Annotated in this window: 42 protein-coding genes and 7 pseudogenes (2 of these 49 running past the window's edge); 23 read left to right on the top strand and 26 right to left on the bottom strand. The window is 57.3% G+C overall.

Annotation, left to right across the window (positions count from 1 at the left end; genetic code table 11):
- The 4 genes from RHM56_RS01360 to RHM56_RS01345 form a co-directional block, all read left to right on the top strand.
- Positions 1 to 509, top strand: partial view of an NADH:flavin oxidoreductase/NADH oxidase gene (locus RHM56_RS01360; RefSeq protein WP_013983157.1) — the 3' end only. 583 nt of this gene lie to the left of the window's left edge; the window shows 509 of its 1,092 coding nt (coding positions 584-1,092); its start codon lies beyond the left edge, outside the window; its stop codon occupies positions 507 to 509.
- Positions 510 to 635: 126 nt separating this feature from the next.
- Complete coding sequence (locus RHM56_RS01355) at positions 636 to 1,625, top strand: zinc-dependent alcohol dehydrogenase family protein (RefSeq protein WP_003288730.1); 990 nt, start codon at positions 636 to 638, stop codon at positions 1,623 to 1,625.
- Between the two features lie 98 nt (positions 1,626 to 1,723).
- Entirely contained in the window at positions 1,724 to 2,017 is a 294-nt protein-coding gene (locus RHM56_RS01350) for a putative quinol monooxygenase (RefSeq protein WP_322237822.1), read from the top strand.
- Positions 2,018 to 2,027: 10 nt separating this feature from the next.
- Complete coding sequence (locus RHM56_RS01345) at positions 2,028 to 3,047, top strand: zinc-binding alcohol dehydrogenase family protein (RefSeq protein WP_003288728.1); 1,020 nt, start codon at positions 2,028 to 2,030, stop codon at positions 3,045 to 3,047.
- Positions 3,048 to 3,214: 167 nt separating this feature from the next.
- Here RHM56_RS01345 and RHM56_RS01340 read toward each other — a convergent pair.
- A pseudogene (locus tag RHM56_RS01340) lies at positions 3,215 to 4,306 on the bottom strand (IS1182 family transposase); the annotation flags it as partial.
- Positions 4,307 to 4,631: 325 nt separating this feature from the next.
- Entirely contained in the window at positions 4,632 to 4,811 is a 180-nt protein-coding gene (locus tag RHM56_RS01335; protein ID WP_162208461.1) for a hypothetical protein, read from the bottom strand.
- Positions 4,812 to 5,233: 422 nt separating this feature from the next.
- Between RHM56_RS01335 and RHM56_RS01330 the strand changes: the two genes are divergently transcribed.
- From RHM56_RS01330 to mobH, 5 genes and pseudogenes are all read left to right on the top strand, one after another.
- Entirely contained in the window at positions 5,234 to 6,358 is a 1,125-nt protein-coding gene (locus RHM56_RS01330) for an alkene reductase (protein WP_047280121.1), read from the top strand.
- A 66-nt stretch (positions 6,359 to 6,424) separates the two neighbouring features.
- Positions 6,425 to 7,408, top strand: a complete 984-nt coding sequence (locus RHM56_RS01325) for an LLM class oxidoreductase (RefSeq protein WP_003291626.1) — start codon at positions 6,425 to 6,427, stop codon at positions 7,406 to 7,408.
- Between the two features lie 138 nt (positions 7,409 to 7,546).
- Positions 7,547 to 7,852 carry an ArsR/SmtB family transcription factor gene (locus RHM56_RS01320; RefSeq protein WP_012464920.1) on the top strand — a complete coding sequence of 102 codons (306 nt, stop codon included), beginning with the start codon at positions 7,547 to 7,549 and terminating at the stop codon, positions 7,850 to 7,852.
- Positions 7,853 to 8,119: 267 nt separating this feature from the next.
- Positions 8,120 to 8,614 (top strand): annotated as a pseudogene (locus RHM56_RS01315) (IS66 family transposase); the annotation flags it as partial.
- A gap of 178 nt (positions 8,615 to 8,792) precedes the next feature.
- Positions 8,793 to 10,634: pseudogene (gene mobH / locus RHM56_RS01310) on the top strand (MobH family relaxase).
- Between the two features lie 79 nt (positions 10,635 to 10,713).
- Here the strand turns inward: mobH and RHM56_RS01305 are convergent.
- The 3 genes from RHM56_RS01305 to RHM56_RS01295 form a co-directional block, all read right to left on the bottom strand.
- Positions 10,714 to 13,365, bottom strand: a complete 2,652-nt coding sequence (locus tag RHM56_RS01305; RefSeq protein ID WP_047280119.1) for an excinuclease ABC subunit UvrA — start codon at positions 13,363 to 13,365, stop codon at positions 10,714 to 10,716.
- Positions 13,366 to 13,390: 25 nt separating this feature from the next.
- Complete coding sequence (gene nhaA, locus RHM56_RS01300; protein ID WP_322237810.1) at positions 13,391 to 15,256, bottom strand: Na+/H+ antiporter NhaA; 1,866 nt, start codon at positions 15,254 to 15,256, stop codon at positions 13,391 to 13,393.
- Between the two features lie 371 nt (positions 15,257 to 15,627).
- A complete protein-coding gene (locus RHM56_RS01295; protein WP_322241661.1) occupies positions 15,628 to 16,617 on the bottom strand; it encodes a zinc-dependent alcohol dehydrogenase family protein in 990 nt (329 codons plus the stop codon).
- Between the two features lie 140 nt (positions 16,618 to 16,757).
- Between RHM56_RS01295 and RHM56_RS01290 the strand changes: the two genes are divergently transcribed.
- Both RHM56_RS01290 and RHM56_RS01285 read left to right on the top strand, forming a co-directional pair.
- Positions 16,758 to 17,654, top strand: a complete 897-nt coding sequence (locus tag RHM56_RS01290) for a LysR family transcriptional regulator (protein WP_013970892.1) — start codon at positions 16,758 to 16,760, stop codon at positions 17,652 to 17,654.
- Positions 17,655 to 17,830: 176 nt separating this feature from the next.
- Complete coding sequence (locus RHM56_RS01285; RefSeq protein ID WP_023082110.1) at positions 17,831 to 18,028, top strand: hypothetical protein; 198 nt, start codon at positions 17,831 to 17,833, stop codon at positions 18,026 to 18,028.
- 627 nt (positions 18,029 to 18,655) lie between these two features.
- On the opposite strand, the gene RHM56_RS01280 is transcribed toward RHM56_RS01285, so the two are convergent.
- Complete coding sequence (locus tag RHM56_RS01280; protein WP_007182542.1) at positions 18,656 to 18,958, bottom strand: putative quinol monooxygenase; 303 nt, start codon at positions 18,956 to 18,958, stop codon at positions 18,656 to 18,658.
- A 63-nt stretch (positions 18,959 to 19,021) separates the two neighbouring features.
- Here RHM56_RS01280 and RHM56_RS01275 point away from each other — a divergent pair, with 63 nt between their 5' ends.
- The gene (locus RHM56_RS01275) at positions 19,022 to 20,035 is read left to right on the top strand and encodes a GlxA family transcriptional regulator (RefSeq protein ID WP_322237781.1); all 1,014 of its coding nucleotides are present in this window, start codon (positions 19,022 to 19,024) and stop codon (positions 20,033 to 20,035) included.
- A gap of 204 nt (positions 20,036 to 20,239) precedes the next feature.
- Positions 20,240 to 20,434 (top strand): annotated as a pseudogene (locus RHM56_RS01270) (transposase); the annotation flags it as partial.
- A gap of 103 nt (positions 20,435 to 20,537) precedes the next feature.
- On the opposite strand, the gene RHM56_RS01265 reads toward RHM56_RS01270, so the two are convergent.
- The 5 genes from RHM56_RS01265 to RHM56_RS01245 form a co-directional block, all read right to left on the bottom strand.
- Positions 20,538 to 21,890, bottom strand: coding sequence for a DUF3422 family protein (locus tag RHM56_RS01265; protein ID WP_322241659.1), 1,353 nt, complete (start codon positions 21,888 to 21,890; stop codon positions 20,538 to 20,540).
- A gap of 167 nt (positions 21,891 to 22,057) precedes the next feature.
- Positions 22,058 to 22,456 carry a VOC family protein gene (locus RHM56_RS01260; protein ID WP_047280114.1) on the bottom strand — a complete coding sequence of 133 codons (399 nt, stop codon included), beginning with the start codon at positions 22,454 to 22,456 and terminating at the stop codon, positions 22,058 to 22,060.
- 43 nt (positions 22,457 to 22,499) lie between these two features.
- The gene (locus tag RHM56_RS01255; protein ID WP_003291553.1) at positions 22,500 to 23,609 is read right to left on the bottom strand and encodes an S-(hydroxymethyl)glutathione dehydrogenase/class III alcohol dehydrogenase; all 1,110 of its coding nucleotides are present in this window, start codon (positions 23,607 to 23,609) and stop codon (positions 22,500 to 22,502) included.
- A 59-nt stretch (positions 23,610 to 23,668) separates the two neighbouring features.
- A complete protein-coding gene (locus RHM56_RS01250; RefSeq protein WP_031633345.1) occupies positions 23,669 to 23,893 on the bottom strand; it encodes a metal-sensing transcriptional repressor in 225 nt (74 codons plus the stop codon).
- A 60-nt stretch (positions 23,894 to 23,953) separates the two neighbouring features.
- Positions 23,954 to 24,697, bottom strand: coding sequence for an SDR family oxidoreductase (locus tag RHM56_RS01245; RefSeq protein WP_031633346.1), 744 nt, complete (start codon positions 24,695 to 24,697; stop codon positions 23,954 to 23,956).
- A gap of 144 nt (positions 24,698 to 24,841) precedes the next feature.
- Between RHM56_RS01245 and RHM56_RS01240 the strand changes: the two genes are divergently transcribed.
- The gene (locus RHM56_RS01240) at positions 24,842 to 25,756 is read left to right on the top strand and encodes a LysR family transcriptional regulator (RefSeq protein WP_023082113.1); all 915 of its coding nucleotides are present in this window, start codon (positions 24,842 to 24,844) and stop codon (positions 25,754 to 25,756) included.
- A gap of 100 nt (positions 25,757 to 25,856) precedes the next feature.
- Here the strand turns inward: RHM56_RS01240 and RHM56_RS01235 are convergent, their stop codons facing one another.
- Positions 25,857 to 26,768: an AraC family transcriptional regulator gene (locus RHM56_RS01235; protein WP_047273856.1), complete on the bottom strand. Its 912-nt coding sequence runs from the start codon at positions 26,766 to 26,768 to the stop codon at positions 25,857 to 25,859.
- 111 nt (positions 26,769 to 26,879) lie between these two features.
- Between RHM56_RS01235 and RHM56_RS01230 the strand changes: the two genes are divergently transcribed.
- The gene (locus tag RHM56_RS01230; protein ID WP_016779377.1) at positions 26,880 to 27,221 is read left to right on the top strand and encodes a carboxymuconolactone decarboxylase family protein; all 342 of its coding nucleotides are present in this window, start codon (positions 26,880 to 26,882) and stop codon (positions 27,219 to 27,221) included.
- A 177-nt stretch (positions 27,222 to 27,398) separates the two neighbouring features.
- Complete coding sequence (rclC, locus tag RHM56_RS01225; protein WP_016779378.1) at positions 27,399 to 27,974, top strand: reactive chlorine resistance membrane protein RclC; 576 nt, start codon at positions 27,399 to 27,401, stop codon at positions 27,972 to 27,974.
- 431 nt (positions 27,975 to 28,405) lie between these two features.
- On the opposite strand, the pseudogene RHM56_RS01220 reads toward rclC, so the two are convergent.
- From RHM56_RS01220 to tnpB, 4 genes and pseudogenes are all read right to left on the bottom strand, one after another.
- Positions 28,406 to 28,654 (bottom strand): annotated as a pseudogene (locus tag RHM56_RS01220) (integrase core domain-containing protein); the annotation flags it as partial.
- Between the two features lie 475 nt (positions 28,655 to 29,129).
- Positions 29,130 to 29,648 (bottom strand): GNAT family N-acetyltransferase, encoded by a 519-nt coding sequence (locus tag RHM56_RS01215; RefSeq protein ID WP_153390637.1) that lies wholly within the window; start codon positions 29,646 to 29,648, stop codon positions 29,130 to 29,132.
- 49 nt (positions 29,649 to 29,697) lie between these two features.
- A pseudogene (gene tnpC / locus RHM56_RS01210) lies at positions 29,698 to 31,223 on the bottom strand (IS66 family transposase).
- Between the two features lie 62 nt (positions 31,224 to 31,285).
- Positions 31,286 to 31,561, bottom strand: a pseudogene (tnpB, locus tag RHM56_RS01205) (IS66 family insertion sequence element accessory protein TnpB); the annotation flags it as partial.
- Positions 31,562 to 31,772: 211 nt separating this feature from the next.
- On the opposite strand from tnpB, the gene RHM56_RS01200 reads away from it, so the two are divergent.
- Entirely contained in the window at positions 31,773 to 32,099 is a 327-nt protein-coding gene (locus RHM56_RS01200) for a hypothetical protein (protein WP_153390640.1), read from the top strand.
- A 541-nt stretch (positions 32,100 to 32,640) separates the two neighbouring features.
- Here the strand turns inward: RHM56_RS01200 and avs1c are convergent.
- The 3 genes from avs1c to avs1a are packed head-to-tail and all read right to left on the bottom strand — an operon-like array spanning position 32,641 to position 39,909.
- Entirely contained in the window at positions 32,641 to 32,907 is a 267-nt protein-coding gene (gene avs1c / locus RHM56_RS01195) for an AVAST type 1 anti-phage system protein Avs1c (RefSeq protein ID WP_178110040.1), read from the bottom strand.
- 25 nt (positions 32,908 to 32,932) lie between these two features.
- Positions 32,933 to 38,731 (bottom strand): AVAST type 1 anti-phage system protease Avs1b, encoded by a 5,799-nt coding sequence (gene avs1b / locus RHM56_RS01190; protein ID WP_153390642.1) that lies wholly within the window; start codon positions 38,729 to 38,731, stop codon positions 32,933 to 32,935.
- Positions 38,728 to 39,909, bottom strand: a complete 1,182-nt coding sequence (avs1a, locus tag RHM56_RS01185) for an AVAST type 1 anti-phage system MBL fold metallo-hydrolase Avs1a (protein WP_153390643.1) — start codon at positions 39,907 to 39,909, stop codon at positions 38,728 to 38,730. Before avs1a ends, avs1b begins: the two co-directional genes overlap by 4 nt.
- An 878-nt stretch (positions 39,910 to 40,787) precedes the next feature.
- On the opposite strand from avs1a, the gene RHM56_RS01180 reads away from it, so the two are divergent.
- From RHM56_RS01180 to RHM56_RS01170, 3 genes are all read left to right on the top strand, one after another.
- The gene (locus RHM56_RS01180; protein WP_416194877.1) at positions 40,788 to 44,648 is read left to right on the top strand and encodes an EAL domain-containing protein; all 3,861 of its coding nucleotides are present in this window, start codon (positions 40,788 to 40,790) and stop codon (positions 44,646 to 44,648) included.
- A gap of 91 nt (positions 44,649 to 44,739) precedes the next feature.
- Positions 44,740 to 45,993 carry a serine hydroxymethyltransferase gene (glyA, locus tag RHM56_RS01175; protein ID WP_322237765.1) on the top strand — a complete coding sequence of 418 codons (1,254 nt, stop codon included), beginning with the start codon at positions 44,740 to 44,742 and terminating at the stop codon, positions 45,991 to 45,993.
- Between the two features lie 266 nt (positions 45,994 to 46,259).
- Complete coding sequence (locus tag RHM56_RS01170) at positions 46,260 to 46,550, top strand: addiction module antidote protein (protein ID WP_322237763.1); 291 nt, start codon at positions 46,260 to 46,262, stop codon at positions 46,548 to 46,550.
- 128 nt (positions 46,551 to 46,678) lie between these two features.
- Here RHM56_RS01170 and yjiA read toward each other — a convergent pair whose 3' ends face one another.
- The 6 genes from yjiA to RHM56_RS01140 form a co-directional block, all read right to left on the bottom strand.
- On the bottom strand, positions 46,679 to 47,647 hold the full coding sequence (yjiA, locus tag RHM56_RS01165; protein ID WP_322237760.1) for a GTPase: 969 nt from the start codon (positions 47,645 to 47,647) through the stop codon (positions 46,679 to 46,681).
- 117 nt (positions 47,648 to 47,764) lie between these two features.
- Complete coding sequence (locus RHM56_RS01160; protein ID WP_007937254.1) at positions 47,765 to 47,962, bottom strand: YbdD/YjiX family protein; 198 nt, start codon at positions 47,960 to 47,962, stop codon at positions 47,765 to 47,767.
- A gap of 15 nt (positions 47,963 to 47,977) precedes the next feature.
- Positions 47,978 to 50,044, bottom strand: a complete 2,067-nt coding sequence (locus RHM56_RS01155) for a carbon starvation CstA family protein (protein WP_322237758.1) — start codon at positions 50,042 to 50,044, stop codon at positions 47,978 to 47,980.
- A 216-nt stretch (positions 50,045 to 50,260) separates the two neighbouring features.
- Positions 50,261 to 51,628: a DNA repair protein RadA gene (radA, locus tag RHM56_RS01150; RefSeq protein ID WP_322237755.1), complete on the bottom strand. Its 1,368-nt coding sequence runs from the start codon at positions 51,626 to 51,628 to the stop codon at positions 50,261 to 50,263.
- A gap of 39 nt (positions 51,629 to 51,667) precedes the next feature.
- Positions 51,668 to 52,204 (bottom strand): ankyrin repeat domain-containing protein, encoded by a 537-nt coding sequence (locus tag RHM56_RS01145; protein WP_322237753.1) that lies wholly within the window; start codon positions 52,202 to 52,204, stop codon positions 51,668 to 51,670.
- A 114-nt stretch (positions 52,205 to 52,318) separates the two neighbouring features.
- Entirely contained in the window at positions 52,319 to 53,860 is a 1,542-nt protein-coding gene (locus RHM56_RS01140; protein WP_322237750.1) for a catalase, read from the bottom strand.
- Positions 53,861 to 54,130: 270 nt separating this feature from the next.
- On the opposite strand from RHM56_RS01140, the gene mscL reads away from it, so the two are divergent.
- Positions 54,131 to 54,544 carry a large-conductance mechanosensitive channel protein MscL gene (gene mscL / locus RHM56_RS01135; RefSeq protein WP_322237748.1) on the top strand — a complete coding sequence of 138 codons (414 nt, stop codon included), beginning with the start codon at positions 54,131 to 54,133 and terminating at the stop codon, positions 54,542 to 54,544.
- A gap of 63 nt (positions 54,545 to 54,607) precedes the next feature.
- Here mscL and RHM56_RS01130 read toward each other — a convergent pair whose 3' ends face one another.
- The gene (locus tag RHM56_RS01130) at positions 54,608 to 55,384 is read right to left on the bottom strand and encodes a ferredoxin--NADP reductase (RefSeq protein WP_322237745.1); all 777 of its coding nucleotides are present in this window, start codon (positions 55,382 to 55,384) and stop codon (positions 54,608 to 54,610) included.
- 377 nt (positions 55,385 to 55,761) lie between these two features.
- Between RHM56_RS01130 and RHM56_RS01125 the strand changes: the two genes are divergently transcribed.
- Together RHM56_RS01125 and RHM56_RS01120 are read left to right on the top strand one after the other, a co-directional pair.
- A complete protein-coding gene (locus RHM56_RS01125) occupies positions 55,762 to 56,475 on the top strand; it encodes a LuxR family transcriptional regulator (protein ID WP_322237743.1) in 714 nt (237 codons plus the stop codon).
- A gap of 168 nt (positions 56,476 to 56,643) precedes the next feature.
- A protein-coding gene (locus tag RHM56_RS01120; RefSeq protein WP_322237741.1) for a methyltransferase crosses the window boundary here: on the top strand, positions 56,644 to 57,671 show its 5' portion. 97 nt of this gene lie beyond the right edge of the window; the window shows 1,028 of its 1,125 coding nt (coding positions 1-1,028); the start codon lies at positions 56,644 to 56,646; its stop codon lies off the right edge, out of view.

Here is a 57,671-nt window from a genome sequence, read left to right as displayed (position 1 = left end):
ATCGCGATGACGCCTACGGTGGCAGTTTCGACAACCGTAGCCGCTTCCTGCTTGAAACGCTGGCGGCTGTTCGTGAGGTTTGGCCGGAGCACCTGCCGCTAACCGCTCGTCTAGGGGTTATCGAATACGACGGCCGGGACGAACAGACGCTGACCGAGGCTATCGAACTGACACGTCGCTTCAAAGATGGTGGCCTGGATCTGCTGAGCGTCAGCATTGGTTTCACCATCGCTGAAACCAACATTCCCTGGGCGCCTGGCTTCATGGGCGAAGTTGCCCAGCGCGTGAAGCGTGAGGCGGGGATACCAGTGGCTTCGGCATGGGGCTTCGGCACGCCAAGCGTTGCCGAAGAAGCGGTCAAGAGCGGTCAGCTGGACTTGGCGATGATTGGGCGAGCACATCTGGCCAATCCAAATTGGTCCTATCTTGCCGCCCAAGAGCTGGGCGTAGAGCGTGCGTCCTGGACCTTGCCGGCTCCCTATGCCCACTGGCTTGAACGCTACAAGTGATCCGTCGGGGCGAAGACGGCCGTCATGGCCTAATCGCCCGCTGCCTCAGCGCCGATGTGCGCTGGTGGCTACCTGGCTGGGCCGCTCATGGCTCGGCCCTTCCGATAGATAGCTGAGGATTACGCTATGTCTCGCGTCATACGCTTTCATCGCACCGGTGGACCGGAGGTTCTCCAGATCGACGAGATCGACGTGCCGGCTCCCGGCGCGAACGAGGTTCAAATCAACGTCAGGGCGCTCGGCATCAACCGGGCTGAAGTGATGTACCGCACAGGCCAGTACGTCATCGAACCGACGTTTCCCGCCATGCTGGGCTATGAAGCGGCTGGGACCGTATCTGCAGTGGGTCCCGGTGTGGTCGGCTTCGCTGTTGGCGATGCGGTCAGCGTAGTGCCCGCGTTCTCCTTTGACGAATACGGCTTGTACGGTGAATTGGTCAACGCGCCGGCTCACGCGGTGGTCAAACACCCGGAAGCGCTTTCTTTCACGGAAGCAGCGGCGACCTGGATGAAGTTTGTCACTGCCTATGGCGCACTGATCGAGCTTGGTGGGCTGCAGGCCGGCGAGACGGTGCTAATCCGTGCGGCGTCCAGCAGCGTGGGGCTTGCCGCTATCCAGATTGCGAACATGGTGGGCGCCGTTCCTGTCGCGCTGACCCGCACCAGCGACAAGCGCGAGGCCTTACTTCAGGCCGGGGCGGCGGCAGTCATTGCGACGCAGGAGCAGGACATGGTGGCCGAGGTCATGACGATGACTCATGGCAAAGGCGCTCGCATGGCCTTCGATCCCGTTGGCGGGCCCGAAGTGGCCTTGGTGCTCAAGGCACTGGCGAACCACGGCATCTTCTTCCAGTACGGCGCTTTGGACACTCGGGATATCCCTGTGTCGGTCATGGACCTGCTCGGCAAGCATCTGACGCTGCGTGGTTATCAGCTGTTCGAGATCACCCAGGATCGAGAAAAACTCGAACGGGCCAAGCACTTCATCAACGAAGGGCTCGCCTCTGGGCAGCTGCAGCCGGTAATCGACCGTACATTCAGCTTCGACGAGATGGCCGAGGCTCACCGGTACATGGAATCGAATGCCCAGGTGGGCAAGATTGTTGTAACGCTTTAAACCACGTGCAGGTCTTCGCGGCATGGCCGGTAGGGTCACTGTCGATAAGCCCATGCCAGCTCGATGCGTCTCTCACACATGCACAGACAGGAGGTTCGATGATCACCCCACTCACACTGGTTGCCACATTGGTCGCCAAGGCCGGCTCCGAAGATGAGCTCCAGCAGACGCTGCAGGATCTGCAAGGCGCAAGTCGCGCCGAAGCAGACTGCATCCAATACGACTTTCATAAAGATGCAGAACAGCCTCGCACCTTCCATATGGTTGAGCAGTGGCGAGACGAAGCGGCGCTGACTGCGCACGAGGCCACCCCGCATTTCCAGGCAGCGCTGCCCGTCATCGAACGCGCCGCCGAAAAATTCTCCGTCATGAAAATGTACCGCGTCTCCTGAGGAGCTCCGAATGAAAGCCATTGCACACTTCAAATGTCTGCCTGTTGAGAACCCTGACGCCCTCGTGGAGATCGATCTACCCGAGCCAGTGCCGGGGCCGCGCGACCTGCTGGTAGAAGTCAAGGCCGTATCGGTCAACCCGGTCGATACCAAAGTCCGCCAGGGCTACGTGCCGCATACAGACGAAACACAGCCGCGCATCCTCGGTTGGGACGCTGCCGGCGTGGTCAAGTCGGTCGGTTCCGACGTAACGCTGTTCAAGCCCGGTGACAAGGTGTGGTACGCCGGGTCGCTGATCCGCCCGGGCAGCAACAGTGAGTTGCAGCTGGTAGACGAGCGCATTGTCGGATCGATGCCACAGTCGCTGGAGTTCGCCCAGGCCGCGGCGCTTCCCCTGACGTCTCTGACCGCTTGGGAATTGCTATTTGATCGCCTCGGCGTAGCGCGCGACACCACCGACCGTGGCGAAACGCTGCTGATCATTGGCGCTGCAGGCGGGGTGGGTTCAATCATGACTCAGCTGGCGCGTCAGTTGACCGGCCTGACCGTCATTGGTACGGCTTCGCGCCCTGAAACCCAGGCCTGGGTCACCGAACTCGGCGCCCATTACGTGATCGATCACACCAAGCCACTGAGCGAAGAGCTCAAGCGCATCGGCCTTCCGCAGGTCAGCTACGTCGCAAGCCTGACGCAGACCGATCGGCATTACGAGCAGATCATCGAGTCACTGAAGCCACAGGGCAGGTTGGGCCTGATCGATGACCCGGCCACGCTGGACGTCGTACCGCTCAAACGCAAGAGCCTGTCGCTGCACTGGGAGCTGATGTACACGCGCTCGCTGTACGAGACCGAGGACATGCAGGAGCAGCACAACATCCTCAATGAAGTGGCCCGCCAGATCGATGCGGGTGTGTTGCGCACCACCGTTGGCGAAAACTACGGGCGTATCAGCGCCGAAAACCTACGTCGCGCCCATGCCTTGCTGGAGAGCGGCAAGGCAAAGGGCAAGATCGTTCTGGAGGGCTTCTGACGGTATCTGGCTACCGGCTCATGCGGTAGGTAGCCAATGCTGGATTCAAGAGTAGCGCCCATGAGCGATTCAGTGAGCGCCTTGAAATGCCTCCTATTGAGATCGTCTCGCAAGACCATCACCCAGCCGTCAACGACTTCATCCGAAACGTCCAACTAATAGGAATTCATGCCTTTTTCAACGCTGGAGAAACGCCAGATCAGTGCCTCTCCAGCCGGGCAGGTGTATTCGTTTTTCGTCGCGTCATAAACGAAGGCATCTTTGTTGAACCGTCCTTCTGCCTTGGCGCTTGAAGTCATCGGCTTTGGTACATAGGCGGTGATGTTTGCGTCATGGCAGGCCAAGATTTCTTCGCTTTTGAAGTAGCCTCGGTCGGCGACTACCGACAACGTTTCTGCGCCGATGGCTTCACGAGCGTGCTTCGCCATTGAACTGAGCTGGTCACGGTCGGAGCCTCTATTGGTGACCTCGTGAGCAACTATCAGGTGATGCTGCGTATCGACAGCCGTCTGCACGTTGTAGCCGACGATACCGCTGCCGCGCGTCATCATTGAGCGGGCATCCGGGTCGGTCAGCGAAACCTGTTTGTCTGGCGATTCGTTGAGCTGAGCTTCGACCCCCTGAAGCTCTTTCATCTGCGCTTTGAGCTTGGCGATTTTATCTTCCAGGCTGGCAGTGTCTGGCGCGGAGGCGCTAGGAATCTGTCGATCAGCCACATCGAGCGCAGCCAAATAACGGCTTATGCTCGTCTCGATTTCTTCCATGCGCCGCTTCAGTTTGGCGCTGGTGAAATTCCGGTCTCGGTTGTTCACCGCCTTGAATTTACTGCCGTCGATGGCAACCAGGTTTTCGCTAAAAAGGCCCAACTGCTGGCAGAGCAAAACGAACTGGCGGCAAACGCCACGAATGGCTTTGCTGTTGTCTTTTCGGAAGTTGGCGATGGTCTTGAAGTCGGGCATCAATCGCCCGGTTAACCACATGAGTTCGACATTGCGCTGAGCTTCTCGCTCAAGACGCCGGCTCGATTGAATGCGGTTTAGATAGCCATAGATATAGATCTTCAGCAGGATCGCAGGGTGGTAAGCCGGTCTTCCGGTTTCGGCTGGAATGACGCCATCAAAACCTAGCGTGGCTAGGTCGAGTTCGTCGACGAAAACGTCGACCACGCGCACTGGGTTGGTATCGCTGACGTAATCGTCGAGGCTTTCGGGGAGTAAGGTGCTTTGACCTCGGTGTTCACCCTGGATAAACCGTTTCATGGGCGTCCCTTGCGATGACAGTCTCAGAAATCATAGCAAGGGTTTGTACGGGCGTTTTTACACACTCTGGGCCGCAAGCTGCCAGTGAGCAACCCATGTGCGCAATATTACATAACAGACACCCGGGCATCCACGACGTAAAGTTAGAAGCCGCTATCGAAACCAAAGCTAGATACAAACGCTCTATGGCCTGAGGAATTCCTCTGATTGTCCGCTGAAATGACCACATCACCTCAGCCGTCAGCGACCTCAGACCTACGATCCAAGTCTCGCTGATCATTAAGGGCCACGGCGTCCGCACGCATTCGAGCAGGCACTGTATCTCTCAGCTTTGAAAAGTCAGCATCGCTTGCAGGCTTTGGGCATCAAGGAATTCGTCAATCAGAAGCTGATTAGCGTCATCGATATTGACGCGCCGTTCTAACTTCATCTGCACATCAACGCAAACATCAATACCTGATGCAACCAGCCTCCTTGATGAAAAAATCAAGGGAGCTGGCTGCATAGGCAACCCTGGCGCGAAGCACGGCGCGCTCCCAGCTGATCCAGAAGTGAGCTGCAAGGGCGTGGAACCATGCGTACGTGCCGGAAGCAATATTAATATATTGACATATATGAATATCGAGAATAGTCTACCCATAACCGCGCTAGAAACCCCAGGAGGTAGTCCCATGAAAGATTCCAGCGATACCCATCCGAATCACCTTCCCGACAGCAGCTACGGCCTGTTTATTGACAACCAGTGAGTTTCGGACAAATACGGTGAAGCCCTCGACATTATCAACGCCACAGCTGCCGACGTCGCCCGCGCGGTGCAGGGCGCACAGCGCGCCTTCGTGACCTGGACCGCTCGGGCTCTTCTGACCTCGTTGATCCATGTTTTTTTGACTTATAACATCGAATATTTTAGATATGCAGGTAAACGAAATGTCACAATCAGAACTTTTCAAAACCACTCAGCTGGGCCCATACACCCTTAAGAACCGTATCGTTCTGCCGCCACTGACGCGCTCGCGCAGCTCCCAACCCGGCAATATTGCGAACGACCTAATGGCCACCTATTACCGTCAGCGCAGCGGTGCTGGCTTCATGGTGACCGAGGGCACACAGATCGAACCCCGAGGACAGGGTTATGCCTGGACACCTGGCATTCATAGCCCGGAACAGATACAAGGCTGGCGTAAGGTCACCGACGCTGTTCACGCCGAAGGGGGGGTGATCTTTGCTCAACTTTGGCATGTGGGCCGCGTGTCGCACACATCGCTGCAACCCGGTGGTGAAGCGCCCGTCGCGCCATCAGCCATCCGCGCGGACAACGTCAAGGTGTTCATCGAAACTGGCCCCGGCACGGGTACACTGGCCGACCCTTCGACCCCACGAGCCCTGTCCACCAAGGAGGTAAAGGAACTGGTTGAGCTCTACGCCCAAGCAGCCCGAAATGCTTTGGACGCAGGTTTTGACGGGGTGGAGCTTCACTGCGCGAACGGGTACCTGGTAAACCAGTTCATTTCGGCCCATACCAACCAGCGTGATGATGAATATGGCGGTTCGCTGCAGAACCGTCTTCGCTTCCTGCGCGAAATCACCCTCGCTGTTGCTGGTGTGGTCGGCAAGGAGCGCGTTGGCGTTCGCTTCGCCCCGCTGTTCGCGACCACAGACGAAGACCGCGTCTACCTTGGTCTAGTCGAAGAAGATCCTCATCAAACCTACATCGAGGCAGTGAAGATCCTCGAGGAAGTGGGCATTGCCTACCTGTCGCTCGCCGAAGCCGATTGGGAAAACGCACCCGAGCTGCCTGAGACGTTCCGGGAAGCTGTTCGTAAGACCTTCAGCGGCAAGATTATCTATGCCGGCAAGTACACCGCTGAACGAGGAAATCGCGTGATAAAAGCTGGCTGGGGCGATCTGATCGCTTTTGGCCGCCCCTTCATTGCGAACCCCGACCTGCCCGCTCGTATCGCCAACAACTGGCCGCTTAACCCAGTTGATCCAAGCACCATGTACGGCGGTACCGATAAAGGCTACACCGACTACCCGACTTACAAATCCTAAACGCTCAATGCCACGCCCCATAACTCAGGGGCGTGGCTCAGCGATTGTTGACCGAGGAAGTTAAGCATGTACCAACCGAGCACGATCCCCTACCAAGAGCATAGGGGATTCAAACGAACCTTCAGGCAGGGTCATCTAAGCCTTGGGCTGTTCTTTCCCCTGGAGGCTTTCGAAGGTGATACACCGAGCATGCTAGATCAGGTCGCGCTGGCCAAACGTGCAGAGGCACTTGGTTTTTCGGCGCTCTGGTTTCGCGACGTCCCACTCAGGGACCCAAGCTTCGGCGATGTCGGCCAGGTTTTCGACCCTTGGGTGTATCTGGGCTACATGGCAGCCCATACAACAAAAATCGCACTAGGCACCGCCTCCATCGCCCTTACTTTGCGTAATCCCTTGCACACGGCAAAGGCCGCAGCGAGCATTGATCAGTTGAGCGGAGGTCGCTTGCTCCTGGGAGTAGCCTCTGGCGATCGTCCCGTGGAGTTTCCCGCATTCAGCATTGATCCAGAACAGCGTGGCGAGACCTTTCAAGAAAACCTCAATGTGATACGCCAAGCCCATCGAACACACTTCGAGCCCATTCGCTGGAGTCACGGCGAGTTACTGGGGGCCGATCTCGTTCCCAAACCTACGACTCGGGAAATACCGCTATTCGTAACCGGACACAGCCGCCAGCCGCTCGATTGGATCGCGCGTGAAAGCCATGGATGGATCAACTATCCACGTCCGCCAAAAATGCAGCGACTCATCGTGGAAGATTGGCGACAGGAAACGGCTAAACAATGTGGCACTATCTACAAGCCGTTCTTGCAATCGCTGTATATCGACCTGGACGAACACCCATCCACGCCACCCTCGCCTATCCATCTAGGATTCCGACTGGGACGTAACCACCTGCGGGCCTTGCTGGATACACTTCAGGAAATCGGTGTAGATCACGTCATCCTGAACCTCAAGTATGGTAAACGCCCCGCAGCAGAGGTTATCGAGGAACTTGGCAAACATATCGTCCCGCAATTCGGCGCACAGGTGCCCGATAGTCCTACCTGACAGGGCAATAGGATTCCAGTCCAAACCAGCCCGTCATTGCGACGGGCAGGCGCGCAGAGATCATGGCGAAGCCTTCCAATTTGATGCGCGAATCAGGAAGATATCTAGATATCGAAAAAAACAGGTCTCAAAAAATTCATGACTATTGACGTTAACGAAGCCCTGAAAGCATTGGCGAACCCGACGCGCCTTGCCATCCTCAATTGGCTCAAGGATCCCAGGACAGTCTTTCCCGAGCAGGAAGTCGACCCAGAAACGGTAGGCGTGTGCGTCAGTATCATCCAAGAGCGCACGGGCCTCTCGCAGTCAACGACATCGCTTTATCTCGCAGCTCTACAGCGCGCGCAATTGGTGACATCGCAGCGGATCGGCCCCTGGACCTACTACAAACGCCACGATGAGAATATCGATGCCTTCTTCAAGGCGCTGCAAGAAAGAATCTAGGGCTGCACACCCTTGTATTTCTGACTGATTTCAGTCTTTGCCGATGTCAAAAACAGCAATCTGACCAAATAACGATCAGATCATCCGAAGCTTCGAGTGATCGAATAGCATTACCAGTGATGCGGTGCGCGGAAAAAACGCTCCTATAGCAAAACTGCCACTTGACAACGCTGAAACCAGGGGCTGTACACGCAAAAGACAGCACACTCCAGAGAGGGACGCGAAGCCCTTCAAGTGCTCTTCTACGGCCAACCTTCTTTAGGGGGCAGCCGCCACGGCGTCGACATCCCACGCCAGCCCCTGGCGCGTTGGGTGATCCAAAGTGGCGAGCAACTGCAACCGTTGCTCAACCTGATGCGCGACAAGCTGCTGGACTACCCCGTGTTGCACTGCGACGAAACGCGCTTGCAGGTGCTGCATGAACCGGGACGCGACCCCTCGGCACAATCCTGGATGTGGGTGCAAAGCGGTGGGCCGCCGGACAAGCCGGTGATCCTTTTCGACTACACAGCCAGCCGCGCGCAGGAGGTGCCGCTACGCCTGCTCGATGGCTACCGCGGCTACCTGATGACCGACGACTACGCCGGTTACAACGCCGTGGCTGCACGCGACGGCATCGAACGCCTGGGCTGCTGGGCGCATGCGCGACGCAAGTTCGTCGAAGCCCAAAAGGTGCAGCCCAAGGGCAAGACTGGGCGTGCCGACGTGGCGCTGAGCCTGATCAACAAGCTCTACGGCATCGAGCGTGACCTGAAGGACGCTGACCATTCCACTCCAGCGGGTTCCCCATTGACGCTGGAGCCGCATCCCATTTCCCGCTATACCGAAGCGGTTAAAGGCCAAAGGGCCGAAAAGGCAAGGGAATGGGAGTGCAAGGGGAAAGGCCCTACCTCGAAAAGACGAAAAGGCATCCCGGCCGGCCCCCCCAGAGGACACCCACATGCTCTCCCTGTTCCAGCGAAAACGGCCTCCGGTCACTGCCCCATCACCAGCGCCCGCCACCGACCTCCCCAAAGGGCTGCTACGGCCCGAATCGGCCGCATCGCTGCTGGCGACACCGCGCCGACAGAAGCTGCTGGAACACATCTGGCAGCGCACGTCGCTGTCGCGCCGGCAGTTCGCCACGCTGTACCGCACGCCGCTGGAGCGCTACGCCGAGCTGGTCCAGCAATTCCCCGCTTCCGAGAGCCATCATCACGCTTACCCCGGCGGCATGCTGGATCACGGGTTGGAGATCGTCGCCTATGCGCTCAAGCTGCGGCAGTCCCATCTGTTGCCCATCGGCGCCAGCCCCGAAGACCAGGCGGCGCAGTCGGAAGCCTGGACCGCCGCCGTTGCTTACGCCGCGCTGCTGCACGACATCGGCAAGGTGGCCGTCGATCTGCTGGTCGAGCTGGCAGACGGCTCGCTGTGGCATCCCTGGCACGGCCCGCTGCACCAGTCGTACCGCTTCCGCTACCGCGAAGACCGCGAGTACCGGTTGCACAGCGCCGCAACAGGGCTGCTCTACCGCCAATTGCTCGATGGTCCGCTCCTAGACTGGCTCAGCGGCTATCCGTCTCTGTGGGCACCATTGCTCTACGTCTTGGCCGGGCAGTACGAGCACGCCGGCGTGCTGGGTGAACTGGTCGTGCAGGCTGATCGCGCTTCTGTGGCACAGGAACTGGGCGGCGATCCCGCGCGCGCCATGGCCGCGCCCAGGCACGCGCTGCAACGCAAGCTGCTGGACGGGCTGCGCTTCCTGCTCAAGGAACAGTTGAAGCTGAATCAGCCGGAAGCCTCCGATGGCTGGCTCACTGAGGATGGGCTGTGGCTGGTGAGCAAGACTGTCTCGGACAAGCTGCGCGCGCACCTGCTGTCTCAGGGGATCGACGGCATTCCTGCGAACAACACCGCCGTCTTCAACGTGCTGCAGGACCACGGCATGCTCCAGCCTACCTCAGACGGCAAGGCGGTCTGGCGCGCGACCGTGACCAGTGCGACCGGCTGGTCCTACTCGTTCACCCTGTTGCGCCTCGCGCCCGCGCTGATCTGGGAATCCGGCGAGCGGCCAGCGCTTTTCGCAGGCACGGTGGCGATCGACACGACGCCAGCGGAAATCAACGGCGGTGCACCAGGCACACCGCCCGCGGTCGTGGGGCAGCCAGCACCCGAAGGTCAGGAGACTCCCCCTTGGGAATGCCCTCGCAGCGATACCGCCTTGCCGACTGCGGCCCCGCCCGTGCCTGACGTCATGGAGGACATGCTGGCGATGGTTGGATTGGATGGCACGGCCGACATGGGGAAGGGTGAAGATCCAGTGGAGAAAGTCCCTGCCCCAACCACAGCCGCAGCGTCTCCCTTGCCACTTACCCCTGCGCCTGGACCTGCATCAACTCCAACAGTCGCGATACCATCCGGGGAGCATTTCATGACGTGGCTGCAACAGGGAGTCGCCGCGCGGCGACTCATCATCAACGACGCCAAGGCGCTCGTGCATACGGTGAGCGACACCGCCTACCTGGTCAGTCCCGGCGTGTTCCAGCGCTATGCGCAGGAACATCCCCAGGTGGATGCGCTGGTCAGGCAAGACAAGCAACCGGATTGGCAGTGGGTGCAAAAGCGCTTTTAGAAACTGCAGCTACACCGCAAGCACCCAAATGGCCTGAACATTTGGACCTGTGAAGTCACGGGCCCGAGGAAGTCCCGCCGACTGCATGGCTACCTCCTCGAAAATGGGTCCTTGGTATTCGCCGAAATACCACCCAACAATCCCTATCTTGCTCTGACTCAGGAAGGATGACGCGACTCGGGCAGCGACCGTCACCACCGTATGGCGACGATCAATGCCCCGCGAAGCTGGCAACATTTGGCAAACTAAGCTACTCGGCCCGCGCCAACTCCCGTGCAAGGAACGGAGCGGTTCGGCTGCCAGACTTTCGGGCCACCTGCTGAGGGGAACCCGCCACCACGATGCTGCCGCCGGCAGCGCCCGCGCCTGGCCCTACGTCAATCATCCAGTCGGCTTGGGCCACCGCACGCATGTCGTGCTCGATCATCACTACGGTATTGCCGGAATCGACCAGGCGCTGCAACTGCACCAGCAGCCGGTCGGCATCCGACGCGTGCAGCCCGGTGGTCGGCTCGTCGAGCACGTACAGGCTTCGGCCGCGCTGGCTGCGCTGAAGCTCGGTCGCCAGCTTGATGCGCTGCGCCTCGCCACCGGAAAGCTCAGTGGCTGGTTGTCCCAGGCGCAGATAGCCCAGTCCGATGTCGCGCAGCAGTTGCAGGGGCCTTGCCACCGCGTCTTCACCCGCGAAGAATTCGCTGGCCTCGTCCACGGTCATCTGCAGCACCTCGGCGATGTTGCGCCCGTTCCACTGCACCTTCAGCGTGGCCTCGTTGTAGCGCGCGCCATGGCAGGTCGGGCACGGCGCGTACACGCTGGGCATGAACAGCAGTTCCACGCTAACGAAACCCTCGCCCTCGCAAGTCTCGCAGCGCCCCTTGGCGACGTTGAACGAGAACCGTCCGGCATCATAGCGGCGGCGTCGAGCATCGGGCGTGGCGGCGAACAGCTTGCGCACATGGTCGAACAGACCCGTGTAGGTAGCCAGGTTCGACCGCGGCGTGCGCCCGATCGGCTTCTGGTCAACCTGCACCAGGCGCTGTATGGCGTCCACGTCGCCCGCCAGATGGCCGCCGGTCGCTTCGACCACTGCCGGCCCTTCGCTGGTGGCGCTTTCGGCGGCATCGTCTTCAGGCTCGTGGCCCAGGTGCAGCAGCATCAATTCCGGCAGGGCCTGCGCGATGAGGCTGGATTTGCCGGAGCCAGAGATGCCGGTAACGGCTGTCAGCACGCCCAGCGGAATGCGCGCATCCACGCCATGCAGGTTATGGCGGTGGATGCCCTGCAGCTCCAACCAGCCGGTCGCTTCGCGTGCTCGGCTTCCGGGTGCGGGAATTTCGTCAAACAGGTAACGTGCAGTACGCGATTCGGCAATCTTGCGCAGGCCATCCGGCTCGCCGCTGTAGAGCACGCGGCCGCCACGCTCCCCGGCATCCGGCCCGACATCCACGAGCCATTGCGCGCGGCGCATCAGGTCCAGATCGTGCTCCACCACAAACACCGAGTTGCCCGCGTCGCGCAGCCGGTCGAGTGCATCGTACAGGGCCTGGCTGTCGGAGGGATGCAGGCCCGCCGAGGGTTCGTCGAGTACGTACACGACGCCGAACAGCAGGGAACTTAATTGCGTGGCCAACCGCAAGCGTTGCAACTCGCCGGCCGAAAGCGTCGGCGTGGCCCGGTCCAGCGTCAGGTAGCCCAGGCCTAGCTCGCGCAGTTGGCGCAGGCGCGCCATCACGCCTCCAGCCAGGCGCTGTGCGGCGAGGCGCTTTTCTTCCGACAGCGCGGAGGTATGGCGCACGTCGGGCGATACCGCATGGACCGCATGGCCGGTGGCAGCGCGTTCGGCACGCTCGCGCCGGGTCGCTTCCTTGTCCGTAGCCGCACCCGCTGCATGGGCGCGGAAATCGCCCTGTGCGATGGGTTCGAGCAATGCCGCCAAGTGGTCCAGCGGCATCTGCATAAACGCGCCGATGTCCACCCCAGCGAAGGTGACCGACAGCGCTTCGGGCTTGAGCCTCTTGCCGTGGCAGGTAGGGCACGGTTTGCCCTCCATGAACCGGGATACGCGCTTTCTCATCAGCGCGCTCTGGGTATTGGCGAAGGTGTGCAACACATACCGCCGGGCGCCGGTGAAGGTGCCCATGTAGCTCGGCTCCATCTTGCGTTTGAGCGCGGAGCGGGTTTCGGCAGGCGTGAAACCGGCGTACACCGGCACCGTTGGTGTTTCCTCGGTGAACAGAATCCAGTCGCGATCCTTTTTCGGCAGGTCCTTCCACGGCCGGTCAACGTCGTAGCCCATGCTGACCAGGATGTCGCGCAGGTTCTGGCCCTGCCAGGCGGGTGGCCAGGAAGCAATCGCCCGCTCACGGATGCTCAGGGAGGGGTCGGGCACCATGAGCGCCTCGGTCACCTCGTACACATGACCCAAGCCGTGGCAGGCCGGGCACGCCCCCTGCGGCGTGTTCGGCGAAAAATCCTCGGCGTACAGCATTGGCTGGTTGGCGGGATAGGTGCCGGCGCGCGAATACATCATCCGCACCAGGCTGGACAGGGTGGTCACACTGCCCACGGAGGAACGCGCATTGCTGGACCCCCGCTGCTGCTGCAGCGCCACCGCTGGTGGCAGGCCGTCGATCGCATCTACGTCCGGCACGCCCGCCTGGTCGATCAGGCGCCGTGCATAGGGGGCCACCGACTCAAAATAGCGTCGCTGTGCCTCGGCATAGATGGTGCCGAAGGCCAGCGAGGACTTCCCGGAGCCGGAGACACCCGAGAACACCACCAGCGCATTCCGCGGGATAGAGACGTCCACCTCTTTGAGGTTGTTCTCGCGCGCGCCACGCACCTGCACGAGGCCGCTGGCCGCAGCGGTACAAGAGGATTCACCGAAAGAATTGCTTGGCATGTTCTTATCCTGTAGTTCGCCCCGCTCAGGACGGGACTTCCTGAGTGCGAGGGCCGCGGCGACTGGCTTCGAGCACTGCGGTGAGAGTGCGGGCGTCGTAACTGCCGAGCAGACGACGACCCTGGATGAAGAACGTAGGAGTGACGTGCGCACCGCTGGCGACCGCGCTGACGAGGTCACGCTCGACACGCTCTATCACTGCGGGACTGTCGAGATCCGCGATGAACCGATCGATGTCAAGACCCAGCTCGGCGGCGTAGCCGATCAAGTCCTCTCGCTCCAGCGCATGCTGACGGGTGAACACGAAGTCCAGCCACGGCCAGAACATCCCCTGGTTCGATGCCGCCTCGGACGCCCGCGCGGCGATCGGCCCGTGGGGGTGGTGCGGCAACTGGCGCACCACATACCGCAGGTCGTCCCCGAAGTGGGCGCGCAGATCGTCCCACGAACCGGTGGCGTGTGCACAGTACGCGCACTCGAAGTCAATGTACTCCACGAGCGTGAGCTGGGCGTCCTCCGGACCGCGGATGTGATCGACTTCCGGATCGACTGGTGGCTCAAGTACCATCGGCAAATCGGCAGTCTCCTCCCCCCACTTGAGAGCGGCGACCTTGAATATCAGCCACCCGAGCAACGTGGCGAACACCATCGACACGAGCACGCCGACCGTCGCCTGGCGGCCCAGGTCCGAGGTCGTGCCGAACGCGAGCCCGATGATGAGCAGCGACACGGTGAACCCGATCCCGGACAGCGCCGCCCCACCGAACACGCTCCCCACCCCGACGCCCTCGGGCAGCCGGCCCAGGCCGAGACGGATGGCGACGAGCGTGATGAGCCCGATGCCCAGGAGCTTGCCGAGCACGAGCCCTGCGATGACGCCCCACGTGACTGGCGAGCCAAAGGCCTCGGCGAGCAGCCCGCCACGCAGGTCCACCCCGGCGTTCGCCAAGGCGAACACCGGCACGATCAGCAGCGCCGTCGGCAGCCGCAGGAACTCGTGCAGCCGCTCATTCACCGAGATACCCTGGGACAGCCCGCAGTCCACCGCGCGGGCCGATGCGGCACTCGGAGACTGCCAGAAGTCACGGAACAACTGTCTTGCCGCAACGACCCCGTGACGTTGCGTCGCATAGGCGGGGATCAGCAGCCCCGCGGCCATCCCGGCGAGGGAGGCATGGATGCCGGAATACACGGTTGCGAACCACAGCACGATCACGATCAACACATACGGCGTCGCCCGCCACTGGCGGGTGCGCCCCAACAACCACAATCCAACGAGGCTGGCGAGGGCGATAAGCAACGGGACGATCCGGATCTCCTCGCTATAGACGATGCCGATGATGGACACTGCGAGGAAGTCATCGACCACGGTCAGGGTGAGCAGGAACACGCGCAACTGACCCGATAGCCGCGGGCCGACGATCGCCAAGGTGCCCAGCATGAACGCCGTATCGGTGCCGACCACCGCACCCCACCCGTGCAGGCCCTCACTTCCGGCTAGTTTCACGATCAGGACATACACCAGCGCGGGAAGCACGACTCCCGTGACCCCCGCGATCAGGGCGAGGCGGGCACGGCTGCGGTCACGGAGCGATCCGTGGGCGAACTCCTGACGCACCTCCAGTCCGATCAGGAAGAAGAAGACGACCATCAGGCCGTCGTTGACCCAGTGATGCAGATCCATGTGTAGGCGCAGTGGCCCGAAGTTGAACCCGACGTCTAGGTGCCACAACTCGAAATAGGCGTTAGATAGCGGCGAGTTCGCCCACACGAGCGCCACAACCGTGACGATCACCAGCAGCACCGCAGCGCCAGACTCCGTGCGTAGATAGTGGGCAACGCGTCTCCGTCTGATATGCGCCGAGGACTCACCAAAAGAAGAGGCTGGCATGTGCTTATCCTGTAGTTTGTGAGATCACGATGGGCAGGTTTCGGATGGACCGATCAGGCGTCCGCCTCTGGCGGCGTCTCATCATCGAGCGAGCGCAGCCAAGCGAGTCTTTCTCCCAGCCTGCGCTCAACACCTCTGTCCGTTGGCTGATACCAACCCGGCCGCGCCACGCCCTCGGGAAAATAGGTTTGCCCAGCGGCATAAAAGGCTAGAAATGGTGTCCACTTAAATCAGGTGGACACCATCGCCTTTGGCGTCGGGGCCAAGAAGGTGTGTTGGCCGGACGGATACACAGAATCGGCCAAAAGCGGTCATCAGGGCTGGCTTGAATCGGGGCCGAAGGATTACGCTCTCAGCCCCATAATTGCTGGTCAGACAGTTACCACGATCTTGCCGATCTGCTGATTGGCTTCAAGGAAACGATGGGCATCCTGGATGTCGCTAAGTGTGAATGTCTTTGCGATGATCGGGCGCAACGCACCGGACTCCAACCCTTGCAGAATAAAAGCCTTTGCTCTCTCTAGGGCTTCAGGGTCGGCCACAATCTCTGCGTAGAGATAGCCCTTCAAAGTCAGGCTTTTGCCCAGCACGGTAAACAGTGGGAATGGTGTCGGTTCAGAGCTAAGTGCGCCGTACTCCAGCAAAATTCCGCCCCGCGCCATGCTCTGCGTGAGAGGTTCCAAGGACGGCCCGCCTACAGGATCGAATACAACGCGAACGCCTTGACCGGCAGTTATCGTCATAACACGCTCGACGATATCCTCTTCATCGCTGACGATGACATGCGCAGCGCCTGCATCAAGTAGGGCTTGCTTCTTCGCGTGAGTTCGAGTGATCGCAATCGATGTGGCGCCGACCATACGAGCCATTTGGAAGGCGGCCAAGCCAACACTGCTTGACGCGGCGGTAACGATGACAAAATCGCCCTGACGTAGCTTCGCCTGTTCAATCAATCCCCCCCAGGCGGTGACGTACTGCATCCAAGACGCCGCAGCCTCTTCAAAGGACAAGTTCTCAGGGCTCTTTACCACCAGGTGGGCCGGTACATTGGCCAACTCGCCGTAGGTGCCCCAGCGAGCAATATCCAGAGGTGGGATCAGAGCGACCGAGTCACCAATCGTGATCTCGGTTACGTCGCTCCCAACTGCCGTTACGATGCCTGCGGCCTCGTAGCCTAAGCGGCTGGGGAACTCCGCTTCTTGTAGGTATGCGTGATTGCGGAACATCACTTCGGCTCGGTTCAAGCCAAAAGCTTTAACACTAATTTGCACCTCGTTTGCTGCTGGTGCCGATACTTCCAGATCTTCCAGCTTCAGAACGCTGGCGTCACCGTATTCATGAATTCTGACAATGCGTGCCATCATAAATACCTCGTTTATCAATGGGCCTCGACGTACATCCGGAAGGTATCCGGGCACTCGAAAGGTGTCAAAAATTTAGTCATTGGTTGGCGCTAGATAAATGCCTACGATGGCGTATTACTAGAAACAGAGTGTTTATAATGGATCGCCTGACCCAGATGGCCACGTTCGTCAAAACAGTTGAGCTGGGTTCATTCAGCGCCGCTGCGGACGACCTGAATCTGTCCCCTCAATTGGTAGGGAAACAGGTGAAAATGCTCGAACAACATCTGGGTGTTTCCCTGCTGCACCGGACTACGCGCAGGCAAAGCCTCACCGACTTCGGCAGGGCGTTCTACCCGCGAGCAAAACTGATCCTTGCAGACATGCAGTCTGCCGAGAGCCTGGCTGCCCTCACTCGGGGCACACCAAGCGGCCGCCTTCGCATCAACGCGCCGGTCACGTTCGGAATCCGCACGCTTTCGCCACGCCTGCTGGAATACATGGTTCGGTATCCTCAGGTGTCTGTTGACCTAACGTTATCGAACGAACTGGTCGATATCGTTGATGATGGTTACGACGTGGTATTTCGCATCGGCGAGCTGGCGAGCAGTGGGTTGAAGGCATTGCCACTGGAGCCCTATCAGATGGTTTTATGCGCTGCGCCGTCCTATCTTGCACGTCGCCCTCCCATCATCAATCCGTGGGATCTACAGCAGCAGGAATGTCTGGGGTTTACCTATTCTGATGGCCGCTCACACTGGAGCTTCGACAGCCCGGAGGGGCGTATAGATGTTCCTATTACAAGCAAATTAACGATCAATCAAGGTGATCCACTGCTGGCAGCGGCTGTAGCTGGTCTAGGCGTGGTTCTACAGCCGATAGAGTTGGTTAGCGATGCACTGCGCGATGGGACACTGGTGCGTCTGTTGCCGCAGTACCCGGTGCCGAATACCGCAATGCACATCCTCTATGCCCCTGACCGAAGAATGACTCCAAAGCTGCGCAGCTTCTTGGAGTTTGCGCGTGAGGCTTTTGGGCAGCGAGGCCCTCTCTAACGCACGAAAATCAATGTCTGCGCTATCCGGTATTCGTAAAGGACGACGATTACCGTGGCTCACCGGATATGACCAAGCACCCCTTGCTGAGGAAGTACCTGCTGTAGCACTTCGCGGCGGAAGTCGAAGAACTGAAAGATGCCATGTTCGTTGGCTTGGGGCCGTAGGTCCAGAGCGTGCTGGACCGCCTGATCCAGGAGCGGGTTCTGAATCCCGACCGGGTGATTGCCGGCATGCTGCACCCCTCCGGAAACTGCACCTACCGGATCAACTACCTCATCGGCGACAGAAGCGCGCTGGTCCCGCACGCCACCAGCCCTGTGCCTTACGACCAGGTCCGGCGAGCATTTCGGGAGCGGTTCGTCACCGCCTGATCGAACGTCGGATGAGTGGATGCTGACGCGGGTTCAATTCCCAAACGGGAATTGAACTGGCGCCCTGTCTGATGCGCTCGGTTGGTGACCCGACCAGGGCAGAACTGGTAGGATTGCGGGCATCAAGGTCCGGATTCCGCACCTTTCCGCAGGAGTTTGCAGCGGTCGCAAGGCGCTGAGTTACATAGGTTTGGCGCAGGGTTCCACCCCACCGAGCCCCTGCAGGAGTTCGAATCGTTACGCCCCCCCAGAAACCCTCACTAGCCCGAACGGCCCGAACGGCCCGATGCTAGGTCGTTGATTTTCAACAAATCGCTCGATCGATCCGCGCTTGCGGACTGCGGACTTCCAATGGGCCGGAAATCTGGCTCGCCCAGACGGCTCTCGGTACCGACACGTTGCAAACAGTCGGTACTTCTCGATAACTACCCGACGAATCGGAACATCACAGCCAGCCCTGATGTTGCCCCTGCTTGCTGACGCAGCTTGGAAGTTCTGGCTGCAATATTGCCCCCCAATCGCTGTGGAAGGTAGCTCCCTGGGCAAGTGCAATCGAGGGGGGGATCGCTGCGTAGAGCTTGTGCCCCCCATCCTGCAGCGTGACCTGATTTGGTCAAGGCCGGGTTGTCATGCAGGCAGTTTGGCTGCAAGCAGTTCGACCTTCTCGATATTGGGCGGAGAACTGAGCAAGGTCGCGGCGTTGGCCATCAAGGCCGCGGCGATCTGGCCGTTCAGATGTGCTTGGCGACCTGCCTCATCGGCAAAGGCATCGAACACACCGAACGTCGAAGGGCCAAACTTCAATGCGAACCAGGCAGTGGTGCCGGACTCGGCGTTGGCGAGCGGCAGTGCGCTGGCCAGGAAGTCGGCAAGCGCAGCCTCCTGGCCGGGTTTGGCTTCGAGGCGAACAAACAGGGCGAGCTTGGTCATACTGTAATCCTTTGGGTAACTGGGTTAGATGAATGGATCGACGAGCCTGCAGTCTAAGTCTTCATGACAGCCATCTCTATAGACAATAATGACAACATTGATATCATTGTTGCCATGAAAATCCACATCCTTGTTTGTGATGGCGTGTTTGATCTGGGGCTTGCGGCGCTCACCGACACAGTGGGCTTGGCCAATGCGATGTCGGGCTCGCTGCCACAGGCTCCCGCGCACATAGAGCTCACGCTGGTGGGCGTGCGGCGTCGCATCCGAACTGCGCAAGGCTTGACGGTCCCCGTGGTCACTGCGCGTGGTGTGCCGGAACCAGACGTCGTGCTCGTGCCCGCGTTTGGTGAAAAGATGCCTGACACGCTCTCGGCTCGGCTCACACGCCCCGACGTGCCCGATGCGGTCGCCGTGCTACAGCAGTGGTCCGCCGCTGGCGCGCACCTTGGTGCCGCCTGCTCCGGTAGTTTCTTGCTTGCAGAGAGCGGCCTGCTTGATGGGCATCGTGCGACGACGTCATGGTGGCTGGGGCCGATGTTTCGGCAGCGCTATCCGAACGTCACGCTGGACGAGTCACGCATGATCGTGAACTCGCCACGCTTCACAACCGCGGGTGCCGCTTTGGCCCACGTCGACTTGGCCTTGCGCATCATCCGCGGGCGCAGTCCGGCGCTGGCGGCCCTGGTGGCACGCTATCTGCTGGTCGAGGCACGCAGTTCGCAAGCCGAGTTCGTGATTCCCGACCACCTTGCGCATGCCGACCCGATGGTGGAGCGCTTCGAGTGCTGGGCCAGAAGTCGGCTCGCGAAGGGGTTCTCGCTCGCCGAGGCGGCCAGCGCCGCGGGCACAAGCGAGCGCACCTTGGCGCGGCGGCTGCAAAGCGTTTTGGGCAAGACACCGCTGTCGTATTTCCAGGACCTGCGCGTGGAGCATGCCGTCCATCTCTTGCGCACCGGAAACGCCAGCGTCGATCAGGTCGCCGCACAGGTCGGGTATTCGGATGGGGCGACCCTGCGATCCCTGTTGCGCCGCAAGCTGGGCCGGGGTGTCAGGGAGTTGCGACGCGGTGGATGACCAGAGGCGTTTGGTGTATGTACAGCTGGAGACCGCCGGGAAACTGACGCAGGCCAAACGGCGCATTTGGACCTGATAAAACTACTGCGCCACGTTATTTGAACTGGTTTGCTAGGGTCTGTTGCCATTTCGCGCTAACCCATTGATCTATAAGAGCAAGCCCGTATCGTTGAAGCTCTGACCCAACATCGATACGAGCTTGCAATGCCCCGATTACTGCTCAGCGATGAGCATTGGTCGAAGCTGCGGGAAATTCTGCTGCACAAGGCCATCTACAACAAGCGTGATCTACGAATGACCGTGGAGGGCATGCTGTACCGCATGCGCACGGGATGTCCCTGGAGAGACCTGCCCAAGGCGTTTGGCTACTGGAATAAGGTCTACAAACGCTTCAATGCAGGCCGCAGCGGTACAAGAGGATTCACCGAAAGAATTGCTTGGCATGTTGTTCTCCTCTGTTCAAACGGACGGCGCAGCTATCGCGCGCCAGGACGGCAGCTCGTCAGGAAGATTTCTCTTCCGCCGCCGTGTCGCTGTGGGCGTGTCTTATCCTGCGGACGATCCACCAGATCGTCAGCATCACCGCAGGTACCAGAACCGCCATCACCGGCGCCACGCTGTCGTGAACGATCGGAATGCCCTTGAGCAGGTAGCCGAGAAGACTCACGACGTAATAAGAAATTGCCGCGACCGACAGGCCTTCGACGGTTTGCTGAAGGCGCAATTGCAACTTGGCCCGGTTGTTCATCGAAGCCAGCAGATCGCGGTTCTGGCGTTCAAGTTCGACGTCGATCCACGAACGCAGCAACGCGATGGCTCGGGTCAGTTTGTCGGAGAGCTTGGCCTGGCGCTCCTTTACGGATTGGCACGTCCGCATGGCTGGAGCGATGCGACGCTGCAGGAAGTCCGCCCAGGTGCTGTATCCGGATACGGCCACTTCTGAAAGCGCAGCCAGCCTTTCCTCGACGATCTCGTAGTAGGCACGGCTGGCGCCGAAGCGATAGAGATTTGCCGCGACGCCAGCTTCCAGTTCGGCGGCCAGACCGGTCAATTCGGAAAGCAGCACGTCGCTATCGCGGCGTTCTACCAAACTCGTACACATCTCGTCAGTGATCGCTGCAAGGCGCGACTCCATGCGTCGCAGCTCCGACGTCATCGATCGCGTCAACGGCAGAGACAGCAACGCCAAGGTACGGTACGTCTCGATCTCCAATAGACGTTGAGCCAGCGCACCTGCCCGCGCCGGGGTCAAATCACGAGCAAGGATGAGGATCTGCGTCAGGCCATCCTCATCCTGTCGGAAGTCGGTCAAGATGGCGGCAGAGCCGTTCTCTACCAGCGAGTAGCACAGGCTGGCAGGATCGAAGCGATCAGCCTTCTTCTCCGTTTCTGGCATCCACGGAAGAAGTCTCAAGCGGATGCCGGATACGACCGGGCCCGGAGGAACAAATCCATGTTTGAAGGGATTTTCTCCGCAAGGCTCTCCCGTCTTGGAATCCAGCGAAGCGCACCAGAGATACGTAGAGAACTCGGTGTGCTTTTCACAGTGAAGGTCTCCCTCATCCCATGTCACGCCGTGTAGCGGCGTAGCGTGGTCGGGCTCGGCAACGCCGAAGCGATGAGATAACTCGCTCATCGCCATCTGATCCCTGGCCTGGTCGCCTTCGGTCATGAAAGAGAGCTGCAATATACCGCGGGGGGCCTGAAGCAACAGATGCGGGCGCGCATGCACTTCACCCACGGCTGCAGCACGATCGGCATAGGCCGGCATGCCGTACACGGTGGCGGTCGGGGTGGGTTGTACGGTCGTCGTATTGATATTGGCCGGCTCTTTCTTAACGACCTCATTTCTCATTGGTTGAAAAGCACGCTTCAAAACAAATGCCCGCAGCCATGCGTTTCACACATGGCTGCGGGCCGATCTTCATGAGCAGGCACCGCGTTACACAGTCCATCTAACAGGCTCGCCGTATAATAGAGGCTTGTGCTGACCCTGTCAGAACGCTCTCAGCTTCCTTGCTTTCAGACGAAGGTGTACGAGCAGACCTTGTTGCCCGCCGGATCACGCAGGTAGGCCGCATAGGCACCCGGCAGGTGACCACGTGCGCCAGGTTGGCCCTCGTCAGTGCCGCCTGCGGCAAGGCCGGCGGCGTGGAAGGCATCCACTTCAGCGGGAGTGGCGGCCGCAAAGCCGATCGTCACGCCGTTGCTGGAAGGCGCTTCACCATTGCCCGGGCGGGCGATGATGAAAGCCGGCTTTTCGCGACCGAAAAGTACCCATCCGTTGTTGAAAGGACCGAGGTTCTTGATGCCAAGAGCACCCAGAGCGGCGTCGAAGAACGCGACCGACTTCTGAAGGTCGGCAGCGCCGATAAAGATGTGCGAAAAGATGCCATCGCCAGAAATGACAGGAGTGGACATGATTAATTTCCTTGGTGGTTGGCGTTGAATGGGTAGTGGGCGGTCAGTAGTGGATCACCGTGCGAATCGACTTGCCTTCATGCATCAGGTCGAAGGCCTTGTTGATGTCGTCGAGGCCCATGGTGTGGGTGACGAACGGGGCGAGATCGATCTCGCCTTTCATTGCGTCCTCCACCATGCCGGGAAGTTGAGTGCGGCCCTTGACCCCGCCGAAAGCCGAGCCCTTCCAGGTGCGACCGGTGATCAACTGGAACGGGCGCGTCGAAATTTCCTTGCCTGCACCAGCCACGCCGATGACGATCGACTGGCCCCAGCCACGATGTGCTGCTTCCAGTGCCGAGCGCATCACGTTGACGTTGCCGATGCACTCGAAGGTGTGATCGACACCCCAACCGGTCATCTCGATGAGAACCTCGTGAATCGGCTTGTCGAAGTCCTTCGGGTTGAGGCATTCGGTCGCGCCGAAGGTACGAGCCAGCTCGAACTTCGCTGGATTGGTGTCGATGGCGATGATGCGACCTGCCTTGGCCTGGCGTGCCCCCTGAATCGCAGCGAGCCCGATGCCGCCGAGGCCGAAGATGGCCACAGAGTCACCCGGCTGAACCTTGGCCGTGTTGTGAACAGCGCCGATGCCGGTGGTCACACCGCAACCCAGCAGGCAGACATGCTCGGGATTGGCGTCCGGGTTGATCTTGGCCAGCGAGACTTCGGCCACCACAGTGTATTCGCTGAAGGTCGAGCAGCCCATGTAGTGGTAGATCGGCTGGCCGTTGTAGCTGAAGCGGGTGGTGCCATCGGGCATCACGCCCTTGCCCTGGGTGGCGCGCACCGCCACGCACAGGTTGGTCTTGCCGCTCTTGCAGAACAGGCACTCACCGCACTCGGCGGTGTACAGCGGGATCACGTGGTCACCCGGCTTGACCGAGGTCACGCCCTCGCCGACCTCGACCACGATGCCGGCGCCCTCATGGCCCAGCACCGCCGGGAACACGCCTTCCGGGTCCTCGCCCGACAGGGTGAAGGCGTCGGTATGGCAAACGCCGGTATTCGTGATCCTGACAAGCACCTCGCCCTTGCGCGGCGGCTCGACGTCGATCTCGACGATTTCCAGTGGCTTTCCAGGCCCGAAGGCAACTGCTGCACGTGATTTCATGATGTCGCTTCCTTTACTAGCTAACTAAATTTTCCCTCACCGAGGGCACCCTGGTGCCTCTACCGCAGGTAGGAGCGGACGATGGAGATGGTCTCGTCAATGGACTTGTTCTGCGAATCGCTCCTGATTTCGCTACTGGGAAACTCTTCCCGTAGATAGCTCTCCATAACCGTTGCCATCAATCCGTTGTCAGCCCCACTAACAGCTGCAAGCTGCTGAACAATAGCAGGGCATTCAGCACCTACATCGAGCGCTTGCTTCTTTTCTTCCGGGCCATGTGGCACTCACCGCTTTTCACTCCAGATAAGCGGGGCCTGACGCCGAAGAGACAGGCCCTCAACTCATTAGAATTCCTGCACGGTTGGGCGCAGAACGATCTCGTTAATATCCACGTCAGCAGGCTGCTCAATTGCGAAGGCGATAGCTCGAGCGACCGATTCGGCGGGAATTGCATGCTTGTAGAAGTCCACCACGAAATCGCGGCTCTGTTGGTGGGTGCTGCCGAATTTCAGTTCGGAGTCCACGGCGCCCGGTTCGATAGTCGTGGTGCGGATGCTGCCACCGACTTCGTGACGCAGTCCTTCGGAGATAGCCCGCACAGCAAACTTGGTGCCGCTGTACACGGTGCCACCTGGGCTGAACACCTTCAGGCCTGCAACCGATGCGATGTTGATGAAGTGACCACTGTTTTGTTTCTGGAAGACTGGCAATGCAGCCGCGACTCCGTACAGCAGACCCTTGATGTTGATATCGATCATGCGATCCCACTCGTCAGTGCGAGTATCGCTGAGCGGTGCAATCGCCATCAGTCCGGCATTGTTGATCAGTACATCAATGCGACCGTAGGTGTCCACGGCACCTTGAATGAGCGTTTTGACCTCTTCCTGAGAGGTAACATCGGTCTGATACGCGATTGCCTGACCACCTGCATTGGTCAGCTCAGCCACCAATGCGTCGAGTTTATCTTTGCGACGTGCAGCCAGCACTACGCGAGCGCCAAGCGCAGCAAGGTGGCGTGCAGTAACCTCACCCAGGCCGCTACTGGCACCGGTGATAACGACAACTTTTCCAGAAATGTTATTGCTCATGCTGAGAACCTCATCGGCGGGTTTGTACTTCGCCATGGCTGGTTAACCTGGCAGTGCGCAAACTTTAGACCCATGATTGATCTCAATAAATGGAAATGATTGGATTATGCTATTCCTGAAAATGGAATAAATGGGAGGGGCAACATGCTTAACCGCATGGAGATGGTTAGGATTTTTTGCACAGCAGCAGAGGCAGGTAGCTTCCGCGAAGCGGCAACTCGATTAGGCATCTCCCCACAAGGGGTGACTCGAGCCATTCAAGCCCTGGAAACTGAGCTTGGCGAATCACTGTTCCACCGCAATACCCGCCAGGTGAGCATCACTGCTTTCGGTCAGGATTACGCCAAAGATGCCAGGTCAGCTCTGGATCATTTCGATACGCTATTCCGGTCGCACAGGACGGAGCCTGAGCTGTCAGGTAGGGTGGGGATTACGGCTCCACATGCTATTGGCAGGCGCTTCCTAATACCGTTTCTTCAGCCCCTGGCCGCTGCACATCCTGACCTGCAATTCGATCTCCGCTTGGAAGATCAGATGACTGATGCCGTTGAAGCGCATATCGATATTGGTATCCGGGTGGGGGTTATTCGCGACCGGCGCTACGTTGCACGTGCCTTAGCTCCCGTGCCGTTTTACGTTGTCGCGTGCCCGTCTCTCATAGGCCAAAAGACACCACCTAAATCTTTGGATGCCTTAGCTAAGCTGCCACTTTCAGTCCTGATCGACCGGAAAAATGGCCGCCCTTGGCCTTGGCTATTTGCCGACGGGCAAACGTTCGCGCCCAGGCAGCCAGCGCTTATCTGTGATGATCCAGATACGGAATTGGAAGCCACCCTGGCAGGCATGTGTTTTGGCCAAATTCCTGCCTATCTGGCTGAGCCTCATCTGCGGTCAGGAAAGCTGGTTGCCGTTTTGGCTGATCACGCTCCAGCACCATGGGATCTGTTCATATACCGCCCGCAGCAGGGTCCTGTATCGAAGCGGGTGCGATTGGTGTACGACCACCTTAAGCAGGCTTTCTCAAACCCCAAGCTATTTCCCCAGGGCCTGGGGACATAGCTTGAATACCTGCCAGCAATCGTCCGCTTTTGGCCGCTCTCCGCCGATCACAACAGGCAGAAAACGGCCATCTCTGGTCACCCCTACCTAAGTGACAGCTCTAAATTCTGCGGCGCATTCTCCCTGGAGGCGCCCCATAAACCTCCTTAAATTTTTTGCTGAACGCCGCCTGCGATTGGTAACCAACCTGCAAGGCAATATCTTTTAATCCCAGATGCGAATGACTCAGCAGGCTGAACGCCAATTCCATACGGACTTGCGTAAGCAATACCCATGGCGACACACCAGCCACACGAACGAACGCCCGCATGAAAGATGCTCGGGACATGCACGCGATATCTGCTAGATTTTGGATGGTCCACTCGTGCGCAGGATCAGCCAACATCGCCTGCCATACGGGGCCCAGACGTTTATCGCTGAGCAAGGCGAGCGTGCCGATGTCTTGGCCATGGCTAGATAGATGGGCGCGAAGGATCAGGGTGAATAACGCCTGAGAAAGAGCATCGAGCAAAAATTTTGCTCCAATCTGATCGCCGTCTGCTTCCCCGCGTAATAAATCGACCAGAGACTGTAATGGTCCATCCGCTGGGAGCGTGCCGCTGGGTATCAACAGGTAGTCAGGTAATGAAGCAAATAGCAACGAAGTTCGGTTGAAGTGAAAGCAGCCGCATAGCATGTCCAGATCCGCACTCACGCCGCCAATGCGATGTATGGGCAATATGCCAGCGTCGATACGCTTTGCCGATACCAATGTTGGCGCAACAGCTTTGCCCGGACTATGCAGCACATGCGGCGCACCACCCGGCAGGAGCAGAACGTCGCCGGCGCGCATAGAAAGACGCTGCCCGCTTGGAAGCTCCACCCGACACTCACCCGACAGCACCACGTGGTATGGCGCTTTGCCCAGCGCTTCCTGCTCATGCTCCAGGGACCAGTCACCCTGAAATTGGCAACGTAAATCCAGACTGCCACGAACATTGGCGAGGCTGATGAGCTTGTCGATCGAATTCATTTGAGCGCATCGCAGAAAAAACAGAGCGTATCGAACTAATCAAAATAGGACTAGGGCATACACTAAACAAGGTTAAACATTACACCCCCCCCCCCCTCAGGAGTTACCGCAATGTTCATTAACTGGTCCGAATTATTACCCTCCATCCAGAAAGCTTTCGGCGCGCTGGGCAAAAGTAATCCAAAAATGGTCAAAGCCTACATGGCCCTCGGAGAAGCCTCTGCCGAAAACGATGTGCTCGACACCAAGACCCGCGAATTGATCTCCATTGCAGTCGCCATCACTACACGCTGCGACGGCTGTATTGCAGCTCACACTGATGCGGCCATTAAGGCTGGTGCGAGCCGCGAGGAAGTGGCTGCGACCTTGGCCACTGCGATCTCGTTGAACGCAGGCGCCGCTTATATTTATTCACTGCGCGCTCTTGAGGCGTACGACACCTTGAAAAAATAGCTCTTTCGCCATAACTCCACCGGCCCCGCACACTTAAACGTGCCGGGGCTTACCTGATACATCCAGACGTCAGCCACTTGTTGAGACGATCGAACAATAACTTGAGCATGACGCACAAAAGCGTCTCGCGGCTAAGCCTCAGACTGGTTTCACATTCCAAATATTCGGATAAGTCTGATGCTCGCTTCATTCACTACATGGCTGCAATTCATCAGCAAGCTCGACACCCTTGGCACACACCTCATGAGACTGGCGATCGCCGTAGTTTTCTTGTGGATCGGGGCGCTCAAATTCGCGCCTTACGAAGCCGATAGCATTACCCCATTTGTCGCCAACAGCCCGTTTATGTCTTTTTTTTATGAACATCCCGAGGATTACAAGGCACACCTGACCCACGAGGGTGAATTGAATGCGGAAAAGCGCGTCTGGCAGACCGCAAATAACACATACATCTTTTCCAACGGCCTGGGCGTAGTAGAAATTCTGATCGGTCTGCTGGTGCTTTCCAACCCGATCTCGCGACGCGCCGGTCTGCTTGGTGGGGCGCTGGCCTTCGGTACACCGCTGGTGACCTTAACCTTCCTGCTCACCACACCTGAAGCCTGGGTACCGGATCTTGGTGATGGTGAACATGGCTTTCCATTCCTGTCTGGTGCAGGACGCCTAGTGCTCAAAGATCTCTTGATGCTGGCCGGCGCTCTTCCGGTGATGGCTGATTCCGCCCGTCAGTTATTGCAAGAGCGGCGCCCCTAGTTTTCTTTTAAAGCCTTGAAATCTGAATCGCCTCAAGCTTCGTAGATACCTCCGAGAGGCTGCTTGTGGCCGATTTCTGCCTGTCACGAAAGGCTGCAATCGGCCGATTCTGTTGAAAAAGTCGGTTTTCTCAAACTGCCGGAACATTGATCGGTGAAAGCGCCTTTTTAGCACGCTGCTACGTGAAATCTAAGCCCGAAAACCTCTGCGAAGATTCAAGATTTCAATCTCAGATGCGCTCTTTTTTGACCCGAAAACCGAAGCCGACTTTTTCAACACAATCGGCCATAAGCGGTCATACTTAGTTGTCTCCGAAACCCGGGGCGGTAGTGCGGTTCACCACCCGTAGAATACCCTACAACTCCGTTTGCTAGAGAGTCAGGGCAGATCTGCGTAGTAGTCGAAGGTTTCTTGGCTGCCCCCTGTAGTGGTCAACTAATCCCGGACACGACGTTAAGTTTTTTCTCGGCCTGAGCCGGTGGCAGCCCACCATTAAATTGGTGCGGTCGAATCCAGTTGTACCAGTGCATCAAAAAATGGCTGATATCCCGCTGAGCTTGTTGGGCCGTCGTGTAGCCAGTGTTCGGTATCCACTCGGTTTTCAGGCTCCTGAACACCCGCTCCATCGGCGCATTATCCCAACAATTTCCTCGCCGGCTCATGCTCTGACGCATGCGATATGTAACCGTCCGGCCAAGTCACCTACCGAACTCCAGCATTAAGGACGATGGTGTCCGCGTTTTTTTAAGCGAGCGCGCTCACCCTTATCGCCAGGATTTCCATGCGCCAACGTAGCTCTTATCCCAAACCGTTCAAAGCCCAGGTCGTCCAGAAAGCGCAATGCGGCAAGGTGTGATTGCGGGACGCTTACCACCAATAAGCGGAAAGCCCAAAATAGTGGTTGCGCGGCCATTTACGGTTAACATTTTCTGAGTGTTCGGCGCACATTTTAAGAAAATCTTGGCGCGGTTAAGAAAAACTTGCCTACGACAGGGGAAAAAATGGGAAATCTAGTGGGGTACGCCCATTTGATCAATGCGATGGAGTTACCCACTGGCACGGCAGCAACTGTCTAACTTCAATGGCCATCTGTGTGTAAGCGTCCGGCAAATACACGTTTAACGGCTACCAACGTAGGTGCCTGAAATTTTCTGTTCAAGTCACTGGCCATACCATTGCGCATCGATTTCCCGGAGTGAATCCGTGCTTGTACTCCTCGTGCAGAATCGCCGCTAACCTTTGATCCAAATCTGTGCTGGTATCAGCCTTGAATCCCATCCGCGAGTAAAATGGTGCATTCCAAGGCACGTTTTTGAACGTGGTAAGCGTTACGAAACGCAGTCTTTTTGAGCGAGCATAATCCTTCGCGGCCTCAACCAGACTTCGCCCCAAACCTTGTCCTTGCATTGATCGCATGACCGATAATTCGAAAATGTGAAGATCGTCACCGTGGCGCTCAGCGCTGAGAAATCCTTGCGGCCGATTTTCGACATCAAGGGCAACCCAGCATGTCGATAGAGCGATGAGCTGGCGGTGTCGCTCAATGGACATGGGAGGCGAATCAGCCAGCCAGCTCAAGTCCTCAATCATGCGGAATGCTTGCGCAGCGGAGGTTTCAATGGCGGGCAAGAGTTGTGCATCTTCCGGTACAGCATAGCGAATGGTTGCGGACATATGACGCCTTTAGTGAGGAGGGTGAATCGTAAGTACGCCGTTGCACGATTCAGGCAGATACCCACTGATGCGGCAGTAGTTGCTCAATCTCACTCGCTCGCTGCGTCGGCAACCGCGTCAGCACATCTTTGAGATAGGCATACGGATCATGCCCATTCATGCGCGCTGACTGGATCAAGCTCATGATCTCCGCCGCCCGTTTTCCGCTGCGAAGCGAGCCGGCAAACAACCAGTTGGAGCGTCCGAGTGCCCACGGTCTGATTTGATTTTCCACCCGGTTGTTGTCAAAGGGCACAGCCCCATCTTCCAAGTAGCGCGTCAGCGCTACCCAGCGTTTAAGGCTGTAATCCAAGGCTTTGGCCGTTGCTGATCCGTTGGGCACAAGATCGCGCTGGGTCAACATCCAGTTGTGCAGTGCTTTCGCTAACGGCGCTGCTTTTTCTTTCCGTATTCGCCAGCGATCTTCATCACCCATGTCCCGCGCCTTGCGTTCCACTTCGTACAGGCCGCCAATCGAGTGCAGTGCCTGTTCTGCCAACTGACTTTTATTCGCTACGTGCAGATCGAAGAACTTGCGGCGGGCGTGGGCCATGCAGCCGATTTCGGTCATGCCTTTTTCGAAGCCAGCCTTGTAACCAGCAAAGTCGTCGCACACCAGCTTGCCATTCCAGGAGCCAAGGAAGTTACGCGCATGCTCACCGGCACGGCTCGGGCTAAAGTCATAGACCACGGCCTTGAGGGCCGAAAACGGCGTGGTGCAGTAAGCCCAGACATAAGCACGGTGAGTTTTCTTCTGTCCGGGGGCAAGCATCTGCACCGGCGTCTCGTCGGCGTGGACGACTCGCTGCGCCAGGACAGCTTCTCGCAAGGCATCAACCAGCGGCTGAAGCTGTACACCGGTCTGCCCGACCCATTGGGCCAGCGTTGAGCGAGGGATCGCTAAACCGGCGCGCCCGAAGATTTTCTCCTGCCGATACAGCGGCAAGTGGTCAGCGAACTTCGCCACCATCACATGGGCCAGCAGGCCTGCGGTTGGGATGCCCTTGTCGATCACGTAGACTGGCACCGGCGCCTGGATCAATGCTTCGCACTGACGACAGGCCCATTTCCCACGTACATGTTGCTCGAAGGTGAACACGCCCGGTGTGTAATCGAGCTTCTCGCTGACGTCCTCGCCGATGCGCTGGAGTTGGCAGCCGCAGGAGCACTGAGTGTTTTCCGGTTCGTGATGAATGATAGTGCGTGGAAACTGTGGCGGCAGCGGTGCGCGCTTTGGTTTTTGGCGCGCCTCTTCTGGAGCCGGAACCGGCTGGAGTGCCGTCAGCTCAGCGGCGATAGCCTCAAGATCAGTGTTAAGCAGGTCGTTGAGCAAGCTGCCTTGTTCAGGACTGATCTGTTCGCTGCGCTTGGCAAACCGGTGCCGCTTGAGGATCGCGATTTCGTGGGTCAGCTGTCCGATAATTGTTTCATCGCGGTGAATCTTTCTGCCCATGGTGTCGACCTTCGACAGCAACTGCGCAGCGAGAGTGCGCAGTTGGTGGGGGTCATTTGGTCGAGGTTGGGCAAGGAAGTCATGGCGTGGATTTTACCAAAGCAGACCACCTACGGCAGCAGATTCAGCGTTAATTACAGCCTTTTTAAAGGATCGTGATTGCACCACCAGCCCCTACGCGCTGCCACGGCAGGCCCAGCACCAAAGCCTGAAGTTGCTCGGCATCCAGTTCCAGCTCGCAACCTTGTCGAATGCCTGGCCAGTGGAATTTTCCTTGGTTCAACCGCCGTGCCGCCAACCAAACACCAATCCCGTCATGAACCAGCACTTTCATGCGATTGGCCCGGCGATTGGCAAACAGATAAGCGCAGTGCGGCTTCGCCGCACCGAACACCGCAATCACCCTGGCCAATGCGGTCTCGGTACCCGGTCGTTACCCGACTCGAGGGCGTTCGACGCCCCCCCCCAAAAAAAACCGCTCTATGTCAGTAGTTTCGGGGTAGATGTTTATTCAGGCTTTCAGCAAAAAATCCCCAATTTCGTGGATCTCCGTGCTGGACTACAACGCCCCATCCACTCATATTGGCAAAGTGCCGGCCCAGCCGACATCTTCATCAACCAAGGAGTAAGCAATGAAGTTCAACTTCTACAACGTCGACCAGACCGCTACTTTTCTGATCAAGAATGAGTCTACTTTTGAAAAGAGCTACCCGCTGCAGGCAAATGCGGTTCAGTTTCTCAAAAACGCGGCAGTTAAGAAATTCGAGACGCATTGCGGCCCAATGCAATCGCCGATGAATATCGCTGACGGCGTACTGCAAAACGTATGGCGAGGAGCTGGCGTTACGTTCCAAAGCGTTAGCAATACCAATGCACCGACGGATAACGTCACCCTCACCGTCAAAACCAGCCTGCCTGACAGCTCGATCATCGAGGTCTGTTTCTGGGTTATGCCGTAGCCTTAAGATGAAGAGTTTCGTGAACGCAGCCCGGCCAGTTAATACGGGGGCGGGTTTTGCATAGAGTCACATAGCTCTTCCTACCCCGTGGCATTATTCGCGGGGTGGGAAATCAGTAAACTGGAGATGCCACTCCATGGAATCGAAAATGCAAAGCAGATCCAGCTTGTGAGCGAGCATCAGGGCGAGTCGCTTCTGTGGATGAACACCATCTGTAGGCGCTGATGCGGAATTGCCCCACCTTCTGGGGCGAGACTGCCCCAACATAAACAGGTAGATAGCCAGCACAAACGGCCAAAGCCTTTAAGGCTGTCTGGGTCAGCGATTTCTCAGCAGTTGGATCAATTCCTCATCAGCGCCTACAGCAAGTGTCTTGTAGGTAAGGTGGGTGTAGGTTTTAGTCGGTCCGGACACTGGGGGGGAGTGTGAAGTGGAGGTTTGATTGGCCGTATGATCGTCAGCAAACGACCCAAAGCTGCCATGCCGGCGGGGAGTTAACGACCAGAAAGGACTGCTGATTATCTACAAAATCAGGGCCTCTTCAGTCATCCTCACTTAGCCTTTCGTCAGGGAATTTGACCATCGCTAGGAAGTCTTTATTCAGCATCTGATAGGCCGTATTGATCTGTACCCGAACGGATTCATCGATACTCAGCAAGTCGACGCGACCATTAGGCAGCGTGCGTACGGCTAGCACGTCTTCCTCGGCATCTAGCCCTTCTGCGAAATGCATCAATCCCAAACGCATTTGCTCCTGATAGAGATGCATGCGCTCTTCAAATTCCACCCGGGTTTCGGGTCGGGTCATAGTCGTCATCTTCGGGCCCATACTTTCAGTACCTGTCTAGAGTTGCCACGATGTCGTTGTTCACACGTAATGCCCATCCTATGCGCCATCCAGGGGGAAGTGCGAATGCCCCGCGGCGAACGGCCAACAACGATGCTTCATGTTGACGGCCTCCTGACGTCGATCCCGAAACGATTCCATCCCGCCAGTGATACCTGACGGTTGCGGAGGAACCAACGCCGAGCAGTTGCAGAAACTGAGGTGTGGGGACAGCAGGGGTCAGCGTTCCAAAGTGCGTCATGACTGGATGAACACGGCCACATACGGCTAATCTAGCATCGTGCCCGGCATGAGGCATTTCAACCGATGTGAATGACCTATCAAAAGGTGGTCGCATTGCTTGGGGCATCGATGGAATGAGTCGAGATACAAGCTCGACTTGTATTGAGTGATGCTTAAACTCGGTGACGAATTTAAAGTCGAGATACACCCAGTCTTTGTCAGAAGGACGGTAAGTTTGTGGGTTTGCGCTAAAAACTGCTTGAGTAAGATTTTCGATCAGTTGGCGCCCATTGGTGGGTTCCGTCAGTGAAGCTGGGTTGTAGCTACGCAGTGCAGCCTCAACCTGAAAAATGCACTCCACACCAGCATAGGGGAAGAGTGCGACATTCATCGCATACCGCAGTTTGCCTGTCCAGCGACCGACAGGAAATGTTGCGGACTCACGAGAGCCTTTGGCGATCAACCCTTCAAGTTCATGGGCGACCGATACCTCCAATGGAGCACAGACGGTTGCCAGCGTAGATTCAAACCGTCGTATGGTGGCATGATCTAGAGCGCCTGTTTCGATCAACGTTTGCCAAACGGCATCCAGAGTAGACGGCCAGTAAGCAGGGATCTCGGGCGCAGCACCCCTCACAACGGAGGATGTGGATACCAATGTCTCACGAAGCGAGCCGGCAAACGCCGCTGCACTAAGCTCTTCATGTGATGCGGCCCGTTCCGCTATTCGAATAAGCGTGGCATAACGGCCCGCATGCTGGCATTCATTAATAATTCGGTCAGTATCCAGAAAACGAGATACCCGCTGCCAGAGCACAACTGGCTTCTCTATGGAAAGCTTATCGAGTACGGCGGACGCGATGTCTGCCCGATTCTGAGCAGTCATCGAGCATGCCAGCGTGGCAACCTCCTTGAGGTAGGTGTCGTCGAAGCGAAGCAGCCAGAGCAACATGGCAGCCGCGCTGTCACGGCGCTCCCATTTCGGGTGATCCAAGCTCCAAAGGATCAGATCGAACGCTGCCGATGATGGGTCGCCCTGATCGTTGGCGCCCATGTAGGTGAACGGCGCGACAGATGCTTCGCCAATGATTTGGCTGATATGGTCAATTGCCGCCGATGTCACGCTGGCGTGCTGCACCGCATTGAGCTTGCTCGCGAACAGTTCTGTCAGGCGAGACGCGATGCGCCAGCGCTCGGAATATCGTTCCTGCAATGCTAAGGGGCCGTAGAGTTGCGTCAGATCCTCAGCGGTTTTGGTATGACTTTCTATCAAGGCCACTGCCTCGCGGGTGCTAGCGTCGGCGTCCCATACAGACCACCCTCCAGACTGTAGCACTTTGATTGATTCAAGACAGGCACTGATGCCTACCGCTTCATTTTTCCGTTTAAACTGTTTCTTTGCCTCATCGAGCGCCCGGCGGGACTCGGTGATGGCGGACTGTTTGCCGAACGTCCCCGGAAGGTAAAGAGCATCCAGGTTTGGGTCTTGGCTAGATTCGTCGGTATCGGGGGCCGTTTTCTGCTTCTTGGTTTCCAGCGGGCCATAACGTCCAGCGTACCCGGAAACCAATCGATCAAGCTGTTGCCTGGAAAGGTTGCCTTGGACCTTCTCCAGAATCGCTTTAAACGGAGCTGCACACGAGTCTGGCAAGATGTGAACCATGCCCCGTAGCATGAACCAGGCATTTTGTGCATTCATCGAATTACATATGATCTGCACGCGCGACGTCACCCACGCAATGTCGGTTGGTTGCTGATTAATACTGAGAACAATGCGCGCGTATGCCTCGCCCCACTCCCCTAGATGCCGCTTATCCCCATTTTGGTAGATCTCCAGCAGCGCCCAGCACAGTCGCCAGTCTGCATGTCCCTGGATGTTCTTGAGGATTTCCAGCAGCGATGCCTGCTCTTCCAGTGATCCTCCTGGATAACGCATGCCTACCAGGTCGGATACTCGATCAAGATCTCCTGTGCGTGCTTGCTCAAGCAATTGTTCCACGGATCCGCAGGACTGATGTTTGAAATAACTGATGGCGTCCGTATAGCGCTTACGGCGACACAGCTCGCCAATGAAGTTTCCCTTCTCTGCACGGACGTAGCGCTGGAAGGTCATCTCGCCGCTTGCGCGTTCAAGGTTCGCGGCGATCTGTTGATACGCTGTATCGGACACGTCCGTATACTGGGGAAACGCCTTCAGGGTCCCTGACATTAACGAAAGCTGATCCTCCTTGTACCAACTTGGTCCCATCGATACTGCGAGCACTTCCCGATAAACTCTCAAAGCCTCCTCTGATGCTCCCAGCTGGGTGAACAGAGGGATCATCTGGAGCATTTCAGGAATCAATTCGTATCGGTTCTGAACATTCGACTGAATATAATCCTTCCAGCGAAACATCAGGTCCAACAGTTGCTCATTCAATTCCTCGCCCAAGTTCGCTTTGGCGAATTGGGCAGTGAAGGAACGCAAGATCTCTCTGAAACCCTCCTGGTAAAGGCCGAGCTGAGTGCTGAACGCCTGATCCATGTGGTCAAGCATCCGTTTGGCGTCGGATGGCAGACAATCCACATAGAGCCGGGTCAGGTGATCGTAGAGCAACGGTACAATATGCTCGGGAATGAAGTAGCTGTTTTCCCAGGTGATGCGTACTGACAACGAGAAAGCAAGTTCAGGGAAAATCTTCTGATTCAGGAAGCTGCGGACCTCATCCAAGGCGCCCAGATCCGAAGTGACTTTGGCTCTTCTTGCGGTGCCGTCACACCAGGCGATTGCCTGTCCAAGGGACTGAAGTGCGCTTTCCCAGCCTGAAACTCCATGGTCCAGAAGAGTCGGTGGAATGCTCCATACACTCAGAAAAGATCCGGCGCGCAGCCTTACATACGCCTCATCAAACGCAGTCTCATCGGGCATCGCTCTGTTCTTTGTGAAAAGGGGCAGGGCTTGCGGGTCCAATGCGACACCATTAACAAATTGTGTCACTAAGGCGGGTGAGGCTCCCACTGAAATCAATACGTCGACAGTAGCGAGACTGGTGTCCGTCGGGGCTAATGGTGCGTCAATCTGCTCCTCGATATCCGATAGCACCAACTGAAGCCTATCGCTAAGGAGTGTCATACCGTAGTCACACGCGTAGGTGTGAGCGTGTGACAACAGATTTCGTAGCATCACCACTCGTTGACGTCGATCCGCATCGGGTGGCAATGGCACTGCCGCAAGTGGCGTATATTTTCCTTCGAAACAGAGCGCTGCGCCCAGCATGTCACCTACTAGGCTCAAGGTAATGCCTTCTCTTGCGCTTTCGGAAAATCCGTTCCGAGCGTGACGCAGAATATGTCCGATGTTGAGGAGGAAAGGTTTGAAGTACGCCTCCCCACCGGCCAACTTGACTAGCGCCATAAGGTGCAACTGCAGACAAGTGACGTCAAGAAACTCCTCCTGGCTCTGTTCGCGGTCGGCCAGGGCTGCCAATGCCGTTTGGATTTTTTGGATGAGCGCCCGTGCCTCATCAAGCCTTTGAGTTTGGATAAGCATGACGACAACCGCGAACGCGTCGTCAGGCGTCACAATCAAGTGCTCGTATCGTACAATATGGCGGAGCGCCTGTTGTGTCTCTCCAAGAGCAATCAACGCTCTGGCAACCAGGGCCGCAGACTGCGCGAATAGGGTGTTGTAGCGAAAGGTCAGTCGCTGAGAGAGAAGCAACAAGCGAATTAACTCCGCCGCAGTACCTAGACGCGCTGCTGCGGCGAGTGCGTCGTCAATATCGCCCAACAGTCGATCGGGTTCTGCGCCCAACAGTACTGATCGATCGACCCACTCCTGCTTGCATTCCCTCAATGCCGTGGCTTGCCTCTCAGCATCAGCCAACAGCCCATGGTAAATCCTGTTCAGCGGCCCATACTCGGCACTGGCGGTTAATACGCAAAACTCCATCAGCCTGCCCTGAATCCATTCGTCCAGCGCTAGGGTCTTTTGCGCGATGAATTCGGAAAACGAGGAGTGATAAATTTCCGTTTTATCAGGATCACGCAGAAGGTGACGAATACGGGCCATCGTGGGGACAAACGCCGTTGATTCAGCTGCTGTGAGCATCGACGTGATTGCAGACGTCGCTATTCCCCAACGCAGCCTGGCAATGATTCCGAGTAGGTTCACCGCTTCTTGGTCGTTCAACAGCTGCGACCAGATGGTCTCGTAGTAGTCCTGGATAGCACCCGTGAATGGCGGGATCGCGTGCAGGTCGTCGTCGGGGATGCCTTGGTTAACTATATCGATCAGATAGTGCAAATACAGGGGATGGCCCTGCGCTCGGCCGCAGATAAAAGCGATCATTTGCCCAGTGTTGTGATCTTGCCGAAGCAAGGACGCACACAGCGCTTGCTGCTCGTCCAGATCCAGGATTGGAAGTGTCAGTCGCTGAGCGCCTTTGGCGAGAGCGCCAAGGTCGCTGGTAAGTGCCTCCAGACCAACACCGGTGATGATTATGACAATCCCTGTCGGTAGCACCGGGGGCAATAGATCCACAAAGCGTCGCAAGGCGTCGCCACTTACTCCAGTGGCTTCGTTGATGCCATCGATGAACAGTACACTTACATTGCCACTCTCCGCAGAGCGATCTGCAAATGCCTGAAGTATCGAAGCGGTACTCTGTATAAGCTGGGAATAGGGACGCTCGGCCAATCGTGCAGGCCTGCCTGTCACCCTGGACGACCACAACGACTCCAACCATCCTACAAAGATCTCGGGCTGCGACTGGAGCGCAGGCGTCCAGCCGCGACTTCTGTCCGAAAGTGCATAAACGCCGATAACGTCAACCGTTGCGTTCCGCGGAGTGAAGTTGCGGCAGTAGGTCGACTTGCCAATGCCATGGGCGCCGTCCAACAGCAGATAGCCTGTACCCATCGCTAGCACACGTGATTCCAATAACTCGTCAAAATCTGGCCTTTGAGCGGCGTGGACGTCATCAACGGAGTCAGATGCAGGTTCTGTAATCACGCCGTGGGACCTTAGGAACTCTGCCAGATTCACAAAACTAACTGCCCCTAGAGACCTGTCCACACTGACGCGAAGCAATCCGCAGCAACGAGAACCTACCATCAAGGCGGCGCCAGACATTCCTGAATAGTCAGACAACTCGCTGCCCGTCTGAACCGATACGTCAAGATCGATCCCGAGCACCCGTTCACTAAACACCTGCTGCAAAATGCCATGCAAAATATGCCCAAGTTCCAGCTTCACCCCTGGGTAACCGAAGGCATAGCATCGAGCGCCTGGCTGCGGACGATGGAGTTCTATCGGGATAGGACGACAAAGCGCCGCGACCGATAGTTTAAGAAGACAGATGTCCAGGTCGGGATCAAGTGCAGAGATTATTGCCTCATGGTCAAAGGCAGAAGCACCCGCACCGAAGCGAACGCGCACCATGTCGCCCACCACCGGCTCCTCGCAAAAATCAACGCAGTGATAGGCGGTCAGGATGTGCTCGGGTGAGACGAGCCATCCTGTCCCGGACTCACCCGTAGCCAATATTTGGCAGGTGGCAAGCTTCACTTCTTCTTCTGTCATACATCACTTTCCTTGAGACTGATCCAGTCATTTGCCTCTGTGTGGACGCTGAACCGTGCGCCTGACCTGGAGCTGTGATCTCGCAGGCGTCTGGAAGCTTTAGACTCATGACTGAAATACAATTTGCGTTCAAAATCGGCCGGGCGATCAACTATCTCGGCCAAGACCTCAAAATCGGGATGATCGTGATGAGAACCGTCGGATGAAATGAAATAAACAGGGGCATCTATAAGTGATAAAAGCTCGACATTCGTACTGCGCAGGCTTCCGTGGTGAGAAACCTTGATCGCGTCGAACTGCAGAGAAGAGCCATTTGCAGCTACCTGTCGAAGGGCTGTCACCATATCTTCAGCCCGGGTATCACCCAGAAACAGGGCCTTGGTCCCGCACGCATTCAAGATGAAGGCAATGGAGCTGGCATTGGTGGGCGACGGATCGACTGTGTAGGCTTCCTGAAGACGCCGAGCGTGATGAGTTGCAATAGGGCGGATGGATGGCGTAGCAGGCTCCGATGCCGTGGCGCATAATATTTCATAGGCGTCGTCCAGCAGATCGTCGCCAGCAGGATTTCCCCTGAAACCTAATCGACGTAGTTCTCTGAGCCACCATTTGCGCAGTGCTTCCAAGCGAGCCAAAGTGGGCCCTATCACGCTGATCTCAACACCATTGGCGTAAGTGCGGTATGGGGTATCGTTTGTGATGCAATCCGTTCCATCTCCGGTGTTCCAGCGATAGCCTTTTTCCCTGAGCGCCTTAGCTAACGAGATACCGTGCTTCGCGCCGATTGGGTTAGCACCCGGACCGCGCTCCAATGGAAATCCGCGTCTCTGAATGGACTCTAATAGCTTTCGATCTTCTCCATCGCTGGGGAGGTTAGCCTGTATCGAGAGCGAACGTAGGCTGTTATGCCAAACGTCCTTGACTTCGATGATCTCTCGACCCTGCGGCGAGCCGTTACGCGACACGAACTCGATGATGCCTCCGATGTGATCCAGATCGATGTGTGTTGCCATCATCACATCGATACAACCGCCATTCTTTGAAATCAACGCCAGATCAGGTGCTATATAGGTGTTAAAGGTGCTGGCATAACCCGCGTCAACAAGGATGTGAGTACCGTTTGCATTGACCAGGAAGGCATCGCCGTTTTTGGCGGGATACATCTTTATTTTTAGCATAATTCCCCGGCCGTAGGAGGGCGCATTCGTTCGGACGTCAAGCATATCGTAGGCAGCGGCGTGTTTGGGCGGCAGACCGCCCCGGATGGGCATTCAAGCGTCAGATCGGCGCGCTTGGGCATATACACGACTTTGGGATCAACGCTGCGTGGCTAATCGGAGGGTCGACGCAGTTGGACGCTGGACGTTGCAACTGCTTATCCTCACCTCAGTCTTCCTAGGCATACAGTTGCGAGATTACGACGTGCCAGTGGTTCAGTGATGATGCTAAAGGGCTTCGCTTAACGAGGGATTCGGAACTCATCCTCCGCACGTTCCGCAGAGTCATCGGCTTCGGCACATCGGCGGTGATATCTGCATCGTGATACCTGACCAGGAGCAATCAGAGGTACGCTTACAAAAAGTTAGGTTTTGGAGCCGAAATTGGCTCAAAATCATCAAAAGCTAACTAAAAGCTAGGCCCTGACGCACGATTGAGAGCAAAAAAATACTGATTATCCTGGAGAACTAGTAACAGTCAGGCCTCGGCTTCAGATCGTAAAACATGACTAAAATCTAATAGGGTAGATCCACGCATTGAGCCATGGATAACCTAGCGTCAGTGACTGATGATTAAGGCGCGAGCGATGCCCGGATCAGGCCATAGCACAAAGACAGAAATTGATTTCAATCAATGCCTGCTCGCAGAAAAAGCCTGAGTGTAGGGGCTAAAATGCCCTCGCGTAACCGGCAAAGCTACCTGAATGCGCGGTACAGGGCAAACCAGCGAAAGCCACGGGGCTGGCACTTTGCCACAGCCCAAGGCATGCTAGCCGCCCTATGGGTGTCCAGCTCACCTGTGGCGTCGCACCATAGCAGCCAAAACGCAGGATCACAGCTTGCTCAACGCAAACCCGCAAACTCTCGCTAATGTGCCAGGCCAAACCCTTGGTACACCTGTGCGCGGCACGTTAAAAGGCGCCCTTGCAACGCTTGTTCTATTGTTGCTGGCGATGCTGTTCTGGTTGTTAATTGAACAGTTCCAGGAAACGCTCAAGCAAGAGCACCAAGCCAGCATTAATTACAGTGCCGACCTGGCTGATCACATCAGTCTGAGTTTGGCCCTCAGAGCCGAAACTGCGCTCAACCAACTCCCCCTCTACGAACCCCCAGAAAACCAGCGGCAACAACAGGCCTTGGTCGATCAACTGCGCCCAACCTTGCCTGCGTTACAGAGCCTGGCCTTATTGAATCTGTCAGGTGATGTGCTGCTAGACAGCACCGGCATCAGCCCTGATGCCGCGTTTGTTAAGAGCTGGGTCAAAAATATTCCGACGCAAGGTCGTGCCGATGTTTATTACTACGGCAATAGCAGTGACTCAAACACCCTCTATCTGCTGCTGCGTCCGCCCATTGGCACAGTCAAAGGGTTTTGGCTGCTGCGCTTAAGCCCCGAGGCGCTGCAAAAACTGACGCGTCAGAATGCGGGCAATCACCGTGCGCAATGGCTGATCGAAAACAGTCAAACCGCAAAAGTGCTTAGCCGCATTGATGGCACCTCGACTTCAGCCACCCCCCTCAGCCCTGCCGACGAAGACGATACGGTACTGCTGGCGCCCTTGAGCCACAGCGACTGGCAATTGCGCGGTCTATTCAATAGCCACAAAGCGATGGAACAACTGCTGCCAGGGTTGATTGGCAAATGCCTGCTGGGCTTGCTGTTCTCGCTGCTGCCGATCCTCGCGCTGCTCAACATGCGCCAACGCCAGCGTCAGTTGCACGAAGGGCGTCGGCGCTATCACGACATTTTCGAAGGCACCGGGGTCGCGCTGTGCGTACTCGATCTATCAAGCCTGCCAGGGTTTCTTGAGCGCGAAAAACTGCAAGACAGCGACACGCTCAAACACTGGCTGGACAACAACCCCGAGCAGCGTCGCGCCTTGCTTGAACAACTGCGTGTGACCGAAGTGAACCAGGTCGCCTTGCACCTGCTGGGCGTCAGCAGCGGTGAAGAAGCCTGGCAGAAACTGATCAACGGCTGCCCGGCCAATAGCTCGGCGATTGGCTATCAGCTGGTCGAAGCCGTGCTTAATCAGCAGCAACAGCTCGAACTGGAAATAAAGCTCACCGACACCCAGGGTCATGACCAGCATTTATGGCTGGTGCTGCGTCTGCCCGACGATCTGCAGGACTATCACGCCGTCATTTTGAGCATCAGCGACATCACCAGCCGCAAGCTGATCGAACTGTCACTGCAAGAGCGCGAAAGCTTTTGGTCAGATGTGGTGCGCACCGTGCCCGACCACCTCTATGTGCAAGATGTGATCAGCCAGCGGATGATTTTCAGCAACCACCACCTGGGGCAAACCCTGGGCTACAACGTCGCTGAATTGAAGCAAATGGGGCCCTACTTCTGGGAGCTTCTGCTTCACCCCGAAGACGCCGAGCACTATCACCGCCTGCGCAAGCAACAGCTCAACAGTGGCTATGCGCAAGGCCTGGGATGCCAACTGCGTTTCCGGCACCACAGTGGCGTATGGCGGCGTTTTGATATTCGCGAACAAGCCTTGGCCCGCGGCACGGGCGATCAAGTCACGCGCATTGTCGGGGTGGCCAAAGACATCACCGATCAAATCGAAGCCAGCGAATCGTTGCGCGACAGCGAACACCGCTACCGGATGCTGGCCGAAAGCATCAGCGACGTGATTTTCTCCACCGACAGCGACTTGCAGCTCAACTACGTCAGCCCCTCGGTGCAAACGGTTCTGGGTTACGACCCGGCCTGGGTGTTCAGCAACGGCTGGCGCTCGACCATTGCCAACCCGCTGCAACTGACAGGCATCTACAGCCTGATGGACAAAGTCAGTGCCGCACTGGAGCACCCGGAACAACTGGCGGCCTTGCGCGGGCAAGTGAAAACCCACTTGTTCCTGCTCGACTGTTTGCGCGCTGACGGGCGCAAAATCCCGATCGAGCTGCGTCTGGTACTGGTGTGGGATGAGCACGATAAATTCGAAGGCATTCTGGGCGTTGCCCGCGACATCAGCCAGCAGCGCAGCGCCGAGAAAGACCTGCGCATGGCCGCGACAGTGTTTGAACACTCCACCTCAGCAATTTTGATCACCGACCCGGCCGGTTACATCGTGCAAGCCAACGAAGCCTTTAGTCGGGTCAGCGGATACGCCGTGTCTCAGGTGCTCGACCAGTTACCGAGCCTGCTGACCGTGGATGAGCAACAGCAGGCGCACTTGCAGTACGTGATCAAACAACTCAACCAGCACAACTCGTGGGAAGGCGAAGTCTGGCTCAAGCGACGCAATGGCGAGCACTACCCGGCCTGGGTCGGCATCACCGCCGTGTTCGATGACGAAGGCGATCTGGCCAGCTACGTGTGCTTCTTCAGCGACATCAGCGAACGCAAGGCCAGCGAACAGCGGATCCACCGCCTGGCCTACTACGACGCCCTGACCCACCTGCCCAACCGCACATTGTTCCAGGACCGCCTGCACACCGCGCTGCAACAAGGCGAGCGGAACAAGTCGTGGGTGGTGCTGATGTTCCTCGACCTTGACCGCTTCAAGCCGATCAACGACTCATTGGGCCACGCAGCGGGCGACCGCATGCTCAAAGACATGGCCACACGCCTGCTGGCCTGCGTCGATGACGACGACACCGTGGCGCGCATGGGCGGCGATGAATTCACCTTGCTCTTGCAGCCACGGGCTACCCGCGTCATGGCGCTGAACCAGGCGGTCGGCGTGGCAGAACAAATCCTCGCCAGTCTGGTGCAGCCGTTCGTCCTCGAAAACCGCGAGTTTTTCGTCACCGCCAGCATCGGCATCGCCTTGAGCCCGCAAGACGGCAACGAGCTCAGCCAACTGATGAAAAACGCCGACACCGCGATGTATCACGCCAAAGAGCGCGGCAAAAACAACTTCCAGTTCTACCAGGCGGATATGAACGCCAGCGCGCTGGAGCGTCTGGAGCTCGAAAGCGACCTGCGCCATGCCCTGGAACAGCAAGAGTTCATCCTTTATTACCAGCCGCAATTCAGTGGCGACGGCAAACGCCTCACAGGCGTTGAAGCGCTGCTGCGCTGGAACCATCCGCGTCGCGGGCTGGTGCCGCCCGGCGACTTCATCCCGGTACTGGAAGAGTTGGGGCTGGTGGTGGATGTGGGCGACTGGGTGCTCGCTGAGTCTTGCCGCCAGCTCAAGCGCTGGCATCAAGCAAAAGTGCGCGTGCCCAAAGTGTCGGTCAACATTTCGGCGCGCCAATTCTCGGACGGCCAGCTCGGCACCCGGATTGCCAATATCCTCAAGGAAACCGGGGTGTCCCCAGCGTGTCTTGAGCTGGAACTGACCGAAAGCATCCTGATGCGCGAAGTCAGCGAAGCGCTGCAAATTTTGGCCAGCCTGAAAAACCTGGGCCTGAGCATTGCCGTCGACGACTTTGGCACCGGCTATTCGTCGCTCAACTACCTCAAACAGTTCCCGATTGACGTGCTCAAAATCGACCGCACGTTTGTCGACGGCCTGCCCGCAGGCGAGCAAGACGCGCAAATTGTCCGCGCCATTATTGCGATGGCCCACAGCTTGAACCTGGCGGTTATCGCCGAAGGCGTGGAGACCCACGAACAGCTTGAGTTCTTGCGCGAGCACGGTTGCGACGAAGTACAGGGTTACCTGTTCGGGCGCCCCATGCCTGCGCACTTGCTGGTCAAGCAATTGCAGGCGTATGGATTCAAGCTTGCAACTTAATCACGAACGCCGTGAATCGCTTTCATATGCCAGATAAAACCCATTGGGTTAGAATGCCCTCCTTTTCTGCCCCCGATCCTTGAGGACCGCCATGTTCAGCCGTGATTTGACACTTGCCAAGTTCGACGCCGACCTTTTTGCCGCCATGGAGCAAGAAGCTCAGCGCCAGGAAGAACACATCGAGCTGATCGCTTCGGAAAACTACACCAGCCCTGCGGTGATGGAAGCTCAAGGCTCGGTACTGACCAACAAATACGCGGAAGGCTACCCAGGCAAGCGTTACTACGGCGGCTGCGAATACGTCGACGTGGTTGAGCAACTGGCTATCGACCGTGCCAAAGAACTGTTCGGCGCCGATTACGCCAACGTTCAACCGCACGCCGGCTCGCAAGCCAACAGCGCCGTTTACCTGGCCCTGCTGTCGGCGGGCGACACCATCCTGGGCATGAGCTTGGCCCACGGCGGTCACTTGACCCACGGCGCCAGCGTTTCGTCCTCGGGCAAACTGTACAACGCGATTCAATACGGCATCGACGCCAACGGCCTGATCGACTACGACGAAGTTGAGCGCCTGGCAGTTGAACACAAGCCAAAAATGATCGTGGCCGGTTTCTCTGCCTACTCGCAGATCCTGGACTTCCCACGTTTCCGCGCGATCGCAGACAAAGTGGGCGCTTACCTGTTCGTCGACATGGCTCACGTAGCCGGTCTGGTAGCAGCGGGTGTTTACCCGAACCCGGTTCCATTTGCTGACGTGGTCACCACCACCACGCACAAAACCCTGCGCGGCCCACGCGGCGGCCTGATCCTGGCCAAAGCCAACGCCGACATCGAGAAAAAGCTGAACTCGGCTGTTTTCCCAGGTTCGCAAGGCGGCCCGCTGGAACACGTCATCGCCGGCAAGGCCGTGTGCTTCAAAGAAGCCCTGCAACCTGAGTTCAAGGCTTACCAGCAACAAGTGGTGAAAAACGCCCAAGCCATGGCCTCGGTGTTCATCGAGCGTGGTTTTGACGTGGTATCGGGCGGTACTGAAAACCACCTGTTCCTGCTGTCGCTGATCAAGCAAGACATCTCCGGTAAAGATGCTGACGCCGCTCTGGGCAAAGCCTTCATCACCGTGAACAAAAACTCCGTGCCAAACGACCCACGCTCCCCGTTCGTCACCTCGGGTCTGCGCTTCGGTACTCCGGCTGTGACCACGCGCGGCTTCAAAGTTGAAGAATGCCGTGAACTGGCTGGCTGGATCTGCGACATCCTGGACGACATCAACAACGAAGCCGTGATTGATGCAGTTCGCGAGAAAGTAAAAGCCATCTGCAAAAAGCTGCCTGTTTACGGCAACTGAGTGTAAATAGCTGAACAAAAAGCCCGGCTCTTGAGCCGGGCTTTTTTGTGGGCGCCCCCTCTGTAGGAGCGAGCTTGCCTCGCGATCTTTTAAAGATCAAAAGATCGCGAGGCAAGCTCGCTCCTACAGTAAAACGACAGCCGGAGTTCTCTGGAGTACGAAGCCGTGTAGACTTGCCATCTGTCTCCGTACGGATACATTCATAACAATGAATTACATCATCCAGCAAACGAAATACTTTGCGTCGATGGCTAAGGAGGTCTGAGATGCCTAACACCCCTATTGCGTTCGACATGGCGGCGCTACTCGATACTGATGAAGCGATCAGCAAGTACCTGTCCCAGGTACTTGCTGATGGCGATACCGATGAACTGATTCGTGCCGTTGGTTATGTAGCCAAGGCCCGAGGTATGGCGCAAATCGCCAAAGACTCCGGCCTCGGTCGTGCCAGCTTGTACAAGGCCTTCGCCCCTGGGGCCAAGCCTCGCTTCGACACAGTGGTGAAAGTCATGCGTGCAATGGGCGTGGAATTGCACGCACAGCCAGCACATTCATAAGTTTGCGGGTTAGCTCGGCTGTAAGCGCCAGCCCAAGACGTTGAGCAGATCGCAGGCGCCACAACCGCAACAATTGGCAAAGCTGTGCGAAACATCCCGCAATTTCGTGGGCATACACACCCTCTGTATTAAAGGGTCAGTTGCGCAAACCCTTCGCGAATCTTGGCCTCGGGCAAATCATCGGCAATAAACACCATCACGCTTTCACGGGACTCGCCTTCTGCCCATTCGGTGTCCCAGTCAAAGCCGTACAGTTTGAGTACGCCCTGAAACACCAATCGGCGCTCTTCGCCTGCGATGTTCAGCACGCCTTTGTAGCGCAGCAGTTGCTTGCCATGGTCTTCCAACAGGTCGTTCATGAATGCGCTGAGGCTGTCGATATCCAACGGTTTGTCGGTACGCAGCACTAGGCTGGAGATACGGTCAACCGAGGCCGCTGGCTGCACCGGGCGCAAGCTCAAGCCACCGCCAAAATCCGCATTCAAGTTAAACCCGCGTACATCGAGCAGTTCAGCCAGATCGATTTTGCCGTGTTCAACTACGCAAATCGGCGCGCGGCGGTTGATGCGGGTCAGGCGCTCGCTCAGCGCATCAAACGTGGCGTCGTCCACCAAATCACGCTTGCTCACCAACAGCCGGTCAGCAAAGCCAATCTGCGCCTGGGCAATCGTTTGGCTCAAGTGCACGTCAGCGTGGGCAGCATCGACGAGGGTGATGATGCCGTCGAGCAGATAGCGCTCGCGCAGTTCTTCATCAATAAAGAAGGTTTGTGCGACCGGAGCCGGGTCGGCCAGGCCCGTGCACTCGATGACTAAGCGGTCGAAAGCGATTTCGCCGCTGTCCAGCCGTTCAAGCAGCAAATACAGGGCTTTGGTCAGGTCGGTGTGAATGGTGCAGCACACGCAGCCATTGGCCAGGGTCATGACTTGCACCGGCTCGTCACCCAGCAATTGGGTGTCGATGCCGGCGTCGCTGAATTCGTTTTCGATCACGGCAATTTTCAGCCCGTGTTCGGCCTTGAGCAGGTAGCGCAGCAAGGTGGTTTTGCCGGCACCAAGGAATCCACTGAGGATGGTGACGGGGATGGGCGATGACATGCAGGGTCTCCTTGAAAGAGGGAGCGCAAAAACAACTGTAGGAGCGAGCTCGCCTCGCGATCTTTTCAAGGTTCAAAAGATCGCGAGACAAGCTCGCTCCTACAGAGGTCTAGCCATTTAACAGCACTTGGGCCCGCCCTTGCCGCCATAACGGGCTTCCTGGCGCTCTCGAAAGAACGCCTCGTAGCTCATTACCGGCTTGTCCGGGTGTTTGGTTTGCATATGCTCGACGTAGTTGTCGTAGTCGGGCATGCCGACCATCAGGCGCGCGGCCTGACCGAGGTATTTACCGAGGCGACTCAGGTCATTGAACATGGTTGCAATCCTCTATCACGCATCCGGCATGGCTTGGTATGGCGCTTCTTTGTCCGTACGTTCTTTTTTACCCCAAGCAGCAATGCCGACTTTGAGCGCATAGAACAGGATGCTGAACACCACGAACAGGAACAGCACGGTCAGGCCCGCGTTGGTGTACGCGTTGATGATCACGTGTTGCATCTGGTCGATGTTTTTCGCCGGGGCAATCACTTGGCCCGCATCCAGCGCCGTGCTGTATTTTTTGGCCAGGGCCAGGAAGCCGACAGCCGGGTTAGCATCGAACAGCTTGATGAAGCCTGCGGTGGTGGTGCAGATCAGCAACCAGACGGCTGGCAGCATGGTCACCCAGATGTAGCGTTGACGCTTCATTTTGATCAGCACAACGGTCGCCAGCATCAGCGCGATACCCGCCAGCATCTGGTTAGAGATACCGAACAGCGGCCACAAGGTGTTGATGCCGCCCAGTGGGTCGATAACGCCTTGGTACAGCAAGTAACCCCACATCGCCACGCAGCCTGCGGTTGCGATCAGGTTGGCAGGCCACGACTCGGTACGCTTGAGCGCAGGCACGAAGCTGCCCAGCAGGTCTTGCAGCATGAAGCGACCGGCACGGGTACCGGCGTCTACAGCGGTCAGGATGAACAGGGCTTCAAACAAAATGGCGAAGTGGTACCAGAACGCCATGGTGTTTTCGCCCGGCAACACGTGGTGCAGGATCTGCGCGATACCCACCGCCAGTGTGGGCGCGCCGCCAGCACGGGCCAGTACGGTGGTTTCACCGATGTCTTTGGCCAAGGCTGTCAGTTGGTCCGGGGTAATGGCAAAGCCCCAACTGGTGACGGTTTGCGCAACCGTCACCACGTCACCGCCGACGATGGCCGCCGGGCTGTTCATGGCGAAGTACACACCCGGCTCGATCACCGAAGCGGCAACCATTGCCATGATGGCCACGAAGGACTCCATCAGCATGCCGCCGTAACCGATGTAACGGGCGTTGCTTTCGTTATCCAGCAGTTTAGGGGTCGTACCCGAGGAGATCAGGGCGTGGAAACCCGAGACCGCGCCGCAGGCAATGGTGATGAACAGGAACGGGAACAGACCGCCTTTCCACACAGGGCCGTTGCCGTCGATGAACTGAGTCACGGCCGGCATTTTCAGCTCGGGCATGGTGATCAGAATGCCGATAGCCAGCGCAATGATGGTGCCGATTTTCAGGAAAGTTGACAGGTAGTCACGCGGCGCAAGTACCAGCCACACCGGCAGTACCGCTGCCACAAAGCCGTAGCCGATCAGCATCCAGGTGATTTGCACACCGGTGAAGGTGAACACAGGCGCCCACTCAGGGCTTGCTGCAATAACCCCGCCCAGCCAGATCGAACCGAGCAACAGCAGTACACCGATGACCGAAATCTCGCCGATACGGCCCGGGCGGATGTAGCGCATGTAAACGCCCATGAACATCGCAATCGGGATGGTCGCCATCACGGTGAACATGCCCCATGGGCTCTCGGCCAAGGCTTTGACCACGATCAGCGCCAGCACCGCGAGGATGATGATCATGATCAGGAAGCAGCCAAACAGCGCGATAGTGCCCGGCACCTTGCCCATTTCTTCGCGCACCATGTCGCCCAAAGAGCGACCGTTGCGACGTGTAGACATGAACAAGACCATGAAGTCTTGAACCGCGCCCGCCAGTACCACACCGGCTATCAGCCACAGTGTGCCGGGCAGGTAGCCCATTTGCGCAGCCAGTACCGGGCCGACCAGAGGGCCAGCACCGGCGATAGCGGCAAAGTGGTGTCCGAAAAGAATGTGTTTGTTGGTCGGCACGTAGTCCAGACCGTCGTTATTGATCACCGCCGGGGTTGCCCGACGCGGGTCCAGTTGCATCACATGGTTAGCAATAAACAGACTGTAATAACGATAAGCGACCAGATAGATAGCCACCGCAGCGACCACAATCCACAACGCGTTGATCGCCTCACCCCGGCGTAACGCCACTACGCCAAGGGCGCAGGCTCCTACAATTGCCAGCACCAGCCACGGGAGGTGGCGTAGCAGGCTATTTTTATTATTCATTTTTATATTCCGGCCAGTTGGACAAGAAGGACTGCTACCGGAGTTTAGCGCTGTTGGCTCTAAAGACCAGCCCCTTACCTTGGTCTAGAGCCTTCTTTTGCAGATTTGTGCTGGGCGAACCTGCACATTTGCACGCCTGCAAGGCCGCTGTCTGCTACGGACCTTGCAGAACGATCCATGCCCTGGCAGGGCAGATTGTTTTACACAGGCAACACGCTATTCAAACAACGCATCCAATGCCTGCTCTAAACGGGTCACGCCGATCACATTCAGGCCCGGCGGTGACTCTTTCGGCGCGTTGCCTTTTGGCACGATGGCGCGTTTAAAACCGTGTTTGGCCGCTTCTTTCAAACGTTCCTGACCGCTCGGCACCGGGCGAACTTCGCCCGACAGGCCAACCTCACCAAACACCAGCAGGTCGTGTGGCAAAGGCCGGTTGCGCAAGCTGGACATGACAGCAGCCATCAAGGCCAGGTCGGAGGCGGTTTCCAGCACTTTGACCCCGCCCACCACGTTGAGGAACACGTCCTGGTCGTGGGTCGGAATGCCACCATGGCGATGCAAGACCGCCAGCAACATGGCCAGTCGGTTTTGGTCCAGACCCAAGGTCACGCGGCGCGGGTTGGACATGTGGCTGTCGTCCACCAGCGCTTGCACTTCAACCAGCATGGGCCGTGTGCCTTCCCACGTGGCCATGACCACGCTGCCCGGGACTTCTTCTTGTGCTCGGGTCAGGAAGATCGCAGACGGGTTGGAGACTTCTTTCAAGCCTTTGTCGGTCATGCCGAACACACCCAGTTCGTTGACTGCGCCAAACCGGTTTTTGACCGCGCGCAACAAGCGCAAACGTCCGTCGGACTCGCCTTCGAAATACAACACGGTGTCGACCATGTGTTCCAGTACACGCGGACCGGCGAGTGCGCCCTCTTTGGTCACGTGGCCGACCAGGAAGATCGCCGTGCCGCTCGACTTGGCATAGCGCACCAGCAATGCCGCGCTTTCGCGGACTTGCGAGACGCCGCCCGGCGCCGATTGCAGTTGTTCGGTGAAGATGGTCTGGATCGAGTCGATCACCATGACCTTGGGCTTTTCGAGCTTGGCGGTGGCGATGATGTTTTCGATGCAGGTCTCGGTCATGACCTTGAGTTGGTCTTGCGGCAAGCCCAAACGCCGGGCGCGCATGGCCACTTGCTGTTGGGATTCTTCGCCGGTGACGTACAGCGCGGGCATGCGCGTGGCCATCTGACACAAGGTTTGCAGCAAGATGGTGGATTTGCCGATGCCAGGGTCGCCGCCGATCAGCACCACAGAGCCGTCGACCAGACCGCCGCCGAGTACCCGATCCAGTTCGCCGGAGGCGGTGGAGAAGCGCGGAATTTCTTCGATGCTGACTTCGGCCAGGGTTTTGATCTGGGCCTGTTGCCCGGTCCAGCCGGTGCGGCCACTGGGTGGCGCGGCGGAACCACTTTCAACAATGGTTTCGACCAAGGTGTTCCAGACGCCGCATTCTGCGCACTGCCCGGCCCACTTGGGAAAGGTTGCACCGCACTCTGTGCAGCCGAATATGCGCTTAGGCTTGGCCATCTGAACTCCACGGAAAAACCGCGATGATAGCCCACAAGGCTAGGGTCTGTTCGACTCGCGCATGCGGATTTCGCCCTTGGCCAGCTGAGCGGCGGTATTGCCCTGGGCATCCTGAGCATTCAGGTCGGCGCCTTTTTGGGATAAGTCGTTGAGCAATTCGACGCGCTTGAACAATCCGGCAAACATGGCAGCGGTCTGCCCCGCACCGTTGCGCTGATCGGGGTTGCAGTCGGTGCTCATCAGCCGATGGGCGATCTTGAATTCGCCTTTGAAAATGGCGCCCATCAGGGCGGTGTTGCCGCGCAGATCTTGCGCACAGGCATTGGCGCCTGCCTTGAGCAAGTGCTCGACGGCCTCGTCATGACCGTTATAAGCCGCAAGAATCAGGGCCGTGTAGCCTTTGCTGTCTTGGGCATCGAGGTCAAAGTGCGAGTCGATGAAGGTGTAGAGCATGACCACGTCACCGCGCCGGGCGGCGTCGAAGTAGTAGCCCTTGAGTTGGGTCTGGGTGTCAGGTTGGTCGGCAAGTGCCCACCCACTCAACAGCAGCATCGCAGCTAAAGCAAAAATTCGCATGTGTACGCTACCTATCAGAGGTCACAGATCCACGTAGGAGCGAGCTTGTCTCGCGATCTTTTGATCGCTTTCAAGATCGCGAGGCAAGCTCGCTCCTACAACGACCGGTGAAGGTTAATCCACCAACTTGGCAGCCAGCGCCTTGACCCGTGCCAGGTCACCTTTGGCCACTTTGGTCACGCCGGTGCCGTATTCAGGGTCGGCCTTGTAAAGGAACGACAGGATGATGTGCTTGCTTTCATCGTCAGTGGTCGCCAACGAACCGCCGAAGTTTTCAATCAGGTCCTGACGCTCTTTCTTGCTGTATGAGCGGTAAAGATCGCCAGCCTGTTTAAAGTTCTGCTCACGCTGAATCTTCGCCTGCTGGGTGGTGCCTGACAGTGGCATTTCGCTGTAGCGCGCAGCTTGCGGTTCTTCACGCGGGTTCAGACGGCTTGGCTGGTAATTCACACCCGTGGTGGTGTGTCCAAGGTTCATCGCTCCGTCCTGGTTGCCATTGTTGACCGTCACCCGAGGGGCATTGATGGGCAATTGCAGGGCATTGGCACCCAAACGGTACATCTGCGTGTCGGCGTACGAGAACACCCGACCTTGCAGCAAGCGGTCTTCGGAGGGCTCAATGCCCGGCACCAGGTTGGCCGGGGCCATGGCGACTTGCTCGGTTTCCTGGAAGACGTTGGCCGGGTTGCGGTCCAGCACCATCTGCCCCACTTTGCGTTCTGGCACGCCCGGCCAGATTTTGGTCGCGTCCAGCGGGTCAAAGTCGAATGACTTCAGGTCTTCAGGCTTGAGCACTTGCACGTACAAATCCCACTTGGGGAAATCACCCTGGTTGATGTGAGTGACCAAGTCATGGGTCATGTGGCTGTAGTCACGGCCCTGGACCTGAGTGACTTCTTTAGGGTCAAGGTTGCGAATGCCTTGAAGGCTCTTCCAATGGAACTTCACATAACGCACTTCACCGTTGGCATTCACCAGTTTGTAGGCGTGTACACCATTGCCGTCCATTTCCCGGTAGCTGGCCGGGGTGCCTGAATCTGAGTAAAGCTCGGTCAGGGTGCGGGTGGCTTCTGGAACATGGGAGAAGAAGTCAAAGCGACGCGAGTCATCATCAAGGTTGGTACGCGGATCAGGTTTGAACGCATGGACCATGTCCGGAAACTTGATGGCATCCCGAATAAAGAACGTCGGGAAGTTGTTGCCAACCAGGTCCCAGTTACCTTCAGAGGTATAGAACTTAGTGGCGAAACCGCGCGGGTCGCGCAGTGTTTCGGGCGAGTGGGTGCCATGTACCACGGCCGAGAAGCGCACAAATACCGGGGTGGTTTCACCGGCGGCAAATACGCGGGCTTTGGTCAGATCACTGAGGTCGTTGGTGACGGTGAAGGTGCCGTGTGCACCCGTGCCACGGGCATGAACGACGCGCTCAGGAATCCGTTCACGATCAAAACGCTGAAGTTTTTGCAACAACTGCACGTCTTGCAACAACACCGGGCCATTGGCCCCGGCCGTTTGTGAGTTCTGGTTATCACCGACAGCGGCGCCGTTATCACGGGTCAAGGTCGCGGCGTGCACAGACACCGATAGCACGCTGATACTCAACGCGCAAAACAGGCGTCGTTGGGTACGGGCCCCAAGGGCGAAGGGAATGGTCATTTACATGTCCTCTGGTTTTTTGGTTGGCATATCAATGCGTTGCACCAAGGCTAGAGGCGTACGTGAGGTTCTCTAAATTGAAAGGCCTGAACGGACCGATTAACAAAAAAGGCTGGTATTGAGGAGGCAAGACGCGTTAAGCGCAGGCACGTTTAAACTTATGCGGCCTGCGCAGGTCAATCACTCAGTTTGTAAATGGCTCGGCAGGCGAGATTTGCAAGGCTGATTTACACTGCACCTACCAACCTCATCTGTAACAAGGAATAACCAATGGGCGTGATAAGTGAGTTCAAGGCCTTCGCGGTCAAAGGGAACGTGGTCGATATGGCCGTCGGTATCATCATCGGCGCGGCGTTCGGCAAGATCGTTTCATCCTTCGTCGGAGATGTGGTCATGCCACCGCTGGGTCTGTTGATCGGAGGTGTGGACTTCAGCGATCTGGCCGTTACGCTCAAAGCCGCGGCCGATGGGGCCCCGGCAGTCGTATTGGCGTACGGCAAGTTCATTCAGACGGTCATCGACTTCCTGATTGTGGCGTTTGCCATTTTTATGGGTGTCAAAGCCATCAACCGCCTGAAACGCGAAGAAGCCGTTGCACCCAGCGCTCCGCCACTGCCATCAAAAGAAGAAGAACTGCTGGGTGAGATTCGTGATCTCCTTAAAGCACAACATAAGCAACCCTGAGGATTCAAGTTAAAAAAACGGCGCCTTAGGGCGCCGTTTTTTATTAAATAAGATACTTAACAACTACCAATAGTTTTCAACCGCCACCTGACCAGGGCGACGAGTCAAACTCAGCTGTAGATTTCGCTCTTTCAGCAACTTGCGCGTGTCATCAATCATTTGCGGGTTCCCGCACAACATGACGCGTGAATGCTCAGGTGTTAGTTCAAAACCCACCACACTCTCAAGCTCTCCGTTTTCAATCAATGTGGTAATACGTCCACTGAGTGCGCCGGGTATAACTTCACGCGTGACAACCGGAACATAAGTCAGTTTGTGCGCATATTCCGCCAGGTAATCGCGCTCACTCAGTCCAGCAATTAGTTCCTGATAGGCCAGTTCTTTCGGTTCCCGAACACTGTAAACCAGCACAATACGCTCAAACTTTTCCCACACGTCGAAGTCTTGCAAGATCGAGATAAAGGGTGCGACTCCGGTTCCCGTTGCCAACAACCATAGATCACGACCATCGACAAAACGATCAAGGGTCAAATAACCAAATGCCTGACGGTCAACCATCAAGGTGTCACCGACCTCCAAACGGCTCAGTTCACTGGTGAACTCCCCCCCTGGCACGACAATCGAGAGAAACTCCAAAAATTCGTCATGGGGAGACGACACCATGGAGTAAGCACGCCATACCGTGCTGCCGTCCGCTTTGGTCACGCCGAGCCTGGCGAATTGCCCTGCACGAAAGCGAAAGCCTTGATCACGCGTGGTCCGCAAGGAAAAAAGGCTGGGGGTCAAAGGCTGGACACTGAGCAGTGTCTGGCAGGTGAATTTTTCTGCGCTGGCAGTCATGGTGCGCTCCATTGGGCTGATGGGCCTAGTGTCGCGCAAACAGGCCGGCAGGAACACCGACGGTTTGTGCTGGCATTGCGTGCTTCAACCATCAGATACAGACACCCTCAATAGAACAACTAACTTCCCTGCATACACATCACGTTTAATAAACACACACAACGCTGAATGCAACTCTGAACCCCCTCAAGAACCCCTAAAAACTGGCGTCAAAAAAACACCCCCGCACTTCACTACAAACTGTAAGGATTCTGCACGACGCGCACCATAGAGTAATTACTCTTATAAACTCAATATCAAGAAATCTCCTACACTTCCTTATTTAATCAACTAACCTGAAACTTCACATTGGATCCACGTTTGGGACACCTTATATTATGGGCACAGCGAACCCCTTTTATAAAAAACAAGCACTTACACACAAAGCAGAATCCAGCTTATTTACTCACACACTCAATCGAATAGAACTTAGTGGATTCGAACACTTTTTATTCCTAATGGCCCCACCCAACAAAAACACTCACTCGGATAGTTTATTTTTAACAAACTATCCTAATGAGTTTATAGAGAGTTTTAAAGCGAGCAGTCTCATACATGAAAACCCTATTGAGAAACACTGTAAGACCTCTATCAGTCCTCTTATTTGGGATCAGACTCTGTTCAATGAAGCGCCCAGACTCTGGGAATCCTCGCAATTGCATGGTTTGAACTATGGCTGGTCATTCTCGATTCACGACGCTAAGGGTGTGGTGAGCATCCTCAGCATGACACGGCGCAACGCAGCCATTACGCCACAAGAATCCAGTGACAAAGTCGCCAATTTACTGTGGCTATGCCATGAGTTACACAGTGCGTTGCAGGACACTGTTCAGGCCCGCGTGAAGATAAACGAGACCATCGGCCGCTTATCGCAACGCGAATCCGAGATCCTGAATTGGACAGCCAAGGGTAAAACCGCTTCGGACATTGCCATGATCCTGAGCCTGACAACCCGGACGGTGAATTTTCACATCAGCAGTGCCATCCGCAAAATGGGCGCCAGCAATAAAACGGCTGCGGTCGTCACTGCGGCCAAGTGCGGGCTCATTTAAAGCAGGCCTTGAGCCGTGCGAGCGTAGTGCTGCGTACAAAACCGTCGGGCAATCTCCAGTAAATAAACGTAAAATCGCGGTCACTTGAAAATACCACGGACGCCATGGCTGCCCGGATGACCCTAGCCGTCAACGCCAGCCACTGTCGATTCCTCAGAGTTTGTATACATGCCTGTGCTCGAAAGCCCTTTTGCCCAACTTCGCTTGATCCGCCAACCTGAACAGCAGAACGAGCCGCTGCAGGCCTTCGATGCTGCGGATGAGTACCTGCTTAACCACTTGGCCGAATTGGCGCTACCCGCCAGCAGTCGGGTGCTGGTGCTCAACGACAGTTTTGGGGCCTTGGCCATCAGCTTGGTGAGCACGATGCACGTCACCAGCAGCAGCGACTCGTTCTTGGCCATCCAAGCGCTGGAAAAGAATTTGGTGCGCAATGGCCATGCATTTGATGCCGTCTCAGTCATTCCAGCCAGTGAGCCCCTGGCAGGCCCATTCGATTGCGTGTTGGTACGCGTACCTAAAACGCTGGCGCTGCTTGAAGAGCAGCTTATTCGCCTGCAAGGCCAGTTGGCGCCAGACGCGAAGGTGATAGCAGGTGCCATGGTCAAGCACCTGCCACGCGCGGCAGGCGACTTGCTGGAGCGCTATATCGGCCCGGTGCAAGCCTCGCTGGCAGTCAAAAAAGCCCGCCTGCTGATCGCCACCCCCGAAGCCAAAGCACCGTTTACCTCGCCCTTCCCAACGCGCTATTCGCTGGATGAGCCTGCAATCGAATTGCTCAACCACGCCAATGTGTTCTGTCGCGAAGGGCTGGACATCGGTACGCGTGCGTTTCTGCCGCACCTGCCGAAAAACCTGGGTTCGGCCCGGGTCGCTGATGTGGGTTGCGGTAATGGGGTGTTGGCCATCGCCAGCGCCCTGAACAACCCAGAGGCGCAGTACACGTTGGTCGATGAGTCGTTTATGGCGGTGCAGTCTGCGCGTGAAAACTGGCAGGCGACGCTGGGTGATCGCGAAGTGATCGTGCGTGCAGGCGATGGCCTGGCCGGTCAGGCGCCGGACTCATTGGACGTGGTGTTGTGCAACCCGCCGTTTCACCAGCAGCAAGTGGTGGGCGACTTTCTGGCGTGGCGCATGTTCCAGCAAGCCCGCGAAGCGTTGGTAGTCGGCGGTGCGCTGTACATTGTGGGCAATCG

It is taken from the genome of Pseudomonas sp. CCC3.1 (genome assembly GCF_034347405.1).
Taxonomy (GTDB): domain Bacteria; phylum Pseudomonadota; class Gammaproteobacteria; order Pseudomonadales; family Pseudomonadaceae; genus Aquipseudomonas.
This window is presented reverse-complemented; position numbering and strand designations above follow the sequence as displayed.

Excerpts from the sequence above, each read along its gene's own strand:
- RHM56_RS01160 (WP_007937254.1), bottom strand. The coding sequence starts at position 47,962 with ATGTTCAATGACCTGAGTCGCCTCGGTAAATACCTCGGTCAGGCCGCG.
- RHM56_RS01235 (WP_047273856.1), bottom strand. The coding sequence starts at position 26,768 with ATGAATTCGATCGACAAGCTCATCAGCCTCGCCAATGTTCGTGGCAGT.
- glyA (WP_322237765.1), top strand. The coding sequence starts at position 44,740 with ATGTTCAGCCGTGATTTGACACTTGCCAAGTTCGACGCCGACCTTTTT.
- RHM56_RS01155 (WP_322237758.1), bottom strand. The coding sequence starts at position 50,044 with ATGAATAATAAAAATAGCCTGCTACGCCACCTCCCGTGGCTGGTGCTG.
- radA (WP_322237755.1), bottom strand. The coding sequence starts at position 51,628 with ATGGCCAAGCCTAAGCGCATATTCGGCTGCACAGAGTGCGGTGCAACC.
- RHM56_RS01335 (WP_162208461.1), bottom strand. The coding sequence starts at position 4,811 with ATGCAGCCAGCTCCCTTGATTTTTTCATCAAGGAGGCTGGTTGCATCA.
- RHM56_RS01260 (WP_047280114.1), bottom strand. The coding sequence starts at position 22,456 with ATGTCCACTCCTGTCATTTCTGGCGATGGCATCTTTTCGCACATCTTT.
- nhaA (WP_322237810.1), bottom strand. The coding sequence starts at position 15,256 with ATGCCAGCCTCTTCTTTTGGTGAGTCCTCGGCGCATATCAGACGGAGA.
- RHM56_RS01200 (WP_153390640.1), top strand. The coding sequence starts at position 31,773 with ATGAAGTTCAACTTCTACAACGTCGACCAGACCGCTACTTTTCTGATC.
- RHM56_RS01125 (WP_322237743.1), top strand. The coding sequence starts at position 55,762 with ATGGGCACAGCGAACCCCTTTTATAAAAAACAAGCACTTACACACAAA.
- RHM56_RS01275 (WP_322237781.1), top strand. The coding sequence starts at position 19,022 with ATGACAGCCATCTCTATAGACAATAATGACAACATTGATATCATTGTT.
- RHM56_RS01325 (WP_003291626.1), top strand. The coding sequence starts at position 6,425 with ATGTACCAACCGAGCACGATCCCCTACCAAGAGCATAGGGGATTCAAA.
- RHM56_RS01255 (WP_003291553.1), bottom strand. The coding sequence starts at position 23,609 with ATGAAATCACGTGCAGCAGTTGCCTTCGGGCCTGGAAAGCCACTGGAA.
- RHM56_RS01140 (WP_322237750.1), bottom strand. The coding sequence starts at position 53,860 with ATGACCATTCCCTTCGCCCTTGGGGCCCGTACCCAACGACGCCTGTTT.
- RHM56_RS01145 (WP_322237753.1), bottom strand. The coding sequence starts at position 52,204 with ATGCGAATTTTTGCTTTAGCTGCGATGCTGCTGTTGAGTGGGTGGGCA.
- mscL (WP_322237748.1), top strand. The coding sequence starts at position 54,131 with ATGGGCGTGATAAGTGAGTTCAAGGCCTTCGCGGTCAAAGGGAACGTG.
- RHM56_RS01295 (WP_322241661.1), bottom strand. The coding sequence starts at position 16,617 with ATGGCACGCATTGTCAGAATTCATGAATACGGTGACGCCAGCGTTCTG.
- avs1a (WP_153390643.1), bottom strand. The coding sequence starts at position 39,909 with ATGCTAAAAATAAAGATGTATCCCGCCAAAAACGGCGATGCCTTCCTG.
- RHM56_RS01345 (WP_003288728.1), top strand. The coding sequence starts at position 2,028 with ATGAAAGCCATTGCACACTTCAAATGTCTGCCTGTTGAGAACCCTGAC.
- RHM56_RS01350 (WP_322237822.1), top strand. The coding sequence starts at position 1,724 with ATGATCACCCCACTCACACTGGTTGCCACATTGGTCGCCAAGGCCGGC.
- RHM56_RS01170 (WP_322237763.1), top strand. The coding sequence starts at position 46,260 with ATGCCTAACACCCCTATTGCGTTCGACATGGCGGCGCTACTCGATACT.
- rclC (WP_016779378.1), top strand. The coding sequence starts at position 27,399 with ATGCTCGCTTCATTCACTACATGGCTGCAATTCATCAGCAAGCTCGAC.
- avs1b (WP_153390642.1), bottom strand. The coding sequence starts at position 38,731 with ATGACAGAAGAAGAAGTGAAGCTTGCCACCTGCCAAATATTGGCTACG.
- avs1c (WP_178110040.1), bottom strand. The coding sequence starts at position 32,907 with ATGACCCGACCCGAAACCCGGGTGGAATTTGAAGAGCGCATGCATCTC.
- yjiA (WP_322237760.1), bottom strand. The coding sequence starts at position 47,647 with ATGTCATCGCCCATCCCCGTCACCATCCTCAGTGGATTCCTTGGTGCC.
- RHM56_RS01265 (WP_322241659.1), bottom strand. The coding sequence starts at position 21,890 with ATGAGAAATGAGGTCGTTAAGAAAGAGCCGGCCAATATCAATACGACG.
- RHM56_RS01230 (WP_016779377.1), top strand. The coding sequence starts at position 26,880 with ATGTTCATTAACTGGTCCGAATTATTACCCTCCATCCAGAAAGCTTTC.
- RHM56_RS01130 (WP_322237745.1), bottom strand. The coding sequence starts at position 55,384 with ATGACTGCCAGCGCAGAAAAATTCACCTGCCAGACACTGCTCAGTGTC.
- RHM56_RS01320 (WP_012464920.1), top strand. The coding sequence starts at position 7,547 with ATGACTATTGACGTTAACGAAGCCCTGAAAGCATTGGCGAACCCGACG.
- RHM56_RS01280 (WP_007182542.1), bottom strand. The coding sequence starts at position 18,958 with ATGACCAAGCTCGCCCTGTTTGTTCGCCTCGAAGCCAAACCCGGCCAG.
- RHM56_RS01305 (WP_047280119.1), bottom strand. The coding sequence starts at position 13,365 with ATGCCAAGCAATTCTTTCGGTGAATCCTCTTGTACCGCTGCGGCCAGC.
- RHM56_RS01215 (WP_153390637.1), bottom strand. The coding sequence starts at position 29,648 with ATGTCCGCAACCATTCGCTATGCTGTACCGGAAGATGCACAACTCTTG.
- RHM56_RS01240 (WP_023082113.1), top strand. The coding sequence starts at position 24,842 with ATGCTTAACCGCATGGAGATGGTTAGGATTTTTTGCACAGCAGCAGAG.
- RHM56_RS01355 (WP_003288730.1), top strand. The coding sequence starts at position 636 with ATGTCTCGCGTCATACGCTTTCATCGCACCGGTGGACCGGAGGTTCTC.
- RHM56_RS01290 (WP_013970892.1), top strand. The coding sequence starts at position 16,758 with ATGGATCGCCTGACCCAGATGGCCACGTTCGTCAAAACAGTTGAGCTG.
- RHM56_RS01245 (WP_031633346.1), bottom strand. The coding sequence starts at position 24,697 with ATGAGCAATAACATTTCTGGAAAAGTTGTCGTTATCACCGGTGCCAGT.
- RHM56_RS01330 (WP_047280121.1), top strand. The coding sequence starts at position 5,234 with ATGTCACAATCAGAACTTTTCAAAACCACTCAGCTGGGCCCATACACC.